Source organism: uncultured Veillonella sp., from assembly GCF_963543145.1.
In the GTDB taxonomy this organism is placed as follows: Bacteria; Bacillota; Negativicutes; order Veillonellales; family Veillonellaceae; genus Veillonella.
Window position 1 is genome coordinate 57,672 of record NZ_CAUTZP010000003.1, and the last position, 57,671, is coordinate 115,342.

A 57,671-nucleotide genomic window follows, 5' to 3' on the forward strand; every position below is an offset into this window, starting at 1 on the left:
ATTACGGTTCTTTACGAAGATGCTCATACCTTGGTAGTTAATAAGGATCCCTTTATGCTCGTTCACCCGGCAGGTCAAACAAAGTCTTGTACATTGAGCAACTATGTGGCGGGTTATTATGCGAAAAAGGGCATAGTTCATAAGGTGCGTCCTGTGCATCGCCTGGACCGCGATACCTCTGGGTGCATTCTCTTTGGCAAAACTAAGGAAGCGCAGCAGTACTACACAGATGAACTACAGTCTGGTCGTATCGATCGCATATATACTGGCCTTGTAGAAGGTAGCATTGCTTCGGATGGCGTTGTGGATGCGCCTATCGGTGTAGATCCTGTATTTGATAATCGCCGTGTCATCGATGAATTTGGTCAACCGGCACAAACGGAGTATACCGTTCTTAGTCATGATGGAAATCATACTTTATTGCGATTTAAATTGCTCACAGGTCGAACGCATCAAATTCGTGTACATATGGAACATATCGGTTATCCTATTGTTGGTGATGCTATGTATGGTACGCGTAATAAACCATACACGCGCCAATGTTTGCATGCATCAGAAATCACTTTCATACCTTATGGTAAGGATGAGTCTATCACAGTGAGCTGTGAAGTAGGGGATAATTTTGGCTGTGAAAAGTCCTGATTGTATTTATAAATTCTATCAATTATAATTTATATGATGATGTGGTCATAGAGCGTGCCACGTAAAATAAAGAAAGCTCAATTGCTAGATGTGGACATAGAGCGTGCCAAGTAAAATAAAAAAAGCTCAATTGCTAGATGTGGACATAGAGCGTGCCAAGTAAAATAAAAAAAGCTCAATCGATGATAAAGAAAGATATCCATTGATGATTGTGTATTCATGTATACAAAAAACAATAGTGATAAAAAATCATAGTCTATGACTTAAAGTCATGGACTATGTTTTTTTTATATTTTCAATACACAGTGGACAGGAGTATACTATGTATAGACAAAAATTCTATAGAATTTAAAATTTAGATGAGGTTATCGATTGTAATGAGTTGATAATGGCACTATATAGAGGGTTCTTTAGATGTAGTTTATAGTTTATACTTTCACCAAGACCGAACGGAACGATGCCGCAGTGCTTGGGATGATCAAGTGATATGAAGGAGTGCACGTTATGGATATGAATCAGAGCACAATTAAGCAACAACGTCTAGATCAAGCTAGACTCGAAGCCAATGGTATGTACAGCAGCCAATTTGAAAAAGATGCGTGCGGCATGGGCTTTGTCGTTAATATTAAGGGTAAAAAATCCCATGATATTATCGATGATGGGTTGCGTATTTTAGAGCGCCTTGAGCACCGCGGTGGTGCAGGTGCCGATAAAGACACAGGGGATGGTGCCGGTATTTTGGTACAAATTCCACATGAGTTCTTTAAACGCGAATGCGAAGTGCTTGGTATCAACTTGCCTGCAGCAGGCGAGTACGGCGTAGGTATGGTCTTTGCCCATAAATATGAAAGTCTCCGTAACGAGCAAAAACGCATTTTTGAAGAGGTTGTTCGCGAAGAAGGCCAAGTTGTTCTCGGCTGGCGTGAAGTACCAGTTGATGGTACAAAGGTTGGTCAAGAGGCGGCTGCCATTCGTCCTTGGATGATTCAAATTCTTATCGGTAAAGGTCCAGATGTAACGAATAATAAAGAATTCGAACGTAAATTGTATATCATCCGTAAATTGGCGGAAAAACGTATCATTCCGTTGAGCAAGGAATTATCTAGCGACTTCTATATCGCCTCTTTGTCTTCTAAAACAATCGTATATAAAGGTATGTTAACACCTGGTCAATTGCGTGACTTCTACCTTGATTTGAGTGACCTTGATTTCACATCTGCGTTGGCTATGGTTCACTCTCGTTTCAGTACGAATACATTCCCAAGCTGGGCTCGGGCGCATCCTAACCGTTTCTTAGTGCATAATGGTGAAATCAACACTATCCGCGGTAACGTAAACTGGATTAATGCGCGTGAAGGTAAAGCAGAATCTCCATTATTCCCAGATATTAAAAAGGTATTCCCTGTAGTTGATGACAGCGGTTCTGACTCCGCTATGTTCGATAATACGCTAGAGTTCTTGCATATGACAGGCCGTTCCTTGCCTCATGCGATTATGATGATGATTCCTGAGCCTTGGGAACGCCACAATCTCATGAGCAAAGAAAAACATGATTTCTACGAGTTCAATAGCTTTATGATGGAACCATGGGATGGCCCTGCGGCTATGGGCTTTACAGATGGTACTGTTATCGGTGGCGTACTTGACCGTAATGGTTTGCGTCCTGCTCGTTACTATGTAACAACTGATGACCGTGTAATCATGGCCTCCGAAGTTGGTGTAGTAAACGAAAATGCTGAAAACATTCGCGCTAAAGGTCGTCTAGAACCAGGTAAAATGCTTCTCATCGATACAGAGGAACAACGTATTATCTCTGACGAGGAAATCAAACAACGCGTTGCCACTGAATTGCCATATGATGAATGGGTAAAAGAGCACGTTATTCACTTGTCTGAAATTACGCAAGCTGATGAAAGCGACATTCCAAAAGTAGAAGACTTGTTCAAAAATCAACAAGCCTTTGGTTATACTCAAGAAGATCTTGTACGTATGATTGTACCTATGGCAAAGGATGGTAAGGATCCTGTAGGTGCTATGGGTGCCGATGCTCCATTGGCTATCTTGTCCGACAAACCACAATTGTTGTATAGCTATTTCAAGCAAATGTTCGCGCAAGTAACAAACCCACCTATCGACTCTATTCGTGAGGAAATGGTTACATCTACGCGCGTAATGCTTGGTAACTCTGGTAACTTAACAGATCCAAACAAAGCTGGTACGTATGCGTTATCTATGCGTACACCAATTCTTACAAACCAAGAGTTGGCATCCATCAAGGCTCTTGACTGTCGTCGCATGAAATCCGTTACATTGCCAATCCTCTTCGACCCAACTAAAGGTGCAGATGGTTTGCGTGATGCATTGAATGAATTATGCGAAAAAGCAGAAGAAGCGGCACGTACAGAGCAAAATGTATTGATTTTATCCGACCGTGGCGTCGATGAAAATCATGCACCAATTCCAGCATTATTGGCTGTAGCAGCTGTTCATAATCACTTGATCAATAAAGTGTTGCGCACAGAAATCGGTCTTATTCTTGAATCTGGTGAGCCTCGAGAAGTTCATCACTTCTGTACATTAATTGGTTATGGTGTAACCGCTATCAACCCATACTTGGCTCTTGAAACAGTACGTGATTTGCAAGCTCGTAAACGCCTTGGCGATATTACGGTTGAAGAAGCAGAAAAAAACTACATCAAAGCAGCTGTAGGTGGCATCATGAAGGTTATGTCCAAAATGGGTATTTCTACAGTTCGTTCCTACCATGGTGCACAAATCTTTGAAGCCTTAGGTTTGAATACAAACTTCATTAACAAGTTCTTTGTAAATACACCAACACGTATTGGTGGTATTGGTCTTGTAGGCGTTGCTAATGAAGCATTGGCTCGTTTTGACCGCGCCTTTAAATCCGACGAAACTGTACTTGAACCAGGTGGTTGGTATGGTCCTGTAAAAGACGGGGAAGAGCATTTGTTTAACCCTAAGACTATCGATCTTTTACAAGAATCCCTTATCAATGGCGACTATGCAAAATATAAAGAGTATTCTAAAGCAATTCGCAATGATTACCACGTTACATTGCGTTCCTTGATGGAATTGAACTACCCAGTAGGCGGTGGTATTCCTATTGAAGAGGTTGAACCTGAAGAATCTATCGTAAAACGCTTTAAAGCGGGCGCTATGAGTTATGGTGCTATCAGTAAAGAGGCGCATGAAGCGATTGCTATCGCTATGAACCGCCTTGGCTCTACATCTAACTCTGGTGAAGGTGGCGAAGATGTAGCTCGCTTCAAACCATTGCCAAACGGCGACAGCATGAACTCCGAAGTAAAACAGATCGCTTCTGGTCGTTTCGGTGTCACTGCGAACTACCTCATCCACGCAAAAGAATTGCAAATTAAATGTGCACAAGGTGCTAAACCAGGTGAAGGTGGCCAGTTGCCAGGTAAAAAAGTATACCCTGAAATTGCAAAAGCTCGTCACTCTACGCCAGGTGTAGAGCTTGTATCTCCACCACCGCATCACGATATTTATTCCATCGAAGATTTGGCTGAGTTGATTTATGATTTGAAATGCGTCAACAAAGATGCACGTATTTCTGTTAAATTGACATCTGAAGCTGGCGTTGGTACTATCGCTGCTGGCGTTGCAAAAGCAAAAGCTGACAATATCTTAATCTCTGGTTACGACGGTGGTACAGGCGCAGCAGGCCGTACGTCTGTAAGACATGCTGGTGTGCCTTGGGAATTAGGTTTGTCCGAAACGCATCAAACATTGATGCTCAATAGATTGCGTGACCGCGTTCAATTAGAAGTAGACTCCAAGTTGATGACAGGTTTCGACGTAGCTATAGCGGCTATGCTAGGTGCTGAGCTATTTGGCTTTGGTACGTTGCCACTCGTTGCAGTAGGTTGTAAGATGGCTCGTGTATGTAATCTCAACACATGTCCTTATGGTGTAGCTACACAAGATGAAAAATTACGTGCTCGTTTCACTGGTAAACCTGAGTATGTAGAAAACTTGATGATTTTCATCGCTCGTGAATTGCGCGAAATCATGGCTCGCTTAGGTATTCGCTCTGTAGCTGAACTCGTTGGTCGTATTGACCTCGTTCGTCAAAAATCTCAAGATGATAACTTCAAATTGTCTCGCGTTGACCTCAAACGCGTATTGTTCCGTCCATACATCGATTCCTCTGTAGGTCACATGCATACTGTTGATCAAGATCATGAATTGGAACGCACATTGGATATGTCCAAACTCTTGCGTATGTGCCGTCCTGCTATTGAGGACCAAAAACCTATTCGTGCTAAATTAGCTATTAACAATATTAACCGTGTAGTAGGTACTTTGGTTGGTTCTGAGGTGACTCGTCGCTATGGTGAAAGTGGCTTGCCTGATAACACAATCAAGTTAAACTTCGAAGGCTCTGCAGGTCAATCTTTCGGTGCTTTCATCCCTAAAGGCATGACATTAGAACTTGAAGGGGATGCAAACGATTATCTCGGTAAAGGTTTGTCTGGTGGTACTATCACTGTATATCCACCTAAGAAATCTATCTTCGAAGCTGATGAAAACATCCTTATTGGTAACGTTGCGTTCTACGGTGCTACTTCTGGCACATCCTACATCAACGGTGTAGCTGGTGAACGTTTCGCCGTTCGTAACAGTGGTATCACTGCCGTTGTAGAAGGCGTAGGTGACCATGGTTGTGAATACATGACTGGTGGCGAAGTACTCGTACTTGGTAAAATCGGTCGTAACTTTGCAGCAGGTATGTCCGGTGGCTATGCGTACATCCTCGATTGCGATGAACGCTATGTAAATACAGGCCTCGTAGAATTACGTCCTGCTAATAATGATGACCTTAAACGTATTAAAGAATTAGTAGAACAACACGTATTGCATACTAACTCCGCTAAAGGCCGTCACATCCTTGAAAACTGGAATAACTTTGTAAACAGATTTACAAAAGTTGTACCAGTAGCATATGAAGAAATGCATGCTGCTATTGAACGCTTCAAAGAACAAGGTTTATCCTTGGAAGAAGCTCAATTAGCTGCATTCAAAGAAAAATATGCAAAATAATTTCTAATCTTACTACATATTCTTTATATAAAATATGTGAAATACCTCTATAGTTTTGACTATAGAGGTATTTTCATGTATAATATTTGTATTGCAATATTGGATCATGGCAGTTCTCGGGCCCGTGCAATGGGGGCCTGTGAATCGTGTCAGGACTGAGAGGTAGCAGCACTAAGCGGTAACCTTCATGTGCCACGGGGACCCCGGGGGCTGTCGTGATCGAATATTGCAAGGCGGCCTAAGGGGCCGCTTTTTTTATGTCTAATTGATGGATGGAAATGAATCGTATAAATTAATGATGGAACTCTAGAAAATGAGTCAGATTTTCCTGAATATGGTATAATAAAGTATTGTAATTTTCGGAAAAAGGGGGTGTTCCAATGGCATATATTGCGTTATATCGTAAGTACCGTCCGCAGACGTTTACCGATGTGGTTGGTCAGCATCAGGTATCGGATACATTGATGCGCGCTATCCGCGAGGATAAGGTGGCTCATGCGTATCTATTTGCTGGCCCGCGAGGGACTGGTAAGACGAGTATGGCAAAGATTTTTGCGCGTGCTATCAACTGTGAACATGGGCCAACGGATCACCCTTGTAACGAGTGTAGTGCTTGTAAATCGATTTTGAGCGGCCAGTCCATGGATGTTCTTGAAATCGACGCCGCCTCCAATCGTGGTATCGATGAGGTGCGTGCCCTTCGTGAAAGCGTCAAATTTATGCCTGTTGAGGGCCGTAAAAAAGTATTCATCATCGACGAAGCCCACATGCTTACGACCGAAGCGTGGAATGCGCTTTTAAAAACTATCGAAGAGCCCCCAGCTCACGTTATGTTTATCTTCGCTACCACAGAAATTGAAAAATTGCCTGTTACGATTGTATCGCGTTGTCAGCGTTATACTTTTAGACGTATTACGTCTGATGATATCGCACAGCGTCTATCCTATGTAGCGGAAAAAGAAGGCTTTGTTTTAGATCCTGCAGCGGCTCAGCTCATTGCGGTCCATGCTGACGGTGGGTTGCGTGACGCCTTGAGTATCTTAGACCAATGTGCAGGGATGGCAACGGGGACTATTACATCTCAAGTTGTAGAAGAACTGATTGGTCTTGTTAGCAAGGAATGGATTATTCATTTCCTTGATGCGTTGCGCAATGGTGATGGACCTAAATTGTTGTCCTATATCCACGATGCCCTAGCAGAAGGTCGCGATGCAACGCAGATTATGGAAGCTCTCATTCAACATGTGCGGGCCTTGCTAGTTGGCAAGGTCGCACCTGATGCGGATGAGCTCAAGGTATACGATGCCTTTAAGGATGAATTCCTAGCTCAAGCCAATAGCATCGATTTTAATGAACTGAACCAATATGTGCGCAGTGCGCAATCCATCATGAATGATGCAAAACAAGTGGATAATCCACGGACCATTATTGAAATGGGCTTGCTCGTTTTATGTGCTAAATTAGGCTCTGTTGATGAAAGCTTAGAAGACCGTGTGTATGCATTAGAATCTTCAGAACGGTCTGAGCGCAATGATCTATTGAACCGCATGGCTCAATTAGAACAACGAGGCCCAGCTGTCGCAGTTGCACCTGCTTACGGTGCTAATTCCTTCGGACCACCACAAGGCGGTTATTCAAATAGCTTTGTTCCTGTTGAAAATGCGGCGAGTGGACAGAATGAATCCATGAATAACGCCCCCCATACTATGGTTAGAGAAGCACCACCGAGTGGTGTAGGGATGACGCCACCACCTATGAGTGTAGGCATGACACCTCCGCCGATGGGAGCTCCAGGTAGCACGCCACCTCCTATAAATGGAGTGGGCATGGCTCCGCCTCCTATGGGTGGGGTTGGAATGGCACCACCGCCAAATACGGGAGGTGCCCCACAACGACCTGCAAGGAAACAAACTACAGGATGTGGCAAAAAAGGTATTAGTACTCAGGCGATTATTAGTGATCATATCTTGTCAGCACAAGAGTATCGCAATGTACAGTCTAATGTTATTAAATATTTGAAGGATAGCAACCGCAATATGACCTCTACCGTAATTGGTCAAGGTCAGCTCGTGTACGTAGACCAAAGCAAAGCGGTAATGGCTTTCAAAAATACATTGCACCTCAATGTAATGACGAACGAAGTAAACCTGGCAGAAGCGGCAGATGCTTTCACCTATACACTGGGTTATCCAGTACATGTAGAAATCGTTGATGCTCTCACACAAGTTTACAAAGACTATAAAAAGGCCTCTGGCAGTACGACACAGCGCCAAGTAAAAGCGCCGCAGCGCCCACAAGAGCCAATGGTGGATGTACAGAAGACCTCTGGTGGTCAACCAACGCAAATGGATTTAACAAGTCCATCAGCTCCTCAAGGTAGCGTACAAGTTGCAAATAACTCACAAGGTGCTAATACGCCTCAAGGCAGTAGCGTTTCACAAAGCTCACAATCTAGCAATGCACCGGTTGGCAGTTCTACAACTGATGAACAATCTAGTAAACCTGATTCCGCAGCGGTAGATGCGGCAAAGGCGGCAGCGTTAGCATTCTTAGCAAAGAAGGCAGGCGGTGCTGCTGTAAGTGATACATCTAGTGCTGGTACGAGTGCGGTCGGAGCAGAAACCTTACCATCTAGTGGGGATGTGCCGATTACATCCTTTGATGGTAGTCCATCTACTCAGGTGCCTGATGGGGAGATTCCTATTGAGTCATTAGCAGGTTCTATGGAAGGCGATGATATTCCTGTTCATTCCTTTGATGATGTGCCTGTAGATGATATGGAGGAATCCTATGTATCATCCTTAGAGGATATGCCGCCACATCCATTAGATAGCGTCACTGTTATCAGTGAAGATGGGGAGGTTTTAGAACGCCCTATGGATAGCGGTGCACATATCGAGGTAGAAGCTGTCCCAAAGTCTGATAGGGGCGAACAAGAGCAGGGAACCCCAAATCTAAATGCTGGCAATGCTATGCTTTCACAAGCACCTATTGAGGTCGCACCTATCGATAGTGTGACAGTTGCTCGTGAATATGCATGGAACCCAGCAAATATGACGGAAGAGGAGCGAAACAATCCTCTTTTGGCAGAAACATTAGAAAAACTATCTGAAGACCACGACATCATCGTAGAGGTCATCGAAGAATAAAAGTTTAGAAATCTATATCATTGAGTCATATCCTTTGGCCTAAAGGGCTTTGGATGACAATACAAGTTATGAATCTATGTGGCATATTTTCATGGTGTTAAACATAGAATAGTAGTAAGGACGCAGGTCCTAAAAAGGAGGAAATACAATGTTTGGTAAAGGTATGGGCAATATGGCTGGCATGATGAAAAAAGTTCAAAAAATGCAAGCAGATATGAAGAAAATGCAAGAAGAATTAAAAACTCGTACAGTAGAGGCTTCCGTTGGTGGCGGTGCTGTAACAGTTGTGATGAACGGTGAAAAAATCATCGAGTCTTTGAAATTGAACCCCACTGCAGTTGATCCTGAAGACGTAGAAATGTTAGAAGATTTAGTGATGGCTGCTGTAAACGAAGCTAGCAAAAAAGTAGATGACCTCTTGGCTCAAGAAATGGGCAAAGTAACTGGTGGTCTTAACTTGCCAACAGGTTTATTCTAAATGACAAATGCTTTAGAACGGCTCGTAGAGCAGTTGCGCCGCTTGCCAGGTATTGGTTCTAAGTCGGCTAGACGCTTGGCCTATCATTTGATAGAAATGCCGAAGGAAGAGGTAGACCGTCTCGTGGAAACCATCGTAGAAGCGAAGGGGGCTACGCGTCACTGTTCTATTTGCTTTAACCTATCAGCTCAAGACCCTTGCGAATTCTGTAGCAATCCGAACCGAGATCAAACGACGATTATGGTCGTTGAAACTTCTCGCGATGTTATTGCTATCGAGCGCAGTGGTGATTATAAGGGCTTATATCACGTATTGGAAGGTGCCTTATCCCCTATGGAGGGCATCGGTGCTGACGATATTCGGGTAAAAGAATTGATTGCCCGCCTTCGGGATGGTGTCGTACAAGAGGTTATCCTCGCTACTGACCCAGACGTAGAAGGGGAGGCAACAGCTCTCTATTTGGCGCGTTTATTAAGCCCAAGTGGCATTAAGGTAACGCGTATTGCCCGCGGTGTTCCTGTGGGTGGCGATATTGAATATGCGGACGAATTAACGTTAGGCGGTGCTGTAGTGAACCGCCAAGAAATGAAAGGATAATATGGAAGCTTTATTAGCATCACCGATTATTTCGGCGGTTGTATCCGTTGCTGTAGCCTACATTGCTTTCAAAGTAGCATTTTTTACTATTAAACGGGTGGTTATTAATGCCGTAACAGGTGTTTTAACATATTGGGTATGTGTGAATGTACTCAATATTCCTATGGATATTGGATTAGGTACTTGGGCATTAACAGCTATTTTAGGCCCTATTCCAATGCTCATTGCTGCCGGATGGTACGGCTTTTTAAAATAGGAGGACCTTATGCTTATCAATCGTGAACAACAACGCGTTATTGATGAAGTGGAACAGAATATCCTCTTGTTAGCGTCCGCTGGGACGGGAAAAACGAATACACTTGCTTATCGAGTGGCTCACCTCATCGAGGGCGGCTATGCGAAGGCGGAGAATATCTTGTGCATGACCTTTACGAACAAGGCCGCAAATGAGATGAAAGACCGCATTCAATCGCTCGTAGGCAGTCCTGCAAAGGCTGTGGAGGTTAGTACATTCCACAGCTTTTGCTTTTTCGTTCTTCAACAAGAAGGAAAACGCAATGAAACCTTGTACACGGATGTAACCATCTTTGATGAAGAGGATTGCAAGGAATTGTCTGAACCGTACCGTCCAGGTAAATTGCGAGAAATGTCCTTTACTAACATCATCGCCATGGTAAAAGAATATCGCTCCTTATATGGCTTTTATTCTGATGATCTGGTAGGCGATTATAAACGAACTATTGAGCGTTTGCAGAAGGAGCAGCGTCCTGCTATTGAGCAACAGTTCTCTAGTTTTGGCAATGTGCTTTATAGTGAGCTCCATGACTTCTTGAACCATGGTCACGAATGGATTGCCGCTTATGATGAAAGCTTAGCCTCTGTACATGGTCTCGACTTTACAGATCTCATTTGTGGTGTGCATCGCCTATTCCAAGATCCAGTCGTTCGGGAGCGTTGGCGCAGCCGTTACAACTATATTTCTGTAGATGAAATGCAAGATACAGGCGTACTAGAGTACAAGGTGTTAGAAATGCTTTGGGAAGGTAATCACGTCCTATTATGCGGTGACTATTTCCAAACCATTTACGAATGGCGTGGGTCTGATCCGTTCCGTTTGCTCAAGCACTTTGATGCGGATTTTAAGCCTTTAAAAATCATTTTCTACGAAAACTACCGCTCTAACTGGACGCTCTTTACGATGGCTTTCAAAACATTGCAGAATATGTTCCTTGATCTGGTGGGCTCTATCTATACTGAACTGCCTCGCGCCAATAGTGAAAGCAAGGGCAAGCCTGTTCTTATTAAAGGCTGTAAAAATAGCTATCTTGAGGGCCGATATATTTATGAAGCTATCTGCGCCTTGCCAAAGGATGCCAATATTGGTGTTCTGGTAAGAGATAATAAAAAAGCGCAACGGCTGAGCGATTCCTTTGAACGCCTTAATAATGAAAAACCTGAAGAGGAACATCGTCACTTTATGATTATTGACGAGTTTAAATTTTTTAGACGTCAAGAAATCAAAGATGTTATGGCTTACTTTAAGCTGCTTATGAACCCGAATGATTCCGTCAGCGCTAAGCGCATTATAAAACGCTATGTTGCGGGCATTGGTGATGCGCGTATTGCCGCTATTGAAAGTCCTGAGACGCGTCAAGTAGGCTTAAAATTGACGGACTTTATGGATATGCCTATCTTTGAGGCCGAGCCTTATGCGAAGCTCGTTAGTGGCTTAGAAAATCATGAGGTCGTGGTGTATGACGTAGAAAGTACTGGTACCGATACGTCCCAAGATCGTATCATTCAAATTGCAGCCATTCGTATCGATGAAAATGGGCAGGTCCTTGAGACCTTTGAACGATTTATCAACCCGGGCGTACCTGTGGGGCAATCCGAAGAGGTACACGGCTTCTCCGATACATATTTACAAGAACATGGCGAAGAGCCAGCTATAGTACTACAAGCCTTTAAGGAATTCTCCAAGAATGCTATTATTGTAGGCCACAATGTAAATTATGACGTATCCATTTTTACTAATGAGTTGGCACGACATAATTTAGGTAATCCAGAGTTCAAGGCTATTTACGATACATTAGACATCTATCGTAGATTCTATCCTAATTTGCCAAATCATAAATTGGGCTTCCTAGCGGAGCAGTTTCCTATTAATCATGAGCCTACGCACAATGCGATGGACGATATCTTGGCTACTGCACAGCTTTTAATCTATGCAGTAAAAGAAAATATCGTACCTACAACGACCGGTCGTATGGTGGCAATTAATAAGTATAAAGCGGCTTTCACCAATATTGCGTCCCAAATGGCGACATTACGTAGAAAGGCCTATACGGAATTGCCAACGAAGTTATTGGCGTATATTATGAATCAAATGGGGGTTCTGGAATACTATAAATCCCATGGGGAAGGGGCAAAGGTAGAGCATATACGCGATTTGTATCGCATTATGGAAAAACTAGATGCTGCCTATGAAGGGCCCGTTGGTTTAGCTCGATTAAATCAAATCTTGCAGATGGCAGCCCTTACAGCTGGTGAGCCAGCTCAACAGGTACGCAATGAAGATCGCATTCCTATCATTACCATCCACCAAGCAAAGGGAAGCGAGTTTGACCATGTGTTCCTGGCGGGCCTCAACGAAGGTACCTTCCCAAGCCCGTTTGCTATTGCAGAAGGTCGTGAAGATGAAGAAAAGCGCTTGTTCTATGTGGCCATTACGCGCCCTAAGCAAGAGCTGACCATTACCTTTGAACAGACGAATATACGTGGCCGAGCGGTTCAACCAAGCTCGCTACTAAACTATATGCCACGAGACAATGAGCTCGTAGAAAGGAGATACTAATGGCGCGAAAAACACATCGTCCAGATGATATTTTGTGGACAGTAACCGCCGCAGATCTAGAGACTGCCCATAGGGGAAAACAGGATGTTACATTGGGTGAAGTATTAGATACTCAATATCCTCGCAAGTCTTTAGTAAAGTTATTTGAGGAAAAGTTAATCCATATCAACGGACATAAGGCGATGCCAAAGGATGTTATCTCCGAAGGTGACGAGATTTGGATTGCCATGGCGAAGGAAAAAATAGATTACGAACCCATTGAAATGGATCTACATATCCTATATGAAGATGATGATCTGCTCATTGTGGATAAACCAGCTGGTGTGACGGTAAACTCTAAAGACCAAGTATCCCTTGCCAATGGTGTGGCGTATTACTTTAAAAATCATGGCATTAAGCGAAAGGTGCGTTTCTTGAATCGCTTAGATAGAGATACAACGGGCTGTATTGTGATTGCTAAAAGTGGTTTAGCTCAAAGTCTTTATCAACAGCAAATGGATGATAATACCTTTGAAAAGTGGTATATGGCTACTGTGGAAGGCATCGTAGAAGCTGATGCGGATTCCTTGATATTATCTATGGAACGTAGTGCTGATGGGATTCATTACGAAGTAAATCCTAAGGGAAAAGAGACTCGTACAGACTATTCCGTCCTACGTAGACATCAATCACAACCTGTGGATAACTCTGTGAATAAGTCCCCAAAATCTGTGGATATAACATCAAAAAATGTGGATATAGAACTATCGAATGTGGATAAAAGTGGTCAAAATGTGGACAAATCTGTGTATAACTCACCTAAATGTGGATATACAGAGGTTTTAGTCCGTTTGTACACAGGAAAAACACATCAAATTCGTGTAGCTTTCAGCCATATAGGTCACCCTCTCGTAGGGGATACATTATATGGCGCACAACCAACGGGGCAGCCCTTCCAATTGCGAGCCCAAAAGGTTGTATTTACACACATGCGCACAGGCGAGCGTATTACGATTACTGCATAAGATTGTGAAGTCACAATACATCAAACATCCTAATTGAGAAATGAGAATTATTGATAACTTAGTAAAATCAATGGTTTTTATAAAAAAATACTCAAAAAAATAATGACAAATGATAATCAATAAGCTATAATAGGTATATAGACAAATCGATAGGCTTCGATTTGATAGCTTAGTGAAATGAATGTAAGAGGTATAGTATGATTTTGCAAGAAAATAGTGTAGAACGTAATCGGGGGATTACGCTTGCTAGTATAAAAGGTATTATCGGTAATATCGTTCTAGTTATCTTTAAAATGATTATAGGCCTTGCGTCTAACTCTATCGCCATCATCCTTGATGCGGTAAACAATTTAACAGACGTGTTGTCCTCTGTGTTGACTATTGTTGGTACAAAATTAGCCGCAAAAGGTGCCGATAAGGAGCATCCATTTGGTCACGGTCGTATAGAGTATATGACTACGATGGCTATTGCTTTCATCATCCTTGGTGCAGGTCTTGGATCCCTTAAGGAATCCATAGAAAAAATTATTCATCCTGAGGTATCTACCTTTGATGTGCCAAGCTTGGCGATTATCGCCGTTGCTATCGTTGTAAAAGTAGTGATGGGCCGTTATATTAAGTCACAAGGTGAGAAATACAAATCTGATGCTCTTGTAGCATCTGGTATCGATGCGCTCTTTGATGCGGTGATCACCTTTGCCACATTAGTATCTGCAGCGTTAGTATTTTTCTTTAACTTTGATATTCAAGGTTATGTAGGTGCGGCAATCTCTGTTTTAATTTTGAAAGCTGCTTATGACATTTTAAAAGAAATGTATAATCACTTGCTTGGCGTTCGTGCAGATGATAATTTAGTTCGTGAAATTAAAGAAACTATCGCACAACATCCAAATGTGGGCGGTGTATATGATTTAGTATTAAATAGCTACGGTCCTGGTGAAACAATTGGTTCCGTTCATATTACAGTGCCAGATACGTTGACAATGGCAGATATTCATCCACTAACTAAAGGTATCGCCGTTCATCTTTATAAAAAATTTGGTATTGCCATGACCGTTGGCGTATATGCTGAAAACCAACCTAGTGTAGAAGTACTTGAAATAAGACAAGCTCTCGACCAAGTTGTGAGTCTATATACACATGTAGTACAAGTACATGCGTTCTACGTACAAGAAGAAAAGAAAGTTATCTACTACGATATTATCTTTGACTTTGACGAAGAAGATCCATATGGTACATTAGAAAAAATTAAAGCAGAAATGCAAAAACGCTGCCCTGAATATACACAATTCGCTATTGTGGATACTGACTTCAGTAACTAATAGTATAAACATAAAGGCTTCAATCAATACTCGACAGAATAAGTTTTGTCGGGTATTGGTTGAAGCCTTTTCTTTTATTAGGTTAGAGATTTAGTTATACTATACATAAGAGAGAGGTGATTCTATGTTGCGATGGAATCAAATAATCAAGCGTACTAGTTCTGAAAAAGAAGAATGACTTGAGATAAAGTGATATAATCCATATAATATAATTTGTTTTAGTGTAACCTGACTAAGGAGAGATAGAATGAAAAAAATTGCTCTTACAACATTAGCTGTAATGGCAGCCGTAGGTGTGTTGGCGGTTCAGCCTGCAGATGCGAAAAAAGTACAACAAGATCCAGTGGTATCACCTATCGAAATGCCTATGAATGATGAAATTCAACAGGTAAATGGTGTTTCCAAAGCTACTAATAAAGAGACACAACGTTTGTCTAATAAGTTAGCAGATGTTACTAAAGGGATGGTTAAAAAGAACTGGAAGACTATTTATGTTAAAGCAGTGCCTACGGGAGATAAGGGGGCTGTACGTTTCTATTACACAGATAATAGAGGCCAAGTACATAATGGTCAAGTTATTAGAAATACAGGTTTATCTAAAGGTAAATACATGGCTGGTTCCAACCGCCAAATTGAAGCTCTACAAGAGCTAGTTAACCATTTACAACGTACTGGTCAAGAGGTACCTTCCTCTATCGATATCATCATTACGCAAGGTGGATATCGCAGTAAAACGATCTTTAACTACGATGAAGATACAAGTAATCTTGCAGCGTATCAACAACAATATGAACAACAAAACTTCCCTACTATGAAGTAAAAGAAACGCCCGTGCTATGCACGGGCGTTTTGTTAAGTTAGGCAGACATCTTTTATTCGCTTATGTAATCCTCTTTTATTAGATTATGTAGTCGTCAGAATCGTCTTTTTTCGGTTTTTTGTAAATTTCTTTTACACCGGCCATCTCGATAAGTTCTTCACTGAGAGCATCTTCATCGTCCGTATTAAGCATGGAGTAGAAGGCCCAAAGGATAAGGAACCAAATTGGTGTGAATAAGAGGGCAATTCGCGTATCTTCATTTAGCGCTAGAATAGCTAGAACGAAAACGAAGAAGGCGAGAATCACATAATTTATTACTGGATATAGTGGCATTTTAAATTTAGATTGTGCCGCTATTTCAGGATTTTTTTTGCGATATTTGAGGTGACAAATAACCATCATCGCCCAAATAAAGATGAAGCAGAAGGTAGAGATAGATGTAATCATAACGAATACTGCTTCAGGCATTACGTAGTTAAGTACAACAGTGATCAATAATACGGCAGCCGAGAAAATCGTTGCTTGATACGGTACGCTGCTGTGCGTTAAGCGACGCATGGAGCTAGGTGCATGACCTCGTTTAGCAAGGGCGTAAATCATACGGCCTGTACTAAAGATACCAGAGTTAGTGGCCGATGCAGCTGATGTGAGCACTACAAAGTTTACAATACCTGCAGCAGCCGCGATACCAACAGCGGTAAATACGGCTACAAATGGGCTAGCAGATGGGTTAACGGCCGTCCAAGGGTAAATGCTCATGATGATGACTAAAGAGCCCACATAGAACAAAATAATACGCAATGGAATGTTGTTAATAGCCATAGGAATAACTTTTTCAGGATCTTCTGTTTCGCCAGCTGTGAGACCTACAAGTTCAATGCCTGTGAAAGCAAATACAACCATTTGGAATGATAAGATAAAGCCCATCGTACCGTTCGGGAACCAGCCTCCATAATTCCACATATTACTAAAGGCGGCGACACCCGCATCAGTAGTAAAGCCTGTGAAGATCATGATAAGACCGATAATAATGAGGGAAATGATGGCGATTACCTTAATTAAAGCAAACCAGAACTCCATTTCACCAAAGTATTTTACGGCTGTTAAATTCATTAATAACAGGACGACTAGGACGAGCAAGGCTGGTATCCATTGTGGCAGCCACGGTATCCAGTACTGCATATAGAGGCCAACGGCTGTCAAGTCAGCCATGGCTAGTGAAAGCCAACAGAACCAGTATGTCCATCCTGTGATAAAGGCAGCTCGATCACCTAAATAATCTTCCACGAAGTCGATAAAGGAGTGGTGATTCAAGTTGGATAATAACAATTCGCCTAATGCTCTCATGATGAAGAAGCAGATAATACCTGTAATAAGGTAGGCGAAAATAATGGATGGACCAGCCAAGTGAATGCCTCGGCCGGAGCCTAAGAATAAGCCTGTACCAATAGCACCGCCGATGGCAAGCAACTGTACGTGCCGGTTCTTAAGCCCCCGTTTTAACTGATGTGTATCAGACATAGTAAGACCTCTTTTCTACAAACCATCTACAAATATAAAAAGCCATGGATGACCATAGCTTTTATAATCTATAGAATCTATAAAACTATTTTCTTATAATACAGTATCTATTCTAAAAAGTCAAATGTATTTTTGTAGTAGACATATAGCGTTCAATAGGATTTTTTTATACAAAATGAATACAAAATAAATATAATATAGCTCTCTTATTAGTAGGACTTACTTTCAGGATAGGTTTTATAAAGGTTTTATGAAGTAGCACGAGCAACAGAATAATAATAGTGTTTCTGATATAAATAAAGAAATATATCATTATATATGTGAAGTATATTATAAATTTTTATAAGCGGAGAGAATATGAGAAACATAATGTGTAAGACGATATTAGCGGCGATAGCTGTTGGTTTACTATCTGCAAGCTATGTATCAGCAGATACTATTGATCAGTCTGTATCTACTAATAATTCTGAGGCCCTATCTAATTCTGAAAATGCTACACCTAAGATAGATAATGCTTCTGCAATTATACAAATACCAAGATTGCAATTAGTAGGATGGCCTATGATGACTCAAGAAAGTGCTCGTAACTTTAAGGGGGTAGCAGAGGTTATTCAGAAATTGCCATATGAGGCTGAAGTACCTAGTTATATACCTTATGGATATCAGCTTTATACAGCACGTCACGATCAAAATGATGTACTAGAGGTTGTATATTACAAGAGAGGTGGGCCTATCTATGAGGCGGGGGAAAAATTTATTGGACATATAATGGCGTATCGAATGGGATATTCCTTGGATACCGTAAGAGATACACCGTATATTCCAGCTGAGTATAAAGATTATGAATGGTCTGAACAAGGTGAATCTGGCAAGGTATATTACACAGGTAATCCAGAAGCACAATTGATCCGTAGCATTACGTGGACGGAAGGTGGTATGGCGTACTCCTTATTCTTCTTGGATTCTGTGAAAGCTGTGGATGCTGAATTCTATAAGGAACATGTGGTGCCTGTAAAAACTATAGATAGCTCACGTTATGACTTATTAGGAAACTATCCGGTTACGAAGATTTCAAACAAAACAATTGATGAATATAATAAGGAACGAATGATTCCTTAGCAGATAAACTGATGTTATACAAATTGTATTTAGAATACTATATTGTGTAATAGTGGTGGAATTTGTAAGCGCTTATAAAGAGGAGAGAATATGAAAAAAATAATAAGAGCTACTATTTTATGTGCCACGATGGCTACTGCAGTCAGCACGCTTGGGGTACAACCCGTTAGTGCCACATATCCATTAATAGATAAAAATGGTAATACTGTTCCTGTTGAACGAGATGTAGATAATCAGAAAACAATCGATGATAATCAAAAACTTATGGATCGTTATCGCTGGTATGATCAAGTTGGTGATAATGATATAGTTAACACTAATATTGAGAGCGCCGTACAGGAGTTTGGTTATCCATTACAAGTGCCGTCTTATATGCCTGAAGATTATGCAGTACGGGATGTAAAGGCTAAGGATCATGACGTATTAGAAATTGTATATACGGAAACGGGCCATGATGGAGCATATGGTCCGAAATTAACCTTCTCTAATACAGATATTGTATATCGTATGGGTTGGGCTAGCGATACCGTAGTAAAGCCTATATTGGAAAAGACAAAATACAATGCTAAGGATGCCGTTAACTTTATTACTCCTAATGGGATCTCTGTACATACGTTAGGCTCTCGCAAAGACGCTATTCAAATTGCTTACTGGGAAAAAGATAATAAAGTGTATATGCTCTACTTTGCTTCTCCAAGAAACCAAAACTATGTAAGCAAAATTGTAGATTCTGTAGGTCCTTTGAGTAACGTAGCCGCTGATGATACTCAATTACGTGGTGATCGAAATGATAAACAAAACATTGAAGAAAATGTTAAGCAAAATACTGAAGTAGATTGGACTCCTTATGAAACGATTCCTTTACCAGTGCGTACACATACAAATTCTGTGTGGCCTATACTTACGAGCAAATCCATCGGCTTACCTAGCGGTGTAATTAATGCATCTCATAAGATGTCTTATGACGTATCTGTACCAAGTTATTTACCTCTTGGGTATACATACTATGCTACGCATTATTATGATAATGATGTATTAGAAACTGTATATTGGAAGGATGGTAAAGAGTACCAAGAACGGAGTGGCCGTTGGGTAAATCATACTATGGTCTTCCGCATGAGCTACTCTATGGATACTGTATGGCCTGAAGAATATATTCCAATGGAGTACCATGACGTACAGTGGACTGACTCTACTCCAATAGGAGATGTGCACTATACAGGTGATGTAGATAAAGGACTCGTGCGTAGTGTTAGCTGGTACAAGGATAATATGGCATATTTCTTGTTCTTCCAAGTGCCTGTGAAAGCATCTGAAGCAGAGTTTTATAAAGATCATGTAGTGCCTTTAAAAGATATCGATCCAAGTCGTTCAGATTTAATTGGTGTAAAATAATTCGTTAGTACCTGGTATTAGTTTTTCCTAAGAAAATAGTACAAAAAAAAGAACCTATCTCTTAAATATTACAGTGTGAACCGCCCCCTTAATGTTAGACCAAAAATTTTAACATTAAGGGGGGCGGTTCAGTAATATCTTTAGAGATAGGTTCTTTTAGTATATGTAATTTACATATACTTAGTTCTTAGCACAGTATTGAATTTATAGCCATTTAATATAGCTTAGCGTTCACTAATAGCATAATTATGAGCATACTAATATAAATTAACTTTCATTAATAGCATAATTATGGGCCATACGTTAATTAGAAGAATACGTAGCGGATGATAACGAGTACCGCCAATACGTACATAATCCAGTTAACCTCTTTTGCACGACCAGAAGCGATTTTAAGTAGAGGATATACAACGAGACCTGCGGAGATACCGTTAGCGATGCTATATGTGAAAGGCATCAAAACGATAACCAGGTATGCCGGGAAGCTTTCTGTCCAATCATCGAAGTCGATATTTCTAATAGCACCTAACATGAGGGCACCAACGATGATAAGAACAGGAGAGGTTGCTGCATTTGGCACCAAGGAAACGATTGGGGCCAAGAACAAGCAGAGCAAGAATAATACGCCTGTTGTGACAGCTGTTAAGCCTGTACGGCCACCAGCACCTACACCTGCCGCACTTTCAACAAAGGCAGTAATCGTAGAAGTACCGAGCAATGCGCCTGCACTAACGCCGATAGCATCGACAGTCATAGCTTTCCCAAGACCTGGGAATTTACCAGTTTTAGGGTCTGCAATTTTTGCCTCTGTGGCAGTACCAATTAAAGTACCCATGGAGTCGAACAATTCTACGAAGGTAAAGGAGAAGATAATCGTGATTAAGCCCATATGGAGCGCACCAGGAATATCTAATTGAAGGAATGCTGCCTTAGAGAAATCAGGCACTGCCAATACAGTGAAGTTCTCAGGCATTGTGGAAAGGCCGGTAGCGTAGGAAAGAATTGTTGTTGCTGCCACACCAATCAAGAGAGAACCTTGAATTTTACGAGCCATCAATAGAGCTGTAAAGATGAGGGAGAATAGAGCCAACAATGTTTCGCCACTATGCAAATTACCAAGCGTTAAGAGCGCTTCGGACGCAGGGGGCACTAAATTACCGTGCGTTTGTACAACTTGGCCTAAGGAGTTTGGAGACAAACTAATAGAGATTGCCATCAAGCCAGATAGTTTTAAGCCGATGATAGCGATGAAGAGGCCGATACCAACGGTAATGGCAACCTTCATAGAGGCGGGGATGCCTTCAACAATCATTTGTCGTATCGATGTAAGTGTTAATACGAGGAATACGAGACCTGAAATGAATACCGCACCCAATGCCGTTTGCCAAGTTACGCCCATACCGAGAACTACGGTGAAGGAATAAAAGGCTAAGAGACCAACCCCAGGAGCGAGAGCAATCGGATAGTTAACGAATAACCCCATAGAAATCGTTACGAGACCAGCGCCTAACGCTGTGGCGATGAGGACTGCATCTTTATCCATGCCTGCAAGACTAAGAATGTTTGGCGCCAAGAATAGGATGTACGCCATCGTGATAAACGTAGTAATACCAGCTAAAATTTCGGTTTTAACAGTTGTACCGCGTTCACTGAGTTGAAATAGTTTATCTAACATTAGATAACATCCTCCCATATTAAATTAAAAAATACCCAAATAAAATATTTCGATATATGTATAGTGTATCATATTTCCCACCATTTTTTGTATGAATTTGTGATATACTATAAATATATTATGAAATGACTTAGAGGTTAACTTATGAAAATATCTACAAAAGGGCGCTATGCCTTACGGATATTGGCGGATATTGCAGAATACGGGGTAGAAAAAAATGTACCAATTCGTGAAATTGCAGAACGCCAAGGCTTTTCCGATAAATACTTAGAGGGGATTGTATCTCGCTTATCCTCCGCTGGCCTCGTTAAAAGCGGCCGTGGCAAATATGGTGGGTATCGCTTGGTGAAGTCTCCATCTGAATACAATGTATATGAAATTTTATATGCTGCAGAGGACTCTATTGCTCTCGTATCTTGTTTAGAGGACGATGTAGAGCCATGTCCTATGTTTAACGATTGCTTGACTGCTCCATTGTGGCAGTATTTGCAAGATGAATTTCGTCATGTAATGGAACGCGTTTCCTTGCAAGACGTAATGGATCACAAATTCCCAACGGAATAAATGATAGCCTAATCTAGATGTTTCAGTATAAGCACTAGTGTTAGTAGTATAAGTAGTATTAGTACTAGCTAGTACCTATTGATATGGCTATCTGTTAGGTTATGTATTGAAAGAGTCGCGTTTCGTATGCGGCTCTTCTTTATATCTATATTAATTCTGAGTAAATAAGTTCAGTTGCTTGATGAGCTAGATACGTTTAATGAGCTAAACGAGCGATATAAGCGATACGATTATAGGAGGGGAGGTCAATATGAGTACAACTGAATACGATGCTCGTGGGGGCATGCGCAATGTATGGATTATTACGGCTAGTATGACCGTCCTTGCCATATGCTACACCATGATTATTCCGTTCTTACCAATCTATCTATTGGAATTAGGCGTGCCAAAGGATGATGTAGCCCTCTGGTCTGGCCTCGTCTTTGGTATCACTTTCCTTATCGCTGGGATTATGGCTCCTATATGGGGAAAGATTGCCGATAATAAAGGGAAAAAACGGATGGCATTGCGTGCAGGCTTTGCCATCGCTATCTGTTATGTATTAATTGGCTTAGTTACAGATCAATATCAATTACTGATGGGGCGGGCCTTAGTTGGTTTTGCTAATGGATTCTATCCGGCGGCAATGACCATGGTGTCCCTCAGCGTTGATGAAAAACAGGTAGGCCGTGCCCTTGGTATATTCCAAACAGGCTTAATTTTAGGCAATGTAGTTGGTCCATTTTTAGGTGGTGCCGTTGAAAACATCGTAGGCATGCGACCTGTATTTTATGTATCTGGTATTGCTGTATTTATTGCGACTTTGGCAGTATTATTCTTTGTGAAAGAACCAAAATTACATGCTAAGGGTGCTGATGGAAAAGAACAAGCTGCTCACCATACGAAATCTACATCTTTACGTGAAGACTTCAAAGCGGTTCAACAACAACCTATATTAGTACGGCTATTATGGATTTTCTTTTTTATGCAATGTGCGATTATGATGTTGCAACCTATATTGGCTCTCTATGTAGGGGATATGCAAGGTACTATGGAAGGGGCCGCTATTATTTCAGGTACAATCCTTAGTATTGGTGGTTTAGCAGGGGCCTTGACGACAAATCTATGGGTTCGCCTTGGTGAACGTCGAGGTTATTTTAAGACTATTTCCTATTGTATGATCGGTAGTGGTATCGTTTTATTACTTCAAAGCTTGCCTGTAGGTATCTGGTGGTTTGGTGTATTACAAGTCCTAATTGGGGCTTGTATAGTAGGTATTAATCCATCCTTGAGTGCTGCTGTAACACTCAATACAGATCCAAGCTTTAGAGGGCGCATGTTTGGTATGACTACGACAGCCCAACAATTTGGCTCTATGGTAGGCCCTGTATTTGCTAGTATTGTATCCACCTATGTTGGTATATCCTATGTATTTGGCATTACAGGTTTGTTATTACTCTACATGGGATTTCAATCTCGCAAACTATCTGTACAACATGATTCATGATTAATATATATGGTGATTTAAAAGATACTTTGTAAACTGCTTTAGCAGTTAACAAGGTATCTTTTTTTGTAACAGGCCTAATATTATATAATCGGGATAATATGTATAACTTTCACAAAAGAGAGATACTAAGATATAACAAAAAGTAATATTAATCATTCATCTAAGAATACATTTTTAGTGCATAATAACAGGCTTTCATACACTTTTTATGAATAGCAATCCAATATGAGCAGATTGATTGCTTTTACAAAAATATTGGTATATAGTTAGTTTAAGGTAAGTCATTTGTCTCACCGTGTGGGACGGAAAGGAGGTATTATGGTCCGTATCGGTCATACTGTACTCGGCGAAAAGGGTACAAAAATATGTGTGCCTATTGTGGGCACAACAATGAAAGAAATTTTAGATGCCACTGCGGTAGCATGTAATACACCGTGTCATGTAGTGGAGCTACGTATTGACTATTACGAGCGGGCCCACTCCATTGACGCTATTATTGAACTGTTAATGCTCATCAAGCCTCAATTAAAAGGTCGTGCTTTATTATTTACATGGCGCACGAAAGGTGAAGGTGGGGAAAAATCCATTTCTACACAAGATTACTTTACAATGCTAGAACGTCTTATTCCGACTGGATTAGTGGATGCTATCGATATTGAGCTCTTCTTTGACCAAGATAGAATGCTTAAAACGATAGAATTTGCCAAGGTGCATGGTGTAACTATAGTTATGAGTAATCATGATTTCCATGGCACACCTAGTCGCGAGGTTATTGTAAATCGTCTCATTCAAATGAAAGAATTCTTGGCCGATGTGCCAAAGATTGCCATTATGCCTCATACAACAGGTGACGTATTAACCCTCCTGGAAGCAACGGCTGAGGTGAAAGCCTTGTATCCATCAGACCCAATCATCACAATGGCCATGGGCCCACTAGGGTCTGTTACACGTGCTGCAGGAGCTCTATTTGGTAATGCTATGACCTTTGCCTCTGCTGGCAAAGCATCGGCACCAGGTCAAATCGATGTACATGAACTAAAACGTATCCTCGATACCATCGACGTAGATGGTGTCTTCGATGAACAACAACATAAACGCGTAAAAGTGCATTAAAAAAAGTCGGCGAGAGCCGACTTTTTATATATTCATACCTTGAACAAATATTTTAACAATGATTACATTATTATTATGTATCCGATATAAAATAATGTAATGTTTTGTAACCATTTTTCGTAAATTTTGCTTATTATATTTTCCGTTATATAAAGGATGTCTTTCGGGAAAAATATCCAGCGATTGTACACTATCAATAATTTCTGACTGCTGTTGAAGAATAAGGTTTAAATTCTCTGTTTTTTCTTTTAAGGATAAAAGTATATTTCTTAGGTCTTTTTTAGCGAGTTTAGATAGTAAAATCTTATATCTCATAAAAGGAGACCTTCTTTCTTAAAGTTAGAGATAACATCTTCTAAAGGAGTTACATTACCTTGCTCTATGTCTATATATGCCAATTCTAGTAGCTGATTGATTTCTTCGTCGGTAAGAAAGTCTGCATTCATAGAGTCACAAGCGATTGGCTTGTTTACCGAATTAGGAATTGCTTTTAAAAACTGTATTTGTTTGGAGATTAGCGTAACTAATAATGACATGGTTAATCCCATTTCTTTTAGTATTGCCGTAGTAAGTGTTTTTACTTTAGGGTTAATGCGGATGTTAAGAACACCTGATTTATCAATTGTATCAAAGGATATTTCCACCTCTGTTGAGGTTGATGATCCGTATGTACTGATAGCGTCTGATACTTTTAATGTAGTTTGTGGTTGTTCGTAGGTGCCGTTATTGTTGCATGTACTTTGTATCGGTGTTTCGTCTGTAGGTGCCGATGGTAAAGCAATGGCAAACGGAATGCGACGTTCTTTAATGATTTGACGAAATAGTGCGTCAAGCATAGATGTATAGGATAGGCCTTGTGCTTTTAATATGCTAGATACTTCTTGTTTTAGATCTTCGTTGATGCGGACTTGTAGGTTTATGGTTTTCATAATATGTCTCCTAATATTCTTTCGGTCGTGACTGCTATGATATGAATACTGTATCGATTTTACATTAATAGGTAGATAAGTTTTTTAATTTTATTTGTAATTACATTGTAATTGCAAATGATAGCTTTTACAAATATATATAATACATAGGACATATAAAAAAGCAGTAGTTATCTTTAGGATAGCTACTGCTTTTCAGTTTATATCATTGATGTCATGATATGAGTTTTAGTTTTATCTAGAAATACAGATGTAAATACATTTACTTATAAAGCTGTTGAAGCTCTTACCGTTCTTACCAATTTATCTGTAAAGTATTTTACAAATGAGATAAACAAACTCTTACAATAGGTTTGCTTCAAAGTCTTGTAGGATAGCCGCTACTGTTTCTGGTGCATTGCGATTATGTTCTACGATGCATTGAGCAAAGCTTTCATACATTGGTGTACGTGTTGCTTCCAGTTCGCGTAAGCGTTCAATGCCGCCACTAGAGAGAACACGGCCAGAAGTAGATAGGTTTTCTACTGGTTGTGTTAATTGGTAGATACGACCATTTTGGCGTAGGTGTGCATAGTTTTTAGGCACTGTTACGCAGCCGCCACCAGTGGAGATAACGAGGCCTGTTTGTGTGCCCAGCTTTGCAATCATTTCCGCTTCTTTTTCACGGAAGGCTGGTTCCCCTTGTTCCGTAATATAGGTAGAAATATCACCAATTTCTTTTTCTAGTTCGTGATCTACATCTACGCAAGTGCGGCCCATTTCTTCTCCAAGGGCTTTGCCTACTGTTGTTTTACCTACACCAGGCATTCCGACGAGGATGATATTTTCCTTTTCACGGCGCATATCTCGTAAGATTTGTTCGATTTCCTTTGTGCCAAAGCTTTCACCTTGGAAATGATTAGCCGCCTCAACGCCTTGCGCTACGAGGAATGGCAGGCCATCACAGTGAGGAATTTCCATCATTTCTGCTTGTAAAAGCAAAATAGTACGGCGTGGATTATAGATGAGATCTACCACGCCTTCTAATTTAGAAAACTGAGTAATATCAATAAGGTTAGCTGGATTATGAGGATACATACCGATAGGTGTGCAGTTAATAATAATCTGTGCTGTTTCATAGTAATTAGGCGCATCACCGTAGAATGGCGCTGTTTTGCGGGATAGATGAGTGATACTCTTTGACCCTAAATCCTCAAGTGCTACGTGTACCGTAGCGGAGGATGCACCATCGCCAAGGATAATACATTCCTTACCAGACACATCGATGCCAGCATGTTGCAGAGTAAATACAAAGCCATCATAGTCTGTATTATAGCCCTGCCATTTACCGTCTTTGCGAACCATCGTATTTACACAGCCAATGCGCTCTGCACGAGGATCTACTACATCACAAGCCTCAAGGGCATTTACTTTGTATGGAATCGTAATATTGATGCCTTGTAGTTCTGGATCTGCAAAGAATTCTTGTAATTGGCTTGGCTCGCGCTCAAATAATTCGTAGTTTGTATTCCCTAATGCATTGTGAATGCGAGGGGAAAAGCTATGGCCCAACGTACGGCCAAGTAAACCAAATTTCATAGGACCTCCTAGGTCAATATACATAGAATGGCTAATAGGCTTGTACCTATTAGCCATTGGAGTTTTATAGCTATATTCATTGTACTATATATGCCCTTATAGGGACTAGTACAGAGGAATATATTAGTTTTCAGGGTAATTACCGAGTAAGCGGAACTTATCTTGTGATGTATGAAGCTCTGCCAGAACGGATAATACCTTTGGATCTGCTAAGGATGCTTCTAAATCGAGGTAAAACAAGAACTCAAAGTTATGACCTACGATAGGACGAGATTCAAGTTTTGTAAGGTTTACGCCGATATTAGCAAACTTGGTAAGCAATGTACCAAGTCCCCCTGGAGCATGACTTGCTGTGGTTACTACAGAGATTTTATTAGCCCCTGGGTACACATGGAAGTCCTTGCTGATGCAGATAAAGCGCGTATAGTTGTTATCGCTATTTTGGATATTGCGCATCAATGGAGATAAGTTATATAAGTCTGCACATTGCGGTGCTGCAATAGCTGCTACGCCTGGATCATCACTAGCTGCCACCATTTGTGCGGCACGAGCCGTGTTATCGAAGGAACGTAATTCTACGCCGTCTAATGTATCTAGGAAGTGACTACATTGGCCCAATGCTTGCGGATGGGAGATGATGGTATGAATATCTTCTAATTTAGTACCCTTTTTCACTAGTAAATCATGGGAAATCCAAAGGCGTGTACCGCGCACGATATAGCATTTGCGTTCTTCTAAAAGATCATACACCTCTTTTACAGAACCATTAGAGCTGTTTTCGATAGGTAATACACCAAACTGACATTCCCCAGACTCTACAGCGTCGAATACAGCACGGAAGCCAGTTACGTAGTGAATTTGGCTGAGGGGTAATAATTTATCACACGCCATTTGAGCATTGCTGCCGAAAACGCCGGCACAAGCTACGCTGCCTCGTTGAGGAGGCAAGGTAGGGGATTGCTCGATGGCTTTTTTCATTTTTACGGTGAACTCATTATCTTGGAATAATTGTTCAGACTGATAGGTACGGCTCAAGCTAAATAATGCCTCGAAGAAACGGCGCGCATATAGATCGAGGTCAGGGCCTGCATCTCTCGTTACTTTGTCGAGAATATCCCGTTCTCGTTTGGCATCGTAAATGGCCTTATTCATTTCTTTCTTTGCCGCCGCAACGTCCTTGGAGAGTTCCATGCGCTCTTTGAAGAGGGCGAGCATTTGGTCGTTTATGTCGTTAATCTTAACGCGTACTTCATCTAAGTTCATGGTCAATATCTCCTAAGAAATCAAGAATGACAAGGGCTGTAACGGCTTCGATAACAGGAACTGCACGGAGCGCTACGCATGGGTCGTGACGACCTTTAATGGTGAGCAATGTGTCCTCTTTTCGGGAAAGCGACACAGAATGTTGTTCTTTATAAATCGATGGTGTTGGCTTGATACCTACTTGCATAACGAGGGGCAAGCCGTTAGTTATACCGCCTTGGATACCGCCGCTATTGTTAGTTGTGGTTGTAATCTTGTCACCGTCCATGGTGAAAGCATCGTTTACTTCGGAGCCTAGTTTTGCACACATGTCAAAACCACCGCCGAAGGATACGCCTTTAATAGCAGGCACACCAAAGATAACGCGAGCTAAACGGTTTTCGATGCCGTCAAAATTTGGATTGCCAAGGCCAATAGGTAGACCTGTAGCAACGACTTCAACGATACCACCTGTGGAGTCGCCATCCTTTTTGAGTTGCATCACAAGGTTTTCTACTTCACTGCGTTTATCTGCATCGAGCATAGCAATTGGCTCTGTAGCGATTGCAGCAAGTGCTTTCATATCTGGATGAACCATATCGATAGGAGTATCTTGGATCGGACCCACTTGTTTTAAATGGCCGTGGATTTCGATACCTTTTTCACGTAATAGTTGGATTGCAATGCCACCAGCTACGCATAGAGGGGCTGTAAGGCGTGCTGAGAAGTGGCCACCCCCTCGCATATCTACCTTGTCACCGTAGCGCATACGAGCTGTAAAGTCCGCATGGGATGGGCGAGGAATGTCGCGGAGGTTATTGTAATCGCTAGAGTGCTGCGATGTATTGCGAATCATAAACGCCAATGGAGAACCACTGAGCATGCCGTCCACCATACCTGCTAAAAATTCAGGCACATCGGCTTCCTTACGTTGTGTTTGTAATTGATTTTGACCTGGCGCACGGCGCTTCAAGAAGGATCTTAGCTCATCGATATCGATGGTATGTCCACAAGGTAGGCCTTCTACGATACCGCCAATGGCATAGCCGTGAGAGGCGCCAAAGGTAGATACTTGTATGGTTTTACCGAAATTAGATGCCATTATATTAACTCCTACTATATAGTACGTACTACTATTATTGTTATTTGTTGAATCACATCAGATAAGATTAAAAATCTACACCGGTTGTGCATTACCACCTAGTAAGTTCCAGTCCTCAAAAAAGTCTGGATAGGATTTTGTGATAGCTTGGCTATCTTTTAAAATAACAGGATTTTCACTGATGAGGGCCATCAATGTTCCTGCCATAACGAGGCGATGGTCATTTACGCAATCACCTTGTCCACCTTTAAGTATACCACTACCGATGATATATAGGTCATCTCCATCTTCGCGCACCGTACCGCCCAAGTCTCTTACGAGATTGGCAACGGCTACGAGACGATCAGATTCTTTCAAACGGAGGCGAGCACCCTTAACAAAGGCGCTTTCACCTTGGATAGAGCAGGCGAGGGCTGCCATAACTGGCAACATGTCAGGCATTTGCTCCAGGTCGACATGGACTGGTTTAGAGGCGCGACCTGTGACTGTCACATTCATGCCATCCCATACAACATCACAACCGGCATCAATCATAACTTGCATGATACGGCGGTCCGCTTGCACAGAATTCTTGTTCATACCAGTAATCGTAATTGATTTGCCTGTCATAGCGGCAGCGACCATCCAAATCGCTGTATTGGACCAATCGCCTTCGATTTGATAATTATGTTGACCTTTGAAAGTAGCATTGGCCGCTACCGTAAAGGATTCTTGCACTGTGTCAGACGCAGGTGTATGGTCAACGGTAACGCCAAAGTCTGCCATGGTTGTAGTCGTCAATGTTACGTAGTCGTTAGATTGAAGTGGTGTGGTAGACGTAATAGTAACACCTTCACATTGTGGAGCTGCTAGTAAGAGTCCAGAAAAGAATTGACTACTTACATCGCCTACCATAGAGAAATTACCACCTTGGAGCCGACCTGTCATAGTAAAGGGTGGTTTATCTTGAGAGAATGTTACGCCATGTGCTTTCATTTCACCTAGCATAGGCTCTAGAGGACGATCTGGTAAACGACCTTTAGCATCTACGTCTACATCATTACAGATAGATGCTGCTACAGGTAATAAAAGGCGTAATGTGGTGCCTGATTCGTGAGGAACTACTTTACCTTTTGCTGGTGCAGGGCCAGGTGTAACAGTGACAACTTTATTTTCATACACAACGTGTGCGCCTAAGCCTCGCAAGGAGTCCATAGTAGCATCGATGTCTTTAGAGGTGCGGCTCAATAATATCGTAGAAGGTGAGTTGCCGAGGGCGGCACAAATTAATGCGCGATGTGCATGGGCCTTTGCAGGTATGGACGCGATAGTCCCAGTAGGGATGGCGTTCGTTACAGAATGCATATAAATCTCCTTAATCTAAATAGGTGGCAAGCTCTTCGTGTGTTACCACCTTGAGTTCGCTGTGGCCATAGCTAGTAGGAACTACAATTTTAATGGTAGCTCCTTCGCTTTTTTTATCGTGTTTAGCAGCAGCTAGAATTTCTTCTTTTGGTATAGTTGTTGTGGTTGGCAAATCGTGTGCTTCGATGAGAGATTTTAATTTTTCTAACACCTCTGCATCTAATTCTCCATGTTTTACAGCACCTTGCGCCATGAGGACCATGCCGATTGCTACGGCATAACCATGGTGTACCTCAAAGTGGCTCGCCTTTTCGATGCCATGACCAAAGGTATGACCTAGATTTAAGAGGGCACGCACACCAGATTCACGTTCGTCTTGCTCCACAATATCTGCCTTTGCTTGAACGCATCGCGCAATAACTGCGCTAACGCTATCACGATGTTTTATTAACGGTTTGTTTTCTAGTTGGGTTAATAACCCTGGCACATCGAGGAATCCGTATTTGATAATTTCTCCACATCCATTTTTCCACTCCATGTCTGGTAATGTGTTTAATGTTGTGGGATCACAGAGAACGAGAATAGGTTGTTTGAAAGCACCCCACAAGTTTTTACCTGCTTCGAGATTAACCGCTGTTTTACCACCTACAGAGGAATCTACGGCGGCTAATAGAGAGGTAGGAACCTGTACATAGTCGATACCACGTAGGTATGTAGCTGCTGCAAAGCCTGCCATGTCACCTACTACACCGCCCCCAAGGGCAATGAGAAGGTCTTTACGTGTTAATGATTGGGCCGCCATGTATTCCACTAAGTCGATGAGTTGATGAGCGTTTTTGGAGCTTTCACCAGCAGGGAATACATAATCACAAACTGTATAACCCGCATGTTCCATATTAGCTTTCACAGAGTCCAAATAGTGCGGTGCCACATTGGTGTCGCTAACGATAATTACACGGCAATTTGGCTTTAATGGTTTAATATAATCGGTGATGCGTTGTAAAGCGCCTTCCTCGATGACAACGTCATACGGTGTGGACGCGTTAATGTGGATGCGAGTCATAACGGTTCCTTTCATAAAAGAATAAGCTAGTATCTATTATAACGGATACTAGCTTATTTGTGTGTTATTTAAGATTATTTAGTGCATTCTACCAATGCTTGGCGTAATGCGATAACTTCTTTCATAAGGCTAGTGAATTGATCTGGACGTAGTGCTTGTGGGCCATCGCATAATGCTTTTGATGGATCGTTGTGAACTTCGATCATAAGACCGTCTGCACCGCCACCTACAGATGCAAGAGAAAGTGGACGAACCATGCGACTCATACCTGCTGCGTGGCTAGGGTCCATAATAATTGGTAAGTGGGATAATTCGTGCATCATAGGGATAGCTGTTACGTCTAATGTATTACGAGTTTTAGTTTCGAATGTGCGGATACCACGTTCGCATAATACAATTTGTTCATTGCCTTCTGACATGATGTATTCAGCCGCCATCAACCATTCTTCGTATGTAGCAGACAAACCACGTTTTAAAAGAACTGGTTTGTTAAGTTTACCTACTTCTTTTAACAGTGTGAAGTTTTGCATGTTACGAGCGCCAATTTGAAGCATATCTACGTTATCGAAGTATTGTAATTGGGAAATATCCATAACTTCAGAAACGATAGGAAGACCTGTTTCTTTTTTAGCAAGTTCTAACAATTCTAGACCTTCTGGGCCCATGCCTTGGAAGGAGTATGGGGATGTACGTGGTTTGAAAGCACCGCCACGAAGAATTGTCGCGCCAGCTTCTTTACAAGCTTTAGCAGTTTCTAGTACTTGTTCAGGTGTTTCTACGGAGCAAGGTCCAGCCATTACTGCGAAGTGACCACCACCAATCAATACACCACCTACGTTGATTACAGAATCATCTGGATGGAATTTGCGGTTTGCTTTTTTGTATGGTTCTTGAATACGAGTGACTTTATCTACGAAATCAAGAGACTCGATTTGACGAGCATCGAGGGATGCTGTATCACCGATAAGCCCTAAAATATTGTAGCGTGCGCCTTCTACAGGATGAATAATGAATCCTTGAGCCTCTAATTCACTGCGTAAACGAGATACTTCTGCTTCTGCTGCGTTTTGTTTCAATGTAATAATCATGATAATTCCTCCTTGTAACTACAATGAATAGTAGGGCTTACCATACGGGATAGCAAACAAAAAAAGGGCCACCCGCAATCTAATACGGGTAGCCCTTTTACTATTCTAAGCAACTAATAATAACTAAATCTTAATTAGTGCACCACAAATAGTTCCTTACCCGTACGTTGGATAAAGAACCAATAAAAGTATTGTTTTGTAGTGAGGCTAATTTGGTTAGTCATCTTTGGTTGCTCCTTTCTAAAATGTTGGGTATAGTATAAACCCAAATGATAAGATTATGCAATAGTTAAAATTAAACTTCATAGAAGTTTTAAAATACATTTTTAGGGGGAATTAATTATATAGGATGTATCATATGAAAGCTAAAATGCATTTGGTATAATGGTTATAGGTAATTTTGATGTATTAATAGAGGGTTTTTATAATGTATTTGTAGATATCCTTATGAATGTATTTACAATCAGAAAGGTTGTTATATGGTTATTCAAATTTTAGATCATATTACTGATGAAATAAAACAAATACGTATTGATGTGTTTATGAAGGAACAGGGTTTTGAAGACGAGTTCGATGAAATAGACGATATAGCAAAATTCGTTCTCTTATCTATAGATGGTAAGGCAGCTGGTACCTGTCGTTACTTTCCAAGTCCTGATGAAGGTGATGCCCACATTGGACGCATGGCGGTGCGTAAGTTGTATCGTGGACAACATTTAGGAACTAAGATTATGATGGCCGCAGAAAACGGTATTCGTCGCGATGGATTTAAGACTTGCTCCTTATCAGCACAAGTACAGGCAAAACCATTTTACGAATCCCTCGGATATAAAGCAGAAGGAGAGGAATACCTTGATGAAGGTTGTCCTCATGTGATGATGCGAAAGCAGTTATAGTATTAAATGTATGGTTATTGCTATAATGCACTGGTATCAACTATTTTTGATGCGGATGATGTTGGGGACTATAAAAAGGAGTGTTTTCACAGATTTTCTGTGAAAACACTCCTTTTTTATCCTGCTGTATATGGACTAAATCGTCCTGCAAATAAGTAAGAACCCATTTTGCCGAGCTTAGCGGCAAAGATAGTCCCAATAATACCTAAAATGATCATAATCCATGCATTGTCTGCGTTTACACCGTGGGCCACGGCCATATAGGATTGAATGCAGGAAATAATGAAGTAAATGATTGTTAAGTAAATTTTTTGTTTAGGATATTTAGCGCTTGCTGTTTTGAAACGCAATTTACTACCAATATATCCTGAAATACCACCGAGAATAACGAGAGCCGGTAATATCATGGTTACTAATGTAACAACATGGAATAATGTTGGCGCAATTGATGGAATCAACAATGCAATAATAGGAACAAAGAAAGAACCTGTAGTACCAACGATTGGAAAATGAACACAGATTGGATGTAGGTGGAGATTTAACATCTTCTCACGTTTAGGATTTATGCGTCGTGGTTTGTACTCCATCCAAACTGTTGGAGGAAAACCACATGCTGGACAAGGTTGGTCCTTGTATTTTGCATCTTCAATATATCCACATACACGGCAAATAATCCACTCCGTAGTTTGCGCTGAGGTTGGTGTAGCTGCAGCAGAAGTTGTTGCTGCCTTAGCTGCTTCTTGTGCAGGTGTCATTATATAAGCTCCTTACTTAAGAATAAATATAATTGATTAATAATGATAGGGTATATAAATAATGAAACTAATATAGGATTGTAATTACTCTAAATCATCAAAATCAAAGGCCGCTGCTTTTGTATAGTTTGTAACCTTTGCTTCGAAGAAGTCAGTTTTTGTGCTATTCAAGTTGGAGAAGCTTTCAATCCATTCCATAGGATTTTCCTTGATTTCATGATATAGATGAGGCAAGCCGATTGCTTCTAAGCGGATGTTTGCAAGGTATTTGATGTAGCGTTCGATGAGAACGTTGTTGAGGCCGAGGATTTTATCATCAGTGATATATTGACCCCAAGCGATTTCGTTTTCCGCACCTTGGCGAATCATGTCAGTGATTTTCGCTTCTAGTTCTGGTGTGAACAAGTCAGGGCGTTCACGGCGTAATTCGCGGATGATGTTTTGGAACAATACAAGGTGAGTTACTTCATCGCGGTTGATATATTTAAAAATAGTGGATGTAGCTGTCATCTTACCTTGGCGTGCCAATGTGTAGAAGAAGCTAAAACCAGAATAGAAGTAGATACCTTCTAAGATATAGTTAGCGATGATTGTGTGAATAAGGTTTGCTTCGCTAGGATCATCGCTGAAACGTTGGTATGCATCGGCGATGAAACGGTTACGAGCAAGTAATGTTTTATCTGTACGCCATTCGTCATAGATTTTGTCACGTGTAATAGGATTCGTTACAGTGTCCAAAATGTAGGAATAACTTTGAGCGTGAATTTCTTCCTGGAATGCTTGGATATTCAATAAGGATGCCACTTCAGAGGCTGTAATATAACGGCTCAAGTTAGGCAAGTTTTCAGATTGAATAGAATCAAGGAAGTTCAAGAACGCAATGATTTTATCAAATGCGCGGCGTTCGTAATCTGTTAAGTATGGGAATTGCTTAACGTCTTCGTTCAAGGAAATCTCTTCAGGAATCCAGAAGTTGTTCAGCATTGTACGATACATTTGGTTCGCCCAATCGTACTTGATACGGTTCCATTCGCGAAGGTTTGTGGTATTGCCGCCAATCATAGATTGGGTGCCACGTTCACCATGTTCGTTGAAAATCAGTTTTTTATCCATAGTAGGACTCCTTTATACAACGATGCGACCTATACTACTATAGGTCGTCATCAGATTTATAGTATTGGTAAAAGTATCTTTCCCAAGTTTAGTGCTCTCTACTAATAGTGTATAGTTTTTGTCAAATATAGCAATGATATTTTTAACTATTAAGAGGAGCAGCTAGTGCATTCATCCATTTCAAGAGATTGGTTACGGATGTAGTAGATTGTTTTGATACCTTGTTTGTAGGCCTCAACGTAAAGGTCAAGGATTTCTTTCGCTTTCATTTGAGGTGTGATGTACAAGTTGAAAGATTGTGCTTGGTCAATATGACGTTGACGTACGCCACAAGCTTTGATGGACCATTGTTGGTCGATTGTATGCGCCTCTTTGTAGAGCCAGAATGTTTTGTTGTTCAAATCTGGTGCCGTTTTTGGTGTGAAAGAACCTTTCTTTTCTTCGATGAAGAATTTTTTGAAGATCGGGTCGATGCCGGCTGTAGTATTTGCAATATTGGAAGTAGAACCAGTAGGCGCCACAGCCATCAAATAACCATTGCGGATACCGTATTTAGCAACGTCTGCAGCTAACTGTTTCCAACGATCAGATGTGTAGCCACGACGTGTGAAGTATTCACCAGTTTCCCATTCGGAGCCTTTGAATGCAGGGTATGCACCTTTTTCTTTAGCTAATTCCATGGAAGCTTTGATGGCATAGTAAGCGATGTTTTCGAACAATTTGTCTGCTACTTCGATGTGTTCATCAGACTCCCATTGGATATCATGATTTACAAGGTAGTGGTGGTAACCAGATGTACCAAGACCAATAGCGCGGTATTTATCAGACGTCATGCGAGACTCTGGTACTGGCGCCTGGTTGATAGAAATAACATTGTCTAACATGCGAATTTGAAGGGCAATGTTTTCTTCTAATTCTTCATCAGTAATACGGCCAAGGCTGATAGAGTTCAAGTTACATGTAACCATGTCACCGGTATTTGTTTTAGTAGTAATAGTACCATCTTCGTTGATAATTTCTTCAGCAAGATTAGTGAAGCCGACGTTTTGTGCGATTTCGTGGCACAAGTTGGATGCGTAAATCATACCTGCATGTTTATTTGGGTTTGCAGCGTTTACAGTGTCGCGGAAGAAGATGAACGGTGTGCCAGTTTCAACAGCGGAGCGCATGATTTTTTTCATCATGTCTAGTGCTGGCACTTCGATACCATGCAAGTTAGGATCCTGTTCACATTCGAGGTAACGTTTTGTAAACTCTTTGTTATCATCTGTGTCGTAGAAGTCCTCTAAGGCATAGCCTTTCACAGTCAAGATTTCATGAGGGTCGAAGAGGGTGAAGTTTTCACGAGCTAATAGGCGTTCCATAAAGATGTTTGGAATGGAGATAGCAGGGAAAATATCGTGTGCTTTACGGCGGTCATCACCATTGTTTGTACGAAGCTCTACGAATTCGTAGAAGTCTTTGTGCCAAATATCAAGTGTTACTGTGGCGCCGCCTTTACGTTTACCTAATTGGTCTACGGCAACAGCTGTATCATTGTACAAACGAATCCAAGGAATAACGCCACCAGAGGAGTTCTTGAAACCGCGAATGTCGGAGTTCAATGCGCGAACCTTGCCAAGGTAGATACCAAGGGCACCACCGTGTTTAGATACGCGGGAAAACTTGCTGTTTACGTCATAAATGGACCATAAGTTGTCGTCTACACCAGAGATGAAGCAAGAGGACAATTGATGGAATGGTGTACCTGCATTTGCCAATGTAGGTGTAGCTGTTGTCATTTTCAATTGGCTCATCAAATCGTAGAATTTTTTAGCGTATTTTACTTTGTTTTCCCCTTCTACCAATGCTAAGTGCATAGCGATAGCCATGAAACGTTCTTGTGGTAATTCATAGATTTCTTTGTTGAAGCCTTTTACTAAGTAACGGTCCGCTAATAATTTAAGGCCTTCGTAGTTGAAGAGATAGTCTCGTTTAGGTTTGATGTAATCGCCTAACTCTTGCAATTCATCAGCTGTATATTCTGTAACGAAGAAGTCAGCGTATTTTTTCTCTTCTACAAGCATGTGCACAAGATTTGGGAAGTTGCCATAGCCGAATGCTTTATAGCGACGAGTGATAGCCGCTTCTTTATAGAGGTCGAACAAGAACAGACGAGCCGCTACGAATTGCCAATCTTGGTTCATCTTATTAACTTGGTTGCCAAAACCATCGTCTTTTTTAGAGATAACCTTTTCGATCGCTGTTTGTACTAAAGTTTTTTGAATCTCTTTAGTAGTCATACCATCAACGAATTGTAACTTTGCATCCATTTCTAATTCTAGTGGATCACAAGAATCTAACCCCAAACACGCGAAGGCAATCATACGTTTCGTTTTTTCAACGGATAAAGGCTCGAAATGGCCATCCCGTTTCTTGATCATAATCTCCATTACTGTTCCCCTTGAGTCTTAAAAGTAATAAAACTGTTAATCTAAGCATATATAAGATTAGACTGAAAAGTATAAAATATCTTTAAGTTAAGTCTAATCAGAAAAATAAGAAAACTACTATATATGGTAGTTTCCTTATTGAGCTTATACATTATGTTACGATTATAGCGAAAAAATTCTACACATTCAATATTGACATTTAGAAATTTATGAATATAGTATGCTTAAATTTATCGATATGGTTATAAATACTAGAAAATACTATATGGGATGCACATATGATGATTTTGAATGATATATCACTTTTGAGAATACTAGATGATGCTATATGTTTTTAAAGTAGTTGATGAAATATATGAGTTATGTACAATATTGTTTATAGTAGAAATACATAAGTTGCTCTACATATAGTAGAGTGTACTTGCCTATAGAATTGTGATTTATTTTATTAAACGCCTGTTATATATATCCTATAATAGGAATATATTAATTAGGAGGTAAGACATGAAGTCTATTGTCATATATTCATCCCTTACGGGAAATACTAAACAAGTAGCTCAGGCTATTGCTAGCGTTTTACCAGCAGGTACACCATGTGTATCTATGAAAGAATTTCCGTCCGATTTATCATCTTACGATATTGTGTTTGCAGGATTCTGGGTGGATAAAGGAACGGCCAACAAAGAAGCTCGTGATGTACTCGGCATATTACATAATCCACATATTGCCTTGTTTGCAACGGCAGGCGTACCACCGCAAATGGCACATGCGAAGGAGAGTTTAATAAATGCAGCAAACTGTTTACCAGATGGCGTAGAACCTGTAGGAACTTTCATTTGCCAAGGTAAGGTAGACCCGAAGGTCATCGAAATGATGTATAAGATGTTCCCTAAAGGGCACAGCCACGGGCAATCCGCTGATCGCGATGCACGTCATAAACAAGCTGCAGTACATCCAAATGAAGACGACTTTAAAGCAGCACAAGACTTTGCTAACGACATTCTTATAAAGCTTAGCTAACAAATTAACATAAAGCGTAGTTAACGCATAAAAGCAGTACCCCCTGTGGAGTACTGCTTTTGTCATATTTACATATAGAGTTGTAGGTATTATATGGTGCATTATAGGCTTAATTATAAAGTACATTAAATTTAAGTTTGCGTGTATCGAATTGATTTATAAAGTACGACGTAATCAATAGCTTGTCCGTTTGATGCGGTTAATGATTTCACCGATGTAATGTTCACTAGGCGATGTGAAATACAAGGCAATCATGGAATATAGCCATAGGAACGATATATTTTCCGTGGCTAGCTCAATGCCCCGTACATAGCCGTAGTTTTCGTGAATCATATAAAGACCAACGCTGATTACGATACTTACTAAGGTATATAATATGGAAAACTTTCGTGCCCTTGTTATATAGCTTTGTAATATAACGATAAAGAAATACAATGAGTAAAGCTTAAGATCAATGTCGGAAAACCAATCTTGTTCAATATACAACGGAGTACATGAAAATACGGCAATCAATGCCAGCAATATGGGCGACTGCGTTGCTAGGTCCCGTAGCGAAGACCATAAATGTGTAATGGCAAATTTCATAGATTCTCTCCCTCTATAAATATAAATTCCCCTCTTACCTGTAGTATACCTGTTTTCTAGTGAAAGTCCTATGAGGTTTTACATGCCCCCTAATATACATTACAATAACAGTAAGAAGTCGTATTCAAAGAAAGAGGTTATCATATGGAATTCTCTTATTTTTTGCCTGTACATATCCAATTTGGTTGGAACAAAGTAGATATTGTTGCTGATTTTGTTGCACCTTATGGCAAGAAAGCCCTCATTGTAACAGGTCGCACTAGTGCAAAGAAATCCGGTTTATATGATCGAGTGGTAGCAAAACTTGAGGCCGCTCACATTGATCATGTCCTCTTTGACCAAGTTGATGCCAATCCTTTAACTACAACTGCTTTAGATGGTGCTGCTTTAGCTAAATCTGAAAGCTGTGACGTAGTTATCGCCATCGGCGGTGGTTCCATTATGGACTGTGCAAAGGGAATTGCTTTCATGGCCGTAAATGAAGGGGATATTAACGACTATATTTTCAATCGAAAAACTAGTGATAATGCATTACCACTCGTTGTCATTCCTACAACTTGTGGCACAGGCTCTGAAGGCAATGGCTTTGGGGTCCTTACCAATCCTGAAACAGGGGATAAGAAATCTTTGCGTTGCAATGCTATTGTTCCAAAGGTATCCATTGTGGATCCTGCCGTGATGGGCACCATGCCACCTCATGTATTGGCGTCTGTAGGCTTTGACGCACTATGTCATAATATTGAGGCCTATACATCTAAAACGGCACAACCCTTCACTGATGCATTGGCTCACTATGCTGTAACATTATTAGCTCAACATCTTGTACCGTTATATAAACATGTGAAAGCTGTTGCTGACGGTAAAGAACCAGTGCTTAAGGAAGAGCAATTAACAAAGGCGTGGGAGTCCGTAACCCTTGCTAGTACAATTGGCGGTATGGTCATCAATACGGCAGGTGTAACCTTGGCTCATGGTATGGAACACCCTGCCAGTGGTCTTAAAGATATTACACACGGCGTGGGCCTTGCCGTTATTGAACCTGTTGTAGTGGAATACACTTGGAGTGCTAACCCTGATAAATTTGGTGCATTAGCTCGTATCTTTAACCACGGCGATGGCTCCGAACTAGGTGAAGCGCTACGCTTTATCGTACATGACATGGATCTTACCACAAACCTTACAGAGCTAGGCTTTACAAAAAAAGACATTCCTTGGCTTGTAGATAATGTATACGTTGTGGCTACAGGCAATATAGCTAATACAGTAGCTGACGTGAGTCGTGAAGATATAGAAGTGTTGTATAAAAAGATGTTTTAAGTGTTGTCATAATGGGAGGGAGTTTTGTTTCAAGGATTTTATGGCTTATTAACAGGTATGTTATGCGTGCTGTGTGTTATTGTAGTGATACTTTTTAATCTAGCACCTATTACATACATTGTGTTTGGTATAACGATACTGTTGAGTTTATTATTACAATACGTTCGTTTTAAGAAGCGGTCTATATCTGAAAAAAGGCACACTCAATTGGCCTGGTGCTTGTATATTGCGTTTACCCTCAGCTTTTCTTGGTTAATAAGCGATTGGCTTACGTACGACTTAAAAACAAGTATTGAACAGTCTGATCCTATCGAGTATAGTACAAAGGATTGGGTTCAAGGGTGGCCTAATAGTGGAGAATTACCAGAGGGGTTAAAACGACCAGAAAAACTTCCAGACGGTATTTATAGAGCGTCTGCTTTTCGTAGTGGTTTAGCTTGGGCTAATGCATATCCAGAGAGATATACTGTATTTGAAGGGGACCCTAAAGTAATTGCACAATATGAGGCGATAGCTAAGCAAAATGCAGCCTATACAGCGCAAATTGATGCGGATGGTGTATTACGTGATTTAGATACTGGGGAGAAAAAACGTTTTATATCTCATCCTAATAGCTATAATATTGTAGAGAGTATAGAAGAAGAATCCCTCAATTTGCCAGAGCGGACTTTTATTGAGTGGTTACGCTTTGCACCTCGAAAAGAAACCAAAACAGTAGTAAAGGACACATATAATTCTACTCGAAATCATAGACTATATGTGTTTGTAGATGATGGGAATACCAAAAGACCTCATTTTGTAGAACTTTTGATCAGTAATGATGGGACACGGGCTGTGTTTTATCAATCAAAGTAAGCTTTACTAATAAGATAGTGGTAATAGGGAAACTAAGTATTAAGGGGACATTTATGGGGAGTATTTTAAATAATATAAGGCTCTTGTTGTTTTGGCCTATATATAGAAAGAGCATATGGTTATTTGTTGTTTTATGGGGAATAACCATATGGATTACATTTTGTCATCCTACGTATTTCTCATTTTCAGGAGTTTACTATCTTACTTTATTAGTAGCAACGATTGTTTTGATTGTTGAAAAGGCTAGAATAGTAATTACCAAGAAAGCTATCCGTAAGAATTTTTTACTGTACTTTTATGTGATTTTTAGCTTATTTATGATTCCTATATTAACAGTAAATTTACTAGGGGCTATCTCTGGGGTCGAGGATTATAATACTAAACATTGGCAGAATGCTTGGCCTACATCTAAGGCAGGCTATGTTCCTGCTGAGTTGCAAGTGCCCGATAGACTTCCTTTAGATGTACAAGTTGTTTCATCTGTAATTAGTGTAAATGGATGGGAGTCTTATAGGTGTTTAGTTTTAGATGGTAATAAGTCTACAATTTTAGGCTATGAAAAAATTGTTAAATCCCATGGGTGGTATTCTTTTAGAAATGGTAAAGCTAAGGGGGTAACATTAGCGGTTCTTAATGATTTTCCTCAGCCAAATAATCACTTTATGTTGTTTTATGCAATTGGAAACTATTCTATTAACCGTATTCAACCTAAAAATTGGAAATGGTTCCCTTGGTTTCTTACGGGCACACAAAGTATAGGGAGTGATGCTAATCAAGATTATTATTATAGAGAGGAACAGTTAGGAGACGGATATACTGTATACGTTATCTATAATAATTTTGATCAAGATCAGCCTAGGAGAATTTATTTTATGTTTAGTCCAGATCGAACTCGAATGGTCATGGTAGATATAGATGTTGTTCATTAAAAACAATATGTAAAGTTATTCTAATTAGGTTATTCTAATTAAAATATAGGTGTGGTTTCCTTATATTGATTTATTATATTTATCTATATATCAAATTATTTTGGTTTGACAGTTCTAAAACATATCTTTATAATATGATTTAAAGAGACTAGGATGTATCTAGAATCCCAGCCCTAGGGTTGGGATTTCTTTTTTTGTCTCAAGTAGTTTAATTTTTAGAGAGGTGTTTTTATGGCAGATCAAAATAACAAACACGTAGATGCCTTAGCGCAAGAGATTACTTTACAAAGCCGTGGACAAGGTAAATTACGGCAGTTCATTTTATGGATGGGTGCACTTATCATCGGTGCTATTTTAGGATGGCAACATATTCCAGCCTTAAATGAGCTTTTTAACTTTATTGCAGCTGTGTTTACGCGATTATTCCAATTTATTGCCATTCCAACTGTATCATTAGCAGTAATTACTACTTTATCTATGCTAGGTGCTAAAAAAGATACAGGCCGTATCTTTGGTCATGCTGTAGTATATACATTGCTTACAACAATTTGTGCAGCAGCCGTGGGCCTTGGCTTATTCCTATGGATTGCACCAGGTAACTTACCACTTGATGTAATTGGGGCTGGTGCAGCGCAAGTACCTGAAAAACTAGGTCATGTAACATATTACGATCACTTCTTATCCGTTATTCCTAACAATATTTTGAAACCATATTTGGAAGGTAACGTATTGTCTGTTATGTTTATCTCTGCTTCCGTTGGTTTAGCTTTTGCGTTTATGCCTCGTACAGAAGGTCGTGAAGCAGTATTGAAAGTATTGTTCGGTTTACAAGAATTACTATTTACATTGATTAAAGCATTACTTTATGTATTACCAATCGGTATCCTTGCCTTCGCAGGTCAATTATCTGCTCAAATTGAAGCAGGCGTAATCGTTGGTGCTTTAGGTAAATATACTGCTGTTGTTATCGGTGGTAACTTAATTCAATTCTTTATTGTAATTCCATTATTCTTGTTGTTCCGTGGTTTGAACCCTGTGGACGTATTCCGTAAAATGTCCCCAGCTGTAGCTGTTGCGTTGTTCACTAAATCTTCTGCCGCTACATTGCCTGTAACATTGGCATCTGCTGAAGATAATTTGAAAGCTCATCCTGCAGTAGCACGTTTTGTATTGCCAATTTGTACAACAATCAATATGAATGGTTGTGCTGCTTTCATCCTTGTAACGTCCTTGTTTGTAATGCAAAATGCAGGTATTGAATTAACTATGGGCACAATGATTGCTTGGTTATTTATTGCAGTTCTTGCTGCGATTGGCAATGCAGGCGTTCCAATGGGTTGCTACTTCTTAACATTGTCCTTGATGAGCTCTATCGGTGCACCAATCGGCTTGCTCGGTATTATTTTGCCAATCTATACAATTATCGACATGATTGAAACAGCTGAAAACGTATGGTCTGATGCCTCCGTATGTGCTATGGTCGATCATGACCTTCAAGGTAAATTGGACGACTCCAGTGGCGACGATATGCCTCAATTCCAAGGTGCATAATTTCACTGGTTCAAGACAATTAACAAGAGCTATATCTATATCCTAATATAGCTCAAATAAAAGGTTATCCTCTATATGGGGATAACCTTTTTTTGATGACTCTACAAGTATTAAAAGGTACAATACTTGTAGAGGTTGAAATTGATTATAGTGGTTGTAATAAAGCTAAGGAGTTGTATTGTGAAGCGGATATGTTCATGCCTTGCTGTAGTATTAATGTTAAGTACTGTGCTTTTACCAGTATATGCAAAAGATTTAGTTACTCATAGTGGTACATCTGGTGGCGATAAAGAGAACTGTATTAGTAATGAAGAAACTAATAATGAAATTGAAGCTGATTTACAAAGACATTTGGAAAGAATGAAGTCCGAGGATATAGCTAAGGGATATTTACGTGATGCAGAAACGTATGCTCAAGAGCTAAGTTTGATTCGGGGAAGATTATATCATTCAACGGATAAGTTGATTCATGATGAGAAAAAGACTACTCTCTTATCGTATCCGGTGGGAAGTAAGGTTTATTGTAAGCAGAGTTTAAATGATATAGATACATATACCGATGCAATTACTCGTAAGGGCATAACATTCCGGGTGCCCAAAGGCGCAGAGTTGAAGGTATTCTATATTTTTGAGAATAAATTTTATCTACAGTATGAGTTAGGAGACATCGAGTATTCTGTTGAGATTACACCTTTAGATGTAGATCATCCTGATATTAAAGACATAGATAACAAAGTGCTTGTAGATAAAGAGTATAATTTTTACCACTCATTACAAGTATATTGGCGCATTTGGGGAGTAATCGATGAATCACAAAATCCGACTTATTCGGCTGTATGGAATAATGGCTTACCTGGAATATTAGTGGATTCGTACTATCCAGATAAGAAATCTAATTTATTATTTGCTGCATATGATGGACGGTATGCTGTATTTAATCAGCTTACATATAATCCAAGTACGAGTCCACTCACTCATAAGGAGCTAAGAAATATGATTGAATATTTTATTTCTAATAACAATCCAGAGTATAAGGCTAAAAAGCATCGATTATTTCCTGATGAGAGAATAATTCGTATATATGAGTACTAGTACAAATCTCACATTACTAGATATATAATTTATGTTATACTTTCATATAGAATAATATCGAATTAATAGAAGGCTAGTTGTCATATTGAATGCGGACTAGAGATTAGAATGAAAGATAAATCAGTACTACCAATCGAGGAACAATTAAATAGATTTCTTCAACCGAAATGTCTAATTCCTGGAGGCCTAGGCTTGTGGGAAGTATATTTCCGCAAGATTTGTACGGCGTGGGGCGAAATCAATGGTGAAATTCGACCACAGCATATCATCTTCTCTGCCGATAATGGTTGTAATATGGAAGGTTATGTAGGCTATAACTACGAGGTAACGCAAAAGCAGTCTCGCAATATGTTGTTAGGTCTCTCATCAGCCACACAGTTTTGTAACTTTAACAATATTCCTTATGAGGTCGTCGATGTAGGTATTGCTTCGGATGATGGTATTGGCGTAGATCGTAAAGTAGCGAAAGGGACAAAGAATATATTAAATCACCCTGCTATGACTGAGGATGAGTTTAATAAAGCCTTTCAAGCGGGCTATGAACGGGTACAGCATTATGTTAAGGAAGGGATAAATCTATTGTCCTTTGGTGAAATGGGGCTGGGGAATACAACGACCTCCGCCTGTGTGTTGTCTGCCTTGACTGGAGCTGCTCCAACTGAAACGGTAGGACCAGGTTCTTGGCCTAATAAACCTGATTTGATGAAGCGTAAAATTGATTTTGTCTGTTCTGTATTGGAGAAACATAAGGATAGTATTATTGCTGAAAGTGAGCATGACCGTGTTCGCAAAATTGTAGCTCATGTAGGCGGCTTTGATATTGTGGCTATTCTTGGGGCCATGCTGGCTTGCGTAGATTTTAAGACGCCCTTTGTCATTGATGGCTTCATTACAGCTGTAGCTTCAGCTTGTGCAGTACACATGAATGCTCGTGTTAAAGATTATGCATTGCCATCTCATCATTCTCGAGAAAAAGGTACAGAGCTTGCATTAGCTGAGGTAGGTATTACTCAAGATATGGTTCCAATTCAGGCTCAAATGTCTATGGGAGAAGGTACAGGAGCCATCTTGATGGTTCAAATGCTCAAAACTACACAGCATATGTTTGTACATGTAGGGACCTTTGCAGATTTGATGAAATTATAAGGGGGAAGAATGGAAATAAATAAATACTTTGATATACACTTTGAACGAGCTGATGATGCAACCATTGCTAAACGATTAATAGGCGGGGCTAAGATTAAGGGTCCTGCTTTGGTTATCCTGATCCTCTCCATGTTTATTGCCTCTATTGGGTTGAATATGAATAGTACATCCGTTATTATTGGTGCTATGCTTATATCGCCGTTGATGGGACCAATTCTAGCAACTGGTTTTGGCTTTGCTACACTTAATTCTACAGTTGTGAAAAGTGCTATTTTAAGATTGTCCTTACAGATTACGATTGCTGTTTTGGCATCTGCTTTATATTTTTATATTTCCCCCGTTCATACGGTTACATCTGAACTATTAGCGCGTACAGAACCAAGTATTTTTGATGTATTCATTGCTATATTTGGTGGGTTAGCTGGAATTATTGGGCAAACGCGTAAGACTTTAGATAATGTTATACCAGGGGTTGCGATTGCGACTGCACTTATGCCGCCACTATGTACGGCAGGATATGGACTTGCTAATGGAAATTGGAACTATTTCTTTGGGGCTGGCTATCTATTCTTTATAAATGCATTTTTCATCTTCTTTGCATCCTTTGTTGTTTTAAAGGGTGTATATGGGTTGCCATCCCATAAGCGAGCAGAAAAGATTAATCGTCGTAATCAGCTAATATTTTTTGTGATTGGTCTTATTATGGCTATACCAAGTATTTATGCAGGCTATGATATGACCATCAAGTATTCTGAGTCAAATCATTTAGAGCAGTTTGTTAAGAATGATATTAATCAAGATGGACGTCGACAAGTGATTGATTATTCATTGGATCGAGTGAATAAGCTAGTAGACATAGTAGTTATTGGAGCTCCGGTGACTGCAGAGGAACAATCCCAGTTGAATGACAAGTTACGGAAAGATGAGTACTTGCAGCCTTATACATTACGATTTGTTAATAGCGTAGATGAGAAAAAATCCACTATGGATAAGACAAGTTTGAATAAATCTTCAGAGAACCTTGAAACATATAAAAACTTGAGTAATCTGTACCAGCCGACTTATCAACTAGTAAGTGAAACGATAAATACTATGAAAACGACAGAGGCTGAAGCAAAGGCGTTGTTCCCGTTTGTAAGCAAAGTGGAAGGCATGCCTTTTATAGATAACTTAGAACAGCCTAAAGTGAGTCGCTATATGGTAATTATCCATACCACATCCACTGTATCTGATGCAGATTCGGAACGAATAAAAGCTTGGTTAGAGGCTAAATTATCAGCACCTGTAACTATTTCTATCGAGCAAGCAATCTCAACTTTATAATTGAGCTATTACAGTTTGATTAGGTTGCTCACTATATAGTGTGGCAGGTATAACGGTACTAAATATGATTTAAACTATTAGGTATATTATCTAGTAGCATCGGGAATCATATTTTAGTACCGTTTTTATTTGCTTGATATAGGTAAACATCATTTGTCCTTGCTATAAATTAAAGTTATAGAGATTGATATATATAATCTATTATACAAGTAGGAATTAAATTGCTATACTTACAACATCGAAATTATTAAATGTAGATACAAGATAAGAAAAATAGATTTATTACATTATCTACGAATGTTGTATACGTATGAGTCCTCGTCAGAGATGTAGGTTTTCATCGTAGATAGGAGGATTACATGAAAAAATGGTTAGCATTAGCAGCGACGGCCGTACTAGGTGCGTCCTTATTGATTAGTGGTTGTGGCTCTTCCACAAATAACGCGAGCTCTAGTGGCTCCAAAGAGGTATTAAAGGTAGCAGCAAATCCTGTACCTCATGCTGAAATCTTGAATCAAATTAAGCCTTTGTTAGCTAAAGAAGGTATAGATCTTCAAGTTATTGAATTTACAGACTACATCCAACCAAACATGGCGTTGTCCAGTAAAGAAGTAGATGCAAACTTCTTTGCTAACGTACCTTACCAAAATAACTTCAATAAAGATCATGGTACAAACTTCGTAAGCTTCGCACCAGTTCACATTGAACCATTGGCTATCTATTCTCAAAAAATTAAAGATTTGAAAGACTTGCCAAATGGTGCGAAAGTAGCAATTCCATCTGACCCAACAAATAGTGCTCGTGCACTTCTCTTGTTGCAAAGTGCCGGCCTTGTAACTTTGAAAGATCCAACTGGTTTGACTAATACACCATCTGATGTGACTAGCAACCCTAAAAATATTCAAATTACTGAGTTAGAAGCAGCTCAAATTCCTCGTTCTATCCAAGACTTAGACGCAGCTGTAATCAATGCTAACTATGCATTGCCAGCCGGCCTTAATCCTACAAAAGATGGCTTATTCGTAGAGAAAGCTGACTCTCCATATGCAAATCTTCTTTCCGTAAATCCTGGTGATGAAAACAAACCAGCTATCCAAAAATTAGCTAAAGCATTACAATCTCCAGAAGTTAAGAAATTCATTGAAGAACACTATAAAGGTGCGATTATCCCAGCATTCTAATTGACTGAATTGTTTATAATATAGTGTATTTCACAAAACATCTCCTCAGATTAACTCTCTAATACAAACAAGGCGTAACACCAAATGGTGTTACGCCTTTTGGTTATTTTACCTGTTGCGTAGAAATTGATTTATACATTGTTAAAGGGCTCTATTTTCAATATAGAGCCCTTTAGCTTTGCTAGTTATTGTTTAGTTTTGGTCTATGCATCAATAGGTTTAGCATATTTTTTTCTGTACGAATGAGGTGTTTCCGTAGTGGCCATTTTAAAAATCTTGCAGAAGTAACTCGTTCTATTATATCCCAAGGTTTTACTGATTTGATTAACTGTTAATTGGGAATAAACCAACAATTTTTTTGCTTCCTGCATACGGAGTAGAGTTATATATTGCACTACTGAAAGGCCTGTATCATCCTTAAAAATCTTAGAGAAATAGGACTCGCTTAAATGAATATGTTCCGAAATCCGCCTGAGCGACACTCGTTTGCTCAGGTTTTTTTCTATGTATAATATGGCTTTTCTGATTTCAGGACGATTAATAGGCTGCTCAGACTCGACAAAGTCTGGTAATTGCTCATATGGTAGTTCTTCTGCTACTGAATCATTGAATGGGAAGAAATGCTCTACTAAGATCCGTAACACCTTTGTAGCACTATAAATTTGTTCAGCTGTTAAAACAGGCAAGGTCCGATATAAAGCACGGAGTTTAGTGTCATCATGCCAATCTGTTTGGGTGGGTAAAATCGGCTTGATTGTAGTATCCTCTGTTTTAGTTTGCCCTGCCATGATAAAGCCTAAAATAGCTCCCTCTTTCATAACGGGAACAGAGAAATCTATGAGTCCCATGTGACAGCGATATGGGCAAGAAGATAGTTCTTTTGTCGCATCGAGTCCGCCATATAAATCACATTGATTACATCGCTTGGCATAAGCTGGATTACGCCTTACTACCTTACAGAAGGGGGAAAAGTTATATTCTTGAGATAACACTTTTCCACGATTATTGACAAAAATGGCAGCAATTTTTGTTATGTTTGTGAAATCTCGCATGATTTCGTTGATAAGTTTAGTATCTTCCCGAGTACAAATCATAGTGGAACCTCCAATCACAAATGTGCTGAGAGGTCTAGTAAGCTCACCGCTATAATCGCCTTAATTGCTCTCTATTTTGTGGGCTTGCTCATAAACCTAAGAAAAGAAAAAAGTGATATACCACTTGAAATTCATATACTTATAACTCTGCGTTATTACTAATACATATTCGCCTTTACATGTATAAGTATAACAGGATTGTGGCATTTTTGTAATAGAAAAATCGCATTTTACGAATACACATAAAAAAGTTATATTACAGAATTTTTATAATAAAGGTAGAAAAAACCTTATATTACATATATTTAGAAAGGATTGAGCCCAATGGATAGTGATTGAATAGCGAGGCATGCTCTATAAAATTATATGGTGTACAGGGAATATCGCTGTATATATATGAAAAATAAATGAAACGATAAAAAGCGATATAAGGCGACTTAAAACAATATTAAGAGATATAGCATAACATACAGCAACATACATTCCTGTACAAAGATACTTTCATTATACGTATGGAGGGTATTATGGCGACAACATGTGGATTAACTGAATTTGTAGGGACTAGCAAAACTGGTGATACTATAGGTCTCGTAATTGCTAACGTAGATCAACAAGTATTAGATGCGATGAAACTAAAGAAAAAATATCGTTCCATCGGTATTTTAGGTGCTCGTACTGGTGCAGGCCCACACATTATGGCTGCTGATGAAGCAGTAAAAGCAACTAATACTGAAATTGTTAGCATTGAATTACCTCGTGATACTAAAGGTGGCGCAGGCCATGGGTCGTTAATCATTTTTGGTGGTGATGATGTATCCGATGTAAAACGAGCTATTGAAGTAGCATTAGCTGAAGTGGAACGTACTTTTGGCGATGTATACGCAAACGATGCTGGTCATATTGAACTTCAATATACAGCACGCGCTAGTCATGCAGTAAATGCAGCATTTGGCGCTCCCGAAGGTAAAGCTTTTGGTCTTATCGTAGGTGCTCCAGCAGCTATTGGCGTAGTTATGGCCGATGTAGCTGTCAAATCTGCAAACGTTGATGTAATCGGTTATGCATCTCCTTCTGCAGGTACAAGTAATTCTAACGAAGTAATTTTACAGATTTCTGGCGATTCTGGGGCTGTACGACAAGCGGTTATCTCTGCTCGTGAAGTAGGTAAACAATTGCTCGGTACTATGGGTGACGAACCAGTGAACGGAGCCCCTTCCTATATCTAATCTGAAAGGATGGTATGCCCTATGAAATCAAAACGTTTCGAAGTCTTAAGTCAACGTCCTGTTAATCAGGATGGTTATGTAAAGGAATGGGTAGAGGAAGGTTTTATAGCCATGGAATCTCCTCAAGATCCAAAGCCTAGCCTCAAAATCGAAGGCGGTCGCATCGTTGAACTCGATGGTAAACGCCGTGAAGATTTTGATCTTATCGATACATTTATTGCGAACTACGGTATCGTTCTCGATGGTGCTCAACAAGCGATGGCAATGGACTCAAAAGAGATTGCTAATATGATGCTTACACCATCAGTGCCTCGTGAAGAAATCGTTAAGATTTGTAAATCTATTACCCCAGCGAAAATGCTGGAAGTTGTTTCTTGCATGAACGTTGTTGAAATGATGCAATGTATGCAAAAAATGCGTGCTCGTCGTACAATGGCTAACCAAGCCCATGTAACGAACGTAAACGACAACCCAGTACAAATCGCAGCGGATGCTGCAGAAGGTGCGCTTCGTGGGTTCGCAGAAGAAGAAACAACAGTTGCAGTTGCTCGTTATGCACCACTTAATGCAATCAGTTTACTTGTAGGTTCTCAATGTGGTCGACCAGGCGTATTGACTCAATGCTCCTTGGAAGAAGCAACCGAATTGGAACTTGGTATGCGTGGCTTCACAGCCTATGCAGAAACAATTTCTGTATATGGTACAGAAGACGTATTTACTGATGGTGATGACACACCTTGGTCTAAAGGATTCCTCGCATCTGCTTATGCATCTCGTGGTCTAAAAATGCGCTTTACTTCTGGTACAGGTTCTGAAGTACAAATGGGCCAAGCAGAAGGTAAATCTATGTTGTACCTTGAAATCCGTTGCCTATACATCACAAAAGGGGCTGGCGTACAAGGTATCCAAAATGGTTCTGTAAGCTGTATCGGTATTCCAGCAGCCGTACCTTCTGGTATCCGTGCTGTATTAGCAGAAAACCTTGTAGCAGCTATGCTCGACCTAGAATGTGCATCTAGTAATGACCAAACATTCAGCCACTCCGACTTGCGTAGAACAGCTCGTACATTGATGCAATTTGCACCAGGTACTGACTTCATCTGCTCTGGTTATAGTTCTACACCAAACTATGATAACATGTTTGCTGGCTCCAACTGGGATGCTGAGGACTTTGATGACTGGACAGTTATCCAACGTGACCTCAAGGTAAATGGCGGTCTTATCCCTGCTCGCGAAGAAGAAGTAGTAGCGGTTCGTAATAAAGCAGCTCGTGCACTACAAGCTTTGTTCAAAGCTTTAGGTTTGCCTCCGATTACAGATCAAGAGGTAGAGGCTGCTACCTATGCGAATGGCTCTAAAGACATGCCTCCTCGCGATAAGGTTGCAGATATTAAAGCGGCTCAAGACTTGTTAAACCGCGGTGTTACAGGCGTTGACTTCGTAAAAGGCTTAGCTAAAGAAGGTCATACTGATGTAGCACAAAGTATTTTGAATCTATTAAAACAAAAAATCTCCGGCGATTACTTACAAACATCGGCCATCTTTGACCGTGATTTCAATGTTATCTCCGCGATTAACAATAGAAATGACTATCAAGGTGCTGGCACAGGTTATCGTGTGGAAGGTGAAGATTGGGAACGCATTAAAAATATTCCAAACGCCATTGATCCACGGGATATATAAGGAGGTGTCATGATGGCTGAAATTAACAAAGATGTATTACGTTCTATTATCCTAGACGTTTTACAAGAAATGGGTGGTGTTCATGAGGCACCACAATTCAAGGCTAGTGTTGGTGAAAGCACAACATCAAGTGCGGCTCCTAGACATGAAGATCCAACTGGTGACGATAGCTGGCTCCAAACTGGTGGCCCTGCACAACCTGGTACAAGCGCAGATGAAGTAGTTATTGCTGTTGGTCCTGCCTTTGGCCGTAGTCAACGACAAACTATCGTTGGTGTACCGCATCAAGAAGTAATTCGCCAATTAGTAGCTGGTATCGAAGAAGAAGGTTTAAAAGCTCGTGTGATTCGCGTATACCGTTCCTCTGACGTAGCGGCCGTAGCTGTTGAAGGCGATTCTATTTCTGGATCTGGTGTATGTATCGGTATTCAATCTAAAGGTACTACTTTAATTCACCAACGCGATTTACAACCACTTTCAAATTTGGAATTATTCCCTCAAGCACCGCTATTAACAGCTGAAACATACCGTGCTATCGGTAAAAATGCTGCTAAATACGCTAAGGGCGAATCCCCAACACCAGTACCAACAATGAACGATCAAATGGCTCGACCAAAATACCAAGCATTATCTGCATTGCTTCATATCAAGGAAACTAAGCATGTAGTAAAAGGTAAGCCAGCTGATGAAGTTCGTGTCACTGTATAAGGAGGTTTACTATGGCTAACGAATTAGAAGCCTTAATTCGGCAGATTGTATCTGATATAGAAGGGGCAAAGGGAAATGCTACACAGTACTCTACGCCTCATACACCATCTACAACTAATACAGTAGATAGAGTGGTTACAATCGAAGATTATCCGATTGCTAAAAAACATCCAGAATGGATTGATCTTGGTCAAGGCCGTGACTTGAGCCATATTACGATGGATAACGTAATGGCAGGTCACATCACAATGGATGATTTGAAAATTTCTCCATCCATTTTGAAAGCCCAAGGTCAAATTGCTAAGGCTGGGGGCCGTGATCAAATTGAACTCAACTTCTCCCGCGCTGCAGAAATGACGAAAGTTAGCGATAAACGCTTACTTGAAATGTATAATGCACTTCGTCCATATCGTTCTTCTAAACAAGAGCTTTTGGATATTGCTAGCGAACTTGATGGTTTAGGGGCTCCGATTTGTGCAAACTTTGTACGAGAAGCTGCAGAAAACTACGAACGTCGTAAAAAGCTCAAAGGTGATAATTAATCTATAGGAGATGTCATTATGAAACGAATTGTTGGCATCGATATTGGAAACTCTACAACAGAAGCGGCTTTGGCCGAAATTCATAGCAATGGAGAGGTAAAGTTCTTATCTTCTGCCATTGCTAGTACCACAGGTATTAAAGGAACACGCGAAAATATCGTAGGTCTCATGGATGCCCTCAAGTCGCTAATCAAGTCTGCTAATCTTACACTACGGGACATTGACTTAGTTCGCATTAATGAGGCTACACCAGTTATCGGTGATGTGGCTATGGAAACGATTACAGAAACCATAATTACAGAATCTACCATGATTGGTCATAATCCTAAAACACCAGGTGGCTTAGGTCTTGGTGTAGGCTATACGGTTCCTATAGAGGAACTGATTGATAAGCCACAAGGTCAGCCATACATTGTGGTAGTTCCAAAGATTATCGATTTTGAATTGGTAGCACAGCTTATTAATGCGTACTGTAAACGAGGTTATGATATTCGAGCTGCTATTCTTCAAGCCGATGACGGCGTGCTCGTCAACAACCGATTGGATCATAAAATTCCTATCGTAGATGAGGTTGCGTATATCGATAAAATCCCAATGGGCATGCTTTCTGCTGTGGAGGTTGTAGAACCGGGGCAAGTGGTTTCACAATTATCAAATCCTTATGGGATTGCCACTGTATTTGAGCTTTCACCAGAGGAAACAAAGAATATTGTGCCTATCGCTAGAGCTCTTATCGGAAATCGCTCAGCTGTAGTCATCAAAACACCGGCAGGGGACGTTAAGGAGCGGGTAATACCGGCAGGATCCATCATTGTTATGGGGAATGACCGAACTGTATCCGTTGATGTATCTGCTGGGGCAGAGAGGATTATGGAAACTCTCGAATCTGTTCATCCTATCGATGATATTAGTGGTGAAGCAGGTACGAACGTAGGAGGCATGCTTGAAAAGGTTCGCCTTACAATGGCTCAATTGACGAATAAATCACCTCAAGATGTATTCATCCAAGACTTGCTAGCCGTAGATGTGTCTGTTCCTATCAATGTAAAGGGCGGCCTTGCAGGTGAGTTCTCTATGGAACAAGCCGTAGGTATTGCCTCAATGGTTAAGTCAGATCATTTACAAATGGAAATCATTGCAAAGCAGGTAGAAAAAGAGTTAGGCGTACCAGTTGAAATCGGTGGTGAAGAGGCTGAATCAGCTATCTTAGGGGCTTTGACTACACCGGGGACAGCAAAACCAATGGCCATACTCGATCTAGGGGCAGGATCAACTGATGCATCCATCATTAACCAAGAAGGAAAAATTAAAGCCATTCATCTTGCAGGGGCAGGAAATATGGTAACTATGCTCATCAATTCTGAACTTGGTTTAGAGGATATGCATATTGCAGAAGCCATCAAACGAGACCCATTGGCTCAAGTACTCAGTGTATATCACATTCGTCACGAAGATGGAACGGTGCAGTTCTTTAATGAACCACTTTCGGCAGCATTGTTTGGACGCGTTGTTATCGTAACGCCAGATGGGCTCGTTCCTGTAGAGCGAGATATCCCTCTAGAAACGATTAAGCGTGTCCGTCAAACCGCCAAGAAACGGGTATTTGTTACAAATTCACTCCGCGCTTTGGCATCTGTGAGTCCTACTCATAATGTGCGAGATATACCATTTGTAGTTATCGTAGGTGGTTCTGCATTAGACTTTGAAATTCCTCAACTCGTAACCGATGCACTTTCACAATATGCATTAGTAGCAGGGCGAGGCAATATTCGAGGCGTTGAAGGGGCACGAAATGCGGTAGCAACAGGATTGGTATTATCTTATGCACAGAAGGGAGGCCTATGATGGATCAAAGTATCGTCAGTAAGCCAACCATATTGCTCTATGCCACACAGCATATCAGTGCGGATATACTAAAACCCGTTCTATATGGCATTGAAGAGGAAGGTCTACCTGTTGTCATTGAGTTCCATAGTGGTACGCATACGACATTGGCTGACCTAGCATCTCGTAATTCGGCTTTATCTGTTGGGATAGGCGTTGATGATGAGGCGATTGTGTTAACCTATAAAAATATACCGGCTCATCAATTTATTTATCGACTTACGGGCTATGCTCAATATCCAGATAGCTTACGCACCTTAGGTGTCAATGCAGCCCGCCTTGTAAAAGGTAATCCTTTCGTTTCTGATGAACGATTGGAAGTAGCGTTTTAAATCTAACTAGCTTTAGAGGTGGTGCATATGGCTATTTATACGAAAACCGGTGATACAGGTACAACAGCCCTCTTTGATGGCACTAGAGTACCAAAAAATTCACTTCGTGTGGACACATATGGAACCTTTGATGAATTAAATGCACAGGTTAGTGTATGTGAGAAATTAGTCGTCTCACCAGACAATAAACATGTGCTTCACACATTACAACATCAGCTATTCCGCTTATGTGCGGAGGTAGCAACGCCTCATGTGGAAAATCTTAGTGAAAGTAGTAATTTAATTTCACAACAAGATATAAGCGAATTGGAACACATGATTGATGACTATACAAAGCGATTGCCACAGCAACATAGCTTTATATTAAGCGGAAATTATCTATCTGCTGCAGAGCTACACGTGGCGCGCACCATTTGTCGTCGCGGTGAACGATTGCTTATAAGCTTAGGTTCTGTAGAACCTATTCGCGATGAGGTTCGTAAATTTATTAATCGACTATCTGATGCTCTATATATCATGGCTCGCATGGAAGACTATGTACAATTTGTAGAAACAATTGTAGAACGCGTTTCAGAACGTGTAACAACTAGTCGCAAGGAAATACTGACAGGAAGCAAACAATGCGTAGGTAATATAGAGCAGACTGCTGAAAATGGAGTTAATGATATGACAACTGGATCAGAGTTAGAGCATATTATGACGAAGCTTTCACAAGCGGCAATGGACTACGCTCAGTCCACAGGAGTACCTATCGTTGTATCTATAGTAGATGCAAACGGTGTATTAATGTATTTCCAACGTATGTCAGATGCATTGCTCATCAGTAACGAC

The 57,671-nt window shown here is 40.4% G+C and carries 46 protein-coding genes, 1 other RNA gene and 1 pseudogene (2 of these 48 cut by a window edge); 33 read left to right on the forward strand and 15 right to left on the reverse strand.

All coding sequences use genetic code 11. The annotated features are described in order from the left end of the window. From RWZ05_RS02540 to RWZ05_RS02590, 11 genes are all read left to right on the forward strand, one after another. Positions 1-642 carry the 3' portion of an RluA family pseudouridine synthase gene (locus RWZ05_RS02540; RefSeq protein WP_314641805.1) on the forward strand. It extends 231 nt beyond the left edge of the window, so 642 of the gene's 873 nt are visible here — the last part of the coding sequence; the start codon falls outside the window, past its left edge; its stop codon occupies positions 640-642. A gap of 504 nt (positions 643-1,146) precedes the next feature. Then, positions 1,147-5,730, forward strand: a complete 4,584-nt coding sequence (gene gltB, locus RWZ05_RS02545) for a glutamate synthase large subunit (protein ID WP_314641807.1) — start codon at positions 1,147-1,149, stop codon at positions 5,728-5,730. Between the two features lie 113 nt (positions 5,731-5,843). Next, positions 5,844-5,942: signal recognition particle sRNA small type (gene ffs / locus RWZ05_RS02550), an RNA gene on the forward strand. A 168-nt stretch (positions 5,943-6,110) separates the two neighbouring features. Continuing rightward, positions 6,111-8,879, forward strand: a complete 2,769-nt coding sequence (dnaX, locus tag RWZ05_RS02555; RefSeq protein ID WP_314641810.1) for a DNA polymerase III subunit gamma/tau — start codon at positions 6,111-6,113, stop codon at positions 8,877-8,879. 148 nt (positions 8,880-9,027) lie between these two features. Continuing rightward, on the forward strand, positions 9,028-9,357 hold the full coding sequence (locus tag RWZ05_RS02560) for a YbaB/EbfC family nucleoid-associated protein (protein ID WP_008602262.1): 330 nt from the start codon (positions 9,028-9,030) through the stop codon (positions 9,355-9,357). Beyond that, positions 9,358-9,954, forward strand: coding sequence for a recombination mediator RecR (gene recR, locus RWZ05_RS02565; RefSeq protein WP_314641815.1), 597 nt, complete (start codon positions 9,358-9,360; stop codon positions 9,952-9,954). 1 nt (position 9,955) lies between these two features. Next, the gene (locus tag RWZ05_RS02570) at positions 9,956-10,210 is read left to right on the forward strand and encodes a hypothetical protein (protein ID WP_314641817.1); all 255 of its coding nucleotides are present in this window, start codon (positions 9,956-9,958) and stop codon (positions 10,208-10,210) included. Positions 10,211-10,219: 9 nt separating this feature from the next. Beyond that, positions 10,220-12,808: a 3'-5' exonuclease gene (locus RWZ05_RS02575; protein ID WP_314641818.1), complete on the forward strand. Its 2,589-nt coding sequence runs from the start codon at positions 10,220-10,222 to the stop codon at positions 12,806-12,808. Further along, positions 12,808-13,812 carry an RluA family pseudouridine synthase gene (locus RWZ05_RS02580; RefSeq protein ID WP_314641820.1) on the forward strand — a complete coding sequence of 335 codons (1,005 nt, stop codon included), beginning with the start codon at positions 12,808-12,810 and terminating at the stop codon, positions 13,810-13,812. The genes RWZ05_RS02575 and RWZ05_RS02580 overlap by 1 nt, the downstream gene beginning before the upstream one ends. A 197-nt stretch (positions 13,813-14,009) precedes the next feature. Further along, positions 14,010-15,134, forward strand: a complete 1,125-nt coding sequence (locus RWZ05_RS02585; protein WP_314641822.1) for a cation diffusion facilitator family transporter — start codon at positions 14,010-14,012, stop codon at positions 15,132-15,134. Positions 15,135-15,381: 247 nt separating this feature from the next. After that, positions 15,382-15,954: an immunity protein YezG family protein gene (locus tag RWZ05_RS02590; protein ID WP_314641824.1), complete on the forward strand. Its 573-nt coding sequence runs from the start codon at positions 15,382-15,384 to the stop codon at positions 15,952-15,954. A 78-nt stretch (positions 15,955-16,032) separates the two neighbouring features. Here the strand turns inward: RWZ05_RS02590 and RWZ05_RS02595 are convergent, their stop codons facing one another. After that, the gene (locus RWZ05_RS02595) at positions 16,033-17,475 is read right to left on the reverse strand and encodes an amino acid permease (protein WP_314641826.1); all 1,443 of its coding nucleotides are present in this window, start codon (positions 17,473-17,475) and stop codon (positions 16,033-16,035) included. A 357-nt stretch (positions 17,476-17,832) separates the two neighbouring features. Between RWZ05_RS02595 and RWZ05_RS02600 the strand changes: the two genes are divergently transcribed. Both RWZ05_RS02600 and RWZ05_RS02605 read left to right on the forward strand, forming a co-directional pair. Next, positions 17,833-18,594 (forward strand): hypothetical protein, encoded by a 762-nt coding sequence (locus RWZ05_RS02600; protein ID WP_314641828.1) that lies wholly within the window; start codon positions 17,833-17,835, stop codon positions 18,592-18,594. A 90-nt stretch (positions 18,595-18,684) separates the two neighbouring features. Further along, positions 18,685-19,989: a hypothetical protein gene (locus RWZ05_RS02605; protein ID WP_314641830.1), complete on the forward strand. Its 1,305-nt coding sequence runs from the start codon at positions 18,685-18,687 to the stop codon at positions 19,987-19,989. Between the two features lie 307 nt (positions 19,990-20,296). On the opposite strand, the gene RWZ05_RS02610 is transcribed toward RWZ05_RS02605, so the two are convergent. Beyond that, positions 20,297-21,664, reverse strand: coding sequence for an NCS2 family permease (locus tag RWZ05_RS02610; protein ID WP_314641832.1), 1,368 nt, complete (start codon positions 21,662-21,664; stop codon positions 20,297-20,299). A gap of 144 nt (positions 21,665-21,808) precedes the next feature. Between RWZ05_RS02610 and RWZ05_RS02615 the strand changes: the two genes are divergently transcribed. The 3 genes from RWZ05_RS02615 (at position 21,809) to aroD (ending at position 24,830) form a co-directional block, all read left to right on the forward strand. After that, on the forward strand, positions 21,809-22,228 hold the full coding sequence (locus RWZ05_RS02615) for an RrF2 family transcriptional regulator (RefSeq protein ID WP_314641835.1): 420 nt from the start codon (positions 21,809-21,811) through the stop codon (positions 22,226-22,228). A 250-nt stretch (positions 22,229-22,478) separates the two neighbouring features. Continuing rightward, positions 22,479-23,714 carry an MFS transporter gene (locus RWZ05_RS02620; RefSeq protein WP_314641838.1) on the forward strand — a complete coding sequence of 412 codons (1,236 nt, stop codon included), beginning with the start codon at positions 22,479-22,481 and terminating at the stop codon, positions 23,712-23,714. A 321-nt stretch (positions 23,715-24,035) separates the two neighbouring features. Beyond that, positions 24,036-24,830 (forward strand): type I 3-dehydroquinate dehydratase, encoded by a 795-nt coding sequence (gene aroD, locus RWZ05_RS02625; RefSeq protein ID WP_314641839.1) that lies wholly within the window; start codon positions 24,036-24,038, stop codon positions 24,828-24,830. 24 nt (positions 24,831-24,854) lie between these two features. Here aroD and RWZ05_RS02630 read toward each other — a convergent pair whose 3' ends face one another. The 8 genes from RWZ05_RS02630 to aroF form a co-directional block, all read right to left on the reverse strand. After that, positions 24,855-25,145, reverse strand: coding sequence for a type II toxin-antitoxin system RelE/ParE family toxin (locus tag RWZ05_RS02630; RefSeq protein WP_314641841.1), 291 nt, complete (start codon positions 25,143-25,145; stop codon positions 24,855-24,857). Next, complete coding sequence (locus tag RWZ05_RS02635; protein WP_314641843.1) at positions 25,142-25,759, reverse strand: type II toxin-antitoxin system RelB/DinJ family antitoxin; 618 nt, start codon at positions 25,757-25,759, stop codon at positions 25,142-25,144. Before RWZ05_RS02635 ends, RWZ05_RS02630 begins: the two co-directional genes overlap by 4 nt. A gap of 342 nt (positions 25,760-26,101) precedes the next feature. Then, a complete protein-coding gene (locus RWZ05_RS02640) occupies positions 26,102-27,337 on the reverse strand; it encodes a shikimate kinase (protein ID WP_314641845.1) in 1,236 nt (411 codons plus the stop codon). A gap of 123 nt (positions 27,338-27,460) precedes the next feature. Further along, complete coding sequence (locus tag RWZ05_RS02645) at positions 27,461-28,600, reverse strand: prephenate dehydratase domain-containing protein (RefSeq protein ID WP_314641849.1); 1,140 nt, start codon at positions 28,598-28,600, stop codon at positions 27,461-27,463. Continuing rightward, positions 28,587-29,681, reverse strand: a complete 1,095-nt coding sequence (gene aroC / locus RWZ05_RS02650) for a chorismate synthase (protein WP_314641851.1) — start codon at positions 29,679-29,681, stop codon at positions 28,587-28,589. Before aroC ends, RWZ05_RS02645 begins: the two co-directional genes overlap by 14 nt. 75 nt (positions 29,682-29,756) lie before the next feature. Beyond that, complete coding sequence (gene aroA, locus RWZ05_RS02655; protein WP_314641853.1) at positions 29,757-31,025, reverse strand: 3-phosphoshikimate 1-carboxyvinyltransferase; 1,269 nt, start codon at positions 31,023-31,025, stop codon at positions 29,757-29,759. Between the two features lie 10 nt (positions 31,026-31,035). Then, positions 31,036-32,088 carry a 3-dehydroquinate synthase gene (aroB, locus tag RWZ05_RS02660; protein WP_314641855.1) on the reverse strand — a complete coding sequence of 351 codons (1,053 nt, stop codon included), beginning with the start codon at positions 32,086-32,088 and terminating at the stop codon, positions 31,036-31,038. Between the two features lie 74 nt (positions 32,089-32,162). Continuing rightward, the gene (gene aroF, locus RWZ05_RS02665; protein WP_314641857.1) at positions 32,163-33,176 is read right to left on the reverse strand and encodes a 3-deoxy-7-phosphoheptulonate synthase; all 1,014 of its coding nucleotides are present in this window, start codon (positions 33,174-33,176) and stop codon (positions 32,163-32,165) included. A gap of 479 nt (positions 33,177-33,655) precedes the next feature. Here aroF and RWZ05_RS02670 point away from each other — a divergent pair, with 479 nt between their 5' ends. After that, positions 33,656-34,072, forward strand: a complete 417-nt coding sequence (locus RWZ05_RS02670; RefSeq protein WP_314641859.1) for a GNAT family N-acetyltransferase — start codon at positions 33,656-33,658, stop codon at positions 34,070-34,072. Positions 34,073-34,188: 116 nt separating this feature from the next. On the opposite strand, the gene RWZ05_RS02675 is transcribed toward RWZ05_RS02670, so the two are convergent. The 3 genes from RWZ05_RS02675 to RWZ05_RS02685 form a co-directional block, all read right to left on the reverse strand. Beyond that, the gene (locus tag RWZ05_RS02675; protein ID WP_314641862.1) at positions 34,189-34,827 is read right to left on the reverse strand and encodes a hypothetical protein; all 639 of its coding nucleotides are present in this window, start codon (positions 34,825-34,827) and stop codon (positions 34,189-34,191) included. Between the two features lie 84 nt (positions 34,828-34,911). Then, complete coding sequence (locus RWZ05_RS02680) at positions 34,912-35,940, reverse strand: ribonucleotide-diphosphate reductase subunit beta (RefSeq protein WP_314641864.1); 1,029 nt, start codon at positions 35,938-35,940, stop codon at positions 34,912-34,914. Positions 35,941-36,089: 149 nt separating this feature from the next. Then, positions 36,090-38,372 (reverse strand): ribonucleoside-diphosphate reductase subunit alpha, encoded by a 2,283-nt coding sequence (locus RWZ05_RS02685; RefSeq protein ID WP_314641866.1) that lies wholly within the window; start codon positions 38,370-38,372, stop codon positions 36,090-36,092. Positions 38,373-38,876: 504 nt separating this feature from the next. Here RWZ05_RS02685 and RWZ05_RS02690 point away from each other — a divergent pair. Further along, positions 38,877-39,392 carry a flavodoxin family protein gene (locus RWZ05_RS02690; RefSeq protein ID WP_314641868.1) on the forward strand — a complete coding sequence of 172 codons (516 nt, stop codon included), beginning with the start codon at positions 38,877-38,879 and terminating at the stop codon, positions 39,390-39,392. Positions 39,393-39,578: 186 nt separating this feature from the next. Here the strand turns inward: RWZ05_RS02690 and RWZ05_RS02695 are convergent. Beyond that, a pseudogene (locus tag RWZ05_RS02695) lies at positions 39,579-39,977 on the reverse strand (hypothetical protein); the annotation flags it as partial. Between the two features lie 144 nt (positions 39,978-40,121). On the opposite strand from RWZ05_RS02695, the gene RWZ05_RS02700 reads away from it, so the two are divergent. The 8 genes from RWZ05_RS02700 to RWZ05_RS02735 all read left to right on the forward strand — a co-directional run bounded on the left by RWZ05_RS02700 (position 40,122) and on the right by RWZ05_RS02735 (position 49,371). Continuing rightward, positions 40,122-41,294: an iron-containing alcohol dehydrogenase gene (locus RWZ05_RS02700; protein ID WP_314641871.1), complete on the forward strand. Its 1,173-nt coding sequence runs from the start codon at positions 40,122-40,124 to the stop codon at positions 41,292-41,294. 24 nt (positions 41,295-41,318) lie between these two features. After that, positions 41,319-42,149 carry a hypothetical protein gene (locus RWZ05_RS02705; RefSeq protein ID WP_314641874.1) on the forward strand — a complete coding sequence of 277 codons (831 nt, stop codon included), beginning with the start codon at positions 41,319-41,321 and terminating at the stop codon, positions 42,147-42,149. Positions 42,150-42,202: 53 nt separating this feature from the next. Next, on the forward strand, positions 42,203-43,078 hold the full coding sequence (locus RWZ05_RS02710) for a hypothetical protein (protein ID WP_314641878.1): 876 nt from the start codon (positions 42,203-42,205) through the stop codon (positions 43,076-43,078). Between the two features lie 231 nt (positions 43,079-43,309). Then, a complete protein-coding gene (locus tag RWZ05_RS02715) occupies positions 43,310-44,629 on the forward strand; it encodes a dicarboxylate/amino acid:cation symporter (RefSeq protein ID WP_314641879.1) in 1,320 nt (439 codons plus the stop codon). Positions 44,630-44,809: 180 nt separating this feature from the next. Then, positions 44,810-45,721: a hypothetical protein gene (locus RWZ05_RS02720; RefSeq protein WP_314641881.1), complete on the forward strand. Its 912-nt coding sequence runs from the start codon at positions 44,810-44,812 to the stop codon at positions 45,719-45,721. 108 nt (positions 45,722-45,829) lie between these two features. Next, positions 45,830-46,867, forward strand: a complete 1,038-nt coding sequence (locus tag RWZ05_RS02725; protein ID WP_314641883.1) for a nicotinate-nucleotide--dimethylbenzimidazole phosphoribosyltransferase — start codon at positions 45,830-45,832, stop codon at positions 46,865-46,867. Between the two features lie 9 nt (positions 46,868-46,876). Continuing rightward, positions 46,877-48,190, forward strand: coding sequence for a DUF389 domain-containing protein (locus RWZ05_RS02730; RefSeq protein ID WP_314641886.1), 1,314 nt, complete (start codon positions 46,877-46,879; stop codon positions 48,188-48,190). 359 nt (positions 48,191-48,549) lie between these two features. Next, positions 48,550-49,371, forward strand: a complete 822-nt coding sequence (locus RWZ05_RS02735; protein ID WP_314641888.1) for a MetQ/NlpA family ABC transporter substrate-binding protein — start codon at positions 48,550-48,552, stop codon at positions 49,369-49,371. A 203-nt stretch (positions 49,372-49,574) separates the two neighbouring features. On the opposite strand, the gene RWZ05_RS02740 is transcribed toward RWZ05_RS02735, so the two are convergent. Continuing rightward, on the reverse strand, positions 49,575-50,465 hold the full coding sequence (locus RWZ05_RS02740) for a PocR ligand-binding domain-containing protein (protein ID WP_314641890.1): 891 nt from the start codon (positions 50,463-50,465) through the stop codon (positions 49,575-49,577). Between the two features lie 524 nt (positions 50,466-50,989). Here RWZ05_RS02740 and pduB point away from each other — a divergent pair. The 7 genes in view from pduB to RWZ05_RS02775 are tightly spaced (at most 27 nt apart) and all read left to right on the forward strand, a layout consistent with a single transcriptional unit that may run on beyond the window. Continuing rightward, positions 50,990-51,691, forward strand: a complete 702-nt coding sequence (gene pduB / locus RWZ05_RS02745) for a propanediol utilization microcompartment protein PduB (RefSeq protein ID WP_038124004.1) — start codon at positions 50,990-50,992, stop codon at positions 51,689-51,691. A 21-nt stretch (positions 51,692-51,712) separates the two neighbouring features. After that, positions 51,713-53,374 (forward strand): propanediol/glycerol family dehydratase large subunit, encoded by a 1,662-nt coding sequence (locus tag RWZ05_RS02750; RefSeq protein ID WP_314641892.1) that lies wholly within the window; start codon positions 51,713-51,715, stop codon positions 53,372-53,374. 9 nt (positions 53,375-53,383) lie between these two features. Beyond that, the gene (locus tag RWZ05_RS02755) at positions 53,384-54,082 is read left to right on the forward strand and encodes a propanediol/glycerol family dehydratase medium subunit (protein WP_024066321.1); all 699 of its coding nucleotides are present in this window, start codon (positions 53,384-53,386) and stop codon (positions 54,080-54,082) included. Positions 54,083-54,093: 11 nt separating this feature from the next. After that, on the forward strand, positions 54,094-54,624 hold the full coding sequence (locus tag RWZ05_RS02760; RefSeq protein WP_314641896.1) for a diol dehydratase small subunit: 531 nt from the start codon (positions 54,094-54,096) through the stop codon (positions 54,622-54,624). Positions 54,625-54,642: 18 nt separating this feature from the next. Then, positions 54,643-56,469, forward strand: a complete 1,827-nt coding sequence (locus RWZ05_RS02765) for a diol dehydratase reactivase subunit alpha (protein WP_314641899.1) — start codon at positions 54,643-54,645, stop codon at positions 56,467-56,469. Continuing rightward, positions 56,466-56,840, forward strand: coding sequence for a glycerol dehydratase reactivase beta/small subunit family protein (locus RWZ05_RS02770; RefSeq protein WP_314641901.1), 375 nt, complete (start codon positions 56,466-56,468; stop codon positions 56,838-56,840). The genes RWZ05_RS02765 and RWZ05_RS02770 overlap by 4 nt, the downstream gene beginning before the upstream one ends. A gap of 27 nt (positions 56,841-56,867) precedes the next feature. Beyond that, a protein-coding gene (locus tag RWZ05_RS02775; protein WP_314641904.1) for a cob(I)yrinic acid a,c-diamide adenosyltransferase crosses the window boundary here: on the forward strand, positions 56,868-57,671 show its 5' portion. 252 nt of this gene lie beyond the right edge of the window; the window shows 804 of its 1,056 coding nt (coding positions 1-804); its start codon is at positions 56,868-56,870; its stop codon lies beyond the right edge, outside the window.

What these genes read in the sequence shown, in the direction of transcription:
- gltB (WP_314641807.1), top strand. Translation starts at nt 1,147, where the DNA reads ATGGATATGAATCAGAGCACAATTAAGCAACAACGTCTAGATCAAGCT.
- dnaX (WP_314641810.1), top strand. Translation starts at nt 6,111, where the DNA reads ATGGCATATATTGCGTTATATCGTAAGTACCGTCCGCAGACGTTTACC.
- RWZ05_RS02560 (WP_008602262.1), top strand. Translation starts at nt 9,028, where the DNA reads ATGTTTGGTAAAGGTATGGGCAATATGGCTGGCATGATGAAAAAAGTT.
- recR (WP_314641815.1), top strand. Translation starts at nt 9,358, where the DNA reads ATGACAAATGCTTTAGAACGGCTCGTAGAGCAGTTGCGCCGCTTGCCA.
- RWZ05_RS02570 (WP_314641817.1), top strand. Translation starts at nt 9,956, where the DNA reads ATGGAAGCTTTATTAGCATCACCGATTATTTCGGCGGTTGTATCCGTT.
- RWZ05_RS02575 (WP_314641818.1), top strand. Translation starts at nt 10,220, where the DNA reads ATGCTTATCAATCGTGAACAACAACGCGTTATTGATGAAGTGGAACAG.
- RWZ05_RS02580 (WP_314641820.1), top strand. Translation starts at nt 12,808, where the DNA reads ATGGCGCGAAAAACACATCGTCCAGATGATATTTTGTGGACAGTAACC.
- RWZ05_RS02585 (WP_314641822.1), top strand. Translation starts at nt 14,010, where the DNA reads ATGATTTTGCAAGAAAATAGTGTAGAACGTAATCGGGGGATTACGCTT.
- RWZ05_RS02590 (WP_314641824.1), top strand. Translation starts at nt 15,382, where the DNA reads ATGAAAAAAATTGCTCTTACAACATTAGCTGTAATGGCAGCCGTAGGT.
- RWZ05_RS02595 (WP_314641826.1), bottom strand. Translation starts at nt 17,475, where the DNA reads ATGTCTGATACACATCAGTTAAAACGGGGGCTTAAGAACCGGCACGTA.
- RWZ05_RS02600 (WP_314641828.1), top strand. Translation starts at nt 17,833, where the DNA reads ATGAGAAACATAATGTGTAAGACGATATTAGCGGCGATAGCTGTTGGT.
- RWZ05_RS02605 (WP_314641830.1), top strand. Translation starts at nt 18,685, where the DNA reads ATGAAAAAAATAATAAGAGCTACTATTTTATGTGCCACGATGGCTACT.
- RWZ05_RS02610 (WP_314641832.1), bottom strand. Translation starts at nt 21,664, where the DNA reads ATGTTAGATAAACTATTTCAACTCAGTGAACGCGGTACAACTGTTAAA.
- RWZ05_RS02615 (WP_314641835.1), top strand. Translation starts at nt 21,809, where the DNA reads ATGAAAATATCTACAAAAGGGCGCTATGCCTTACGGATATTGGCGGAT.
- RWZ05_RS02620 (WP_314641838.1), top strand. Translation starts at nt 22,479, where the DNA reads ATGAGTACAACTGAATACGATGCTCGTGGGGGCATGCGCAATGTATGG.
- aroD (WP_314641839.1), top strand. Translation starts at nt 24,036, where the DNA reads ATGGTCCGTATCGGTCATACTGTACTCGGCGAAAAGGGTACAAAAATA.
- RWZ05_RS02630 (WP_314641841.1), bottom strand. Translation starts at nt 25,145, where the DNA reads ATGAGATATAAGATTTTACTATCTAAACTCGCTAAAAAAGACCTAAGA.
- RWZ05_RS02635 (WP_314641843.1), bottom strand. Translation starts at nt 25,759, where the DNA reads ATGAAAACCATAAACCTACAAGTCCGCATCAACGAAGATCTAAAACAA.
- RWZ05_RS02640 (WP_314641845.1), bottom strand. Translation starts at nt 27,337, where the DNA reads ATGAAATTTGGTTTACTTGGCCGTACGTTGGGCCATAGCTTTTCCCCT.
- RWZ05_RS02645 (WP_314641849.1), bottom strand. Translation starts at nt 28,600, where the DNA reads ATGAACTTAGATGAAGTACGCGTTAAGATTAACGACATAAACGACCAA.
- aroC (WP_314641851.1), bottom strand. Translation starts at nt 29,681, where the DNA reads ATGGCATCTAATTTCGGTAAAACCATACAAGTATCTACCTTTGGCGCC.
- aroA (WP_314641853.1), bottom strand. Translation starts at nt 31,025, where the DNA reads ATGCATTCTGTAACGAACGCCATCCCTACTGGGACTATCGCGTCCATA.
- aroB (WP_314641855.1), bottom strand. Translation starts at nt 32,088, where the DNA reads ATGACTCGCATCCACATTAACGCGTCCACACCGTATGACGTTGTCATC.
- aroF (WP_314641857.1), bottom strand. Translation starts at nt 33,176, where the DNA reads ATGATTATTACATTGAAACAAAACGCAGCAGAAGCAGAAGTATCTCGT.
- RWZ05_RS02670 (WP_314641859.1), top strand. Translation starts at nt 33,656, where the DNA reads ATGGTTATTCAAATTTTAGATCATATTACTGATGAAATAAAACAAATA.
- RWZ05_RS02675 (WP_314641862.1), bottom strand. Translation starts at nt 34,827, where the DNA reads ATGACACCTGCACAAGAAGCAGCTAAGGCAGCAACAACTTCTGCTGCA.
- RWZ05_RS02680 (WP_314641864.1), bottom strand. Translation starts at nt 35,940, where the DNA reads ATGGATAAAAAACTGATTTTCAACGAACATGGTGAACGTGGCACCCAA.
- RWZ05_RS02685 (WP_314641866.1), bottom strand. Translation starts at nt 38,372, where the DNA reads ATGGAGATTATGATCAAGAAACGGGATGGCCATTTCGAGCCTTTATCC.
- RWZ05_RS02690 (WP_314641868.1), top strand. Translation starts at nt 38,877, where the DNA reads ATGAAGTCTATTGTCATATATTCATCCCTTACGGGAAATACTAAACAA.
- RWZ05_RS02700 (WP_314641871.1), top strand. Translation starts at nt 40,122, where the DNA reads ATGGAATTCTCTTATTTTTTGCCTGTACATATCCAATTTGGTTGGAAC.
- RWZ05_RS02710 (WP_314641878.1), top strand. Translation starts at nt 42,203, where the DNA reads ATGGGGAGTATTTTAAATAATATAAGGCTCTTGTTGTTTTGGCCTATA.
- RWZ05_RS02715 (WP_314641879.1), top strand. Translation starts at nt 43,310, where the DNA reads ATGGCAGATCAAAATAACAAACACGTAGATGCCTTAGCGCAAGAGATT.
- RWZ05_RS02725 (WP_314641883.1), top strand. Translation starts at nt 45,830, where the DNA reads ATGAAAGATAAATCAGTACTACCAATCGAGGAACAATTAAATAGATTT.
- RWZ05_RS02730 (WP_314641886.1), top strand. Translation starts at nt 46,877, where the DNA reads ATGGAAATAAATAAATACTTTGATATACACTTTGAACGAGCTGATGAT.
- RWZ05_RS02735 (WP_314641888.1), top strand. Translation starts at nt 48,550, where the DNA reads ATGAAAAAATGGTTAGCATTAGCAGCGACGGCCGTACTAGGTGCGTCC.
- RWZ05_RS02740 (WP_314641890.1), bottom strand. Translation starts at nt 50,465, where the DNA reads ATGATTTGTACTCGGGAAGATACTAAACTTATCAACGAAATCATGCGA.
- pduB (WP_038124004.1), top strand. Translation starts at nt 50,990, where the DNA reads ATGGCGACAACATGTGGATTAACTGAATTTGTAGGGACTAGCAAAACT.
- RWZ05_RS02750 (WP_314641892.1), top strand. Translation starts at nt 51,713, where the DNA reads ATGAAATCAAAACGTTTCGAAGTCTTAAGTCAACGTCCTGTTAATCAG.
- RWZ05_RS02755 (WP_024066321.1), top strand. Translation starts at nt 53,384, where the DNA reads ATGATGGCTGAAATTAACAAAGATGTATTACGTTCTATTATCCTAGAC.
- RWZ05_RS02760 (WP_314641896.1), top strand. Translation starts at nt 54,094, where the DNA reads ATGGCTAACGAATTAGAAGCCTTAATTCGGCAGATTGTATCTGATATA.
- RWZ05_RS02765 (WP_314641899.1), top strand. Translation starts at nt 54,643, where the DNA reads ATGAAACGAATTGTTGGCATCGATATTGGAAACTCTACAACAGAAGCG.
- RWZ05_RS02770 (WP_314641901.1), top strand. Translation starts at nt 56,466, where the DNA reads ATGATGGATCAAAGTATCGTCAGTAAGCCAACCATATTGCTCTATGCC.